Below are 57,671 nucleotides of genomic sequence, written 5' to 3'. Positions count from 1 at the left end.
CGAAAGGACAACTTTCTGTTGATCAAGTCCAACCAATCAATGCTGAAATAACTGCTGCTGAATTAGTGGGATTGGCAGCAAGCGTGGAACAAGAATCAAGTCATATTTTAGCTAGATCAATTGTTGCTTATGCCAGAAAGCAAGATGTCCCATTGAAAAATATCACAAATTTAGCGGAAGTTTCTGGTGCTGGTGTGAAGGCATTTGTGGATGGCGCTGAGATACGGGTAGGCAAAAAGAATTTTGTGACACAAGACTCTGAAACAACTGAAAAAATTGATAAAACGACCATTCATATTTCACGTAATGGCACATATTTAGGTCGAATTACTTTTACGGACACGGTACGGCCAGAAGCAAAAGAGACCATGGAAAAATTACAACAAATGCATCTTCAGCGAATTTTAATGCTGACTGGAGATCAAGAATCTGTCGCAGAAACGATTGCTGCAGAAGTGGGGATTACCGAAGTTCATGGGGAATGTTTACCACAAGATAAATTAACTATTTTAGAAGAATTGCCCAAAGAAAATCATCCGGTCATCATGGTCGGGGATGGTGTAAATGATGCACCTTCGCTCGCTGCTGCAGACGTAGGCATTGCCATGGGCGCTCATGGAGCTACTGCGGCTAGTGAAACTGCCGACGTTGTTATTTTAAAAGATGACTTAAGTAAAGTCAGCCAAGCGGTCGGAATTGCCCAAGATACCATGAAAATTGCGAAACAATCTGTGTTAATCGGAATTTTTATCTGCGTTTTACTAATGCTAATTGCTAGTACAGGGATCATTCCGGCGCTATTTGGGGCTATGCTACAAGAAGTCGTGGACACTGTGTCAATCTTATCCGCTTTACGTGCTCGCCGAATTGGCAAATAAGGCGGAACAATTAATTGCCTGAATATCTAACTTAGTGATAAAATAAAGGTACGTTTTTAATATTAGTAAGTTACAGGGGAGAGATTGTACAATGAAAGGAAACCAAATAGATGGGCAACCGGTCACGGAAGAACAACTATTAGAAGAAGGCTACCGTAAATATACTGGAGAAGGAATTGATATCTTTTATAATAAGGATATTTGTGAACATATTGGTAATTGTGTTCGCGGCAATCCAGAAGTCTTTGAAGTTGGTCGGAAACCATGGATTATTCCAGATAATGGAAGTGTTGAAAATGACATGATTGTGGTTGATTCATGTCCAAGTGGCGCTCTAAAATATATTCGGAAAGCAGGGAACGAATATGCAAATTAAAGAAGAAAACAATCGTTTTGCTCTATATAACGATGAAAACCAAGAAATTGGTGAAATGACCTGGTCGGATGCTGGCGAAAGCATGATGATTATTGATCATACGTTTGTTGATCCAACTTATCGTGGACAAAAATTAGCTGAAAAACTTGTTTTTGCCGGTGTTGAAAAAGCGAGAAAAGAACATAAAAAAATTATCCCGCTATGCCCATTTGCCAAAAAAGAATTTGATACTAAACCTGAATACGGAGACGTATTAAGAAAATAAAAAAGAAGCTAGCAACAGCCGCAAGTAGAAATCTGATTCCTACTTGCGGCTGTTGCTATTAGAGACAAATAGGGAAAGACATTAAATTTCGCTGGTGTTTACAGATAAAATATGCTACATTAAAGTAGATGAATTTCGCATATTTGTATAAAAAGGAGAATTAACGCATGTATAATCTAATCTTAACGTTGGTCATCATTTTATCTGTTTTAATCGTCATTACTGTTATGATGCAACCAAGCAAACAAAACAGTGCAGCAAGTGCCTTCACTGGCGGTGCAGATAAATTATTTGGGAAACAAAAAGCGCGCGGTTTTGAAGCTGTTATGCAACGCTCAACAGCAGTTCTTGGCGCAATTTGGATGATTTTATTATTTGTTTTGGCGTTCTTATCTTCAAAATAAGTACGTAATCTTTTAAAATGACAAGTTTAGAACAGAGAGATGAGTGCGGACACTTATTTTTCTGTTCTTTTTCTTTCTGAAAAAGTCTTTGAAACTTATCATTTCGGAAGGTTTTCTTTTGAGAATATGATAGAATGAAGCTGAGGTGAGCGAAGTGGCAAAAAAAATCAATTTACCGAAGCCGTTATTTTCAGAAAAAGGAAAACGGGCGGTCCTTTTATTACACGCTTATTCTGGCAGCAGTAATGATGTACGGATGTTAAGCAGACGTTTAGAAAAAGAAAACTATACTGTCTATTCGCCTAATTTTTCAGGACATGGCACGCTAGTTCCTGAAGATATTTTAGATCAAACCACGGAACAATGGTGGCAAGATACACAAGAAGCAGTCGCTTTTTTGAGAGAAAGAGGCTACCAAGAAATTGCCATTTTTGGTTTATCAATGGGCGGGATTTTCAGTATGCATGCATTAACGGAACAATTAACAGGATTAATTGGTGGTGGATTTTTCTGTTCACCTATCTACCCTGTCGAAAATAAAGTCCCAGAAAATTTTGTATTATACGCAGAAAATGTGATGAAAATCGCAGAAGTTCCTGCAGAGGAACAACAAAGCCGGCTGCAATCGATTGAGCAACGAGTCAAACAACAATTAGGAACGATTGAAACGATTGCTAGTCAGACGGCTGACAAACTAAACAAAATCCACGCCCCCCTATTCTTAGCGCAAGCTGGCAAAGATGAAATGATTGAGCCGATGGGCGTCTACCAAACGGCCCAAGCGCTAATGCAAGCGCGTGTGACCTTACAATGGTACCCAAACAGCGGACATGTCATTACGGTGAGTGGAGAACATAAACAATTAGAGCAAGATGTGGTGCAATTTTTAGCAACACTACCTTGGAATGAGGAGAAATAATGACAAAACAAACAATTAAAGAGCAAATTTTACATTTCATGGAAAGCCAAAAAAAGAAAAGCTTTTCAATGGAAGAAATTGCCCAAGGCTTGAATTTAGAAAAAAGTTCAGATTTTAAAATTTTAGTGCAAACCATTGCACAAATGGAACGAGAAAAGTCAGTTAGTTTCAACAAAAAAGGCAAAGTCCTGTTACCAATGAAAGACTTATTAATAGAAGGAACGTTTCGTGCAAATGAACGAGGCTTTGGTTTCGTGACCATCGATCCGGAAGAACCAGATGTTTATATTCCGAAAGAGGCAACGAACTTTGCAATGGATGGGGATACGGTTTTAATCGACGTGATCCAACATGCAGATCCTTTTTCAGATCGCGGCGCAGAAGGTAAAGTCAAAGAAATTAAAGAGCGAGCAGTGAGCCAAGTTGTCGGAGAATTTGTGGCATATAGTGAAGAAGAAATGGCGGAAATGGGGCTGTATGGCTACCTGATTCCCAAAGATAAGAAATTGAATCAGTATACTGTATCAATTGCACCTGAAGGGATTAAACCAGTAGATGGCAGTATTGTCATTGCTGAAATTACCTATTATCCAGATCAAGAATATCCAACGAGTATGGAAGGACTAGTCAAACAAGTGATCGGTCATAAAAATGATCCAGGAATGGATATTTTATCAATCGTGGTGGCTCATGGAATTCCCACAGCATTTCCTGATGAAGTTTTGGCTGAAGCGGATCAAGTACCAGAAACTATTGCAGAAAGTGATTTAGTTGGTCGTCGTGATTTACGTGATCAGTTGATTGTGACAATTGATGGAGAAGATGCGAAAGATTTAGATGATGCGGTAACGGTACAAAAGTTGGCGAATGGCAATTTCTTTTTAGGAGTGCATATTGCAGATGTTTCTTATTATGTAACTGAAGGAAGCCAATTGGATATGGAAGCGTATGAACGTGGCACAAGTGTCTATTTGACAGACCGTGTTGTACCAATGATTCCTCAGCGATTATCAAATGGGATTTGTTCGCTAAACCCACATGTTCCACGTTTAACCATGAGTTGTGAGATGGAAATTACACCAGAAGGAGAAGTTATTTCGCATGATATTTTCCAAAGTGTAATCCAAACAACAGAACGAATGACTTATACTGCAGTCAATGAAATTTTAGAAGAGCAAAAACCTGAAACGTTAGAACGCTACAAAGAGCTAGTTCCCATGTTTAAAGAGATGGGCGAGCTGCACCATATATTAGAAGAGATGCGTATGCGCCGTGGTGCGATTTCCTTTGAAGATCGTGAAGCCAAAGTCCTAGTTGATGAAAATGGTCATCCCCAAGATATTCTTTTACGCACGCGTGGCGTGGGTGAGCGATTAATTGAATCCTTTATGTTGGCAGCCAATGAAACTGTGGCGCGTCATTATCATGACTTAAAACTGCCATTTATTTATCGGATTCATGAACAACCAAAAGAAGAAAAAATGCAACGTTTCTTTGACTTTGCCGCAGTACTGGGCATTCTTGTTAAAGGAACAAAAGAAAACATTTCACCGAAAGATTTACAAAAAGTTTTAGAGCAAGTTGAAAATAAACCTGAAGAAGTGGTGATCAATACGATGTTGCTAAGAAGTATGCAACAAGCGAAATACTCAGAAGACAACTACGGACACTATGGGTTGGCCGCTGAATATTATACGCATTTTACTTCACCGATACGTCGTTATCCAGACTTAATTGTCCATCGTTTGATTCGTAGCTATAGCCAAGATCAATCTGAAAAAAATCAAGAAAAATGGAATGAAGCATTACCAGAAATTGCCAATCATAGTTCAAATATGGAACGTCGCGCAGTTGATGCAGAGCGTGAAGTGGACGCCATGAAGAAAGCCGAATTTATGGTAGACAAAGTGGGAGAAACGTATGACGGAATCATCAGCTCAGTCACAAAATTTGGTATCTTTGTGGAACTGCCTAATACAATAGAAGGCTTAATTCACGTGAACAACTTAAAACAAGATTATTTCCACTTTATTGAAAATCATATGGCGTTAGTCGGTGAACGGACGGGAATGACTTTGAAAATTGGTCAGAAAGTTCAAATCCGTGTTGAAAAAGCTGATCCAGAAACAAGAGAAGTTGATTTTGAATTGATTTCAGCTGAAGAAGTCGCGCCAGTAGAAGGACCAAAAGGACGTAAAAAAGGGAAAGTCAATTCTTCAAATCGTTCAAATAATCAACGAAGAAATAAAAAAGATGAATCATTTGATGGTCAGAAAAAGAAAAATAAGAAAAAAGGCAAAGGCAAAAAACAACCTTTTTATAAAGAAGCAATGAAACAAAAGAATAAAAAAGGGAAAAAGAAGAAGTAGAGGAGGTCGCTTATGCCAAAAGGGGAAGGAAAATTAATTGCACAAAACCGCAAAGCTAGACATGATTATTCAATTATCGATACGGTGGAAGCTGGGCTTGTTTTACAAGGAACAGAAATCAAATCTATTCGTAATGGTCGTATCAATTTAAAAGATGGTTTTGCACGAATTCGAAACGGAGAAGCCTTTTTGTATAATGTTCATATTAGTCCATATGAACAGGGCAATATTTTTAATCATGACCCATTACGTACCAGAAAATTATTATTACACAAAAAACAAATTAATAAGTTAATCGGCGAAACCAAAAATACAGGTATCACATTAGTGCCTTTGAAGGTCTATATTAAAGACGGCTATGCCAAAGTTTTGATTGGTTTAGCGAAAGGGAAAAAGCAGTACGACAAGCGTGAAGACTTGAAACGTAAAGAAGTTGACCGACAAATCAGCCGAACATTAAAAAATAACCGACGTTAAAAATGTAAATTTATTCTTTTTCGCATATTTGCTTGCCTTTCTTCGGATTAGGTGTAAAATCTGGTAAGTGTTGAGTAAATGAATGTAAATGATTCATTTTTTAATCGCTTCGGAAAGCAGTACCACCCTGGATTAGATTGGTTTATGGAAAAGGTTTTCCAACCAATTTTCAACACATGAAATTTTAAAAGTAAACTATTTGTAAATTATCAACAAGTGGTGGTACGATAGCTTTGCCAGGGATTATCACTCAGGAGTAGGATGAAACTTCTGAAAGATTGTTGGAAAAGAGGTGAATTGATTTGGAAGAGAAGAAATTACTCTTCAATATCGGACCAATTTGGTTTGATGGAACCATTGTTTTGATGGTGCTGTTGACGTGTATCATTGTTTTCGCCTTTGTCTATGCTTGTACGAGAAATATGAAGCTACGACCTAAGGGCAAACAAACGGTCATCGAATGGTTAGTGGATTTTATTCGTGGAATCATTACAGACAATTTACCTCGTAAAGAAGTGAGCAATTTTCATTTAATGGCGTTTACCCTGTTCATGTTTGTGCTTGTTTCAAACATCTTGGGTCTCGTTACAAAAATCGTTGTGGGCGACGATCTTAGCGTTTGGAAAAGTCCAACCGCCGATCCAATCGTAACCTTAACTTTAGCGATGATGATGATTGTCTTAACACACTTCTTTGGTATGAAACGCTTTGGTTTTAAAGGCTATCTAGTTAATAGTTATTTAAGACCCGTTGGTTTCTTACTACCGGTAAAATTAATGGAAGAATTCACGAATCTATTAACATTAGGCTTGCGTTTGTACGGAAACATTTTTGCCGGCGAAGTTCTATTGGGCTTAATTGCTGGAACCGTAGCAAGCGTCGGATTATGGGTTATCCCACTAGCAATTCCGCTAGAAATGATTTGGGTAGCATTCTCAATCTTTATTGGATGTATCCAAGCGTTTATCTTTGTGACACTTTCAATGGTTTATATGTCACACAAAATTGAAACAGAAGAATAATCAAGAAATACGAAAGACAAAAATTATCTTTTAGGAGGATTTTACACAATGGAAGGATTAAATTTTATCGCAGCAGCAATTGCAATTTTCGGTTCAGCTATCGGAGCCGCTATCGGTAACGGACAAGTTATTTCAAAAACAATCGAGTCAATGACTCGTCAACCAGAAATGTCTGGTCAATTAAGAACAACAATGTTTATCGGGGTCGCTTTAATCGAAGCTGTGCCAATTTTAGGTGTCGTTGTTTCTTTATTACTTTTATTCAGATAAGCAATAAAATGGAGGCAGGACGCTGATTATTATCGGGACCGTCACTGCTTTCTTCTATCTTTAGCCTTTTCAATAGCTAGTGATAAAGCAGTTGAAGAAGCTAAATCGATTTTTGCAGGAAAGGAAGTTGAGACTTCATGCTACTTACTACATTGGTAGTCGGTGAAACGGCTCCTAGTACCACACTAGGCACGATGATTGTTGTCAGTGGTGCATTTTTAATCTTGATGCTCTTATTAAAGAAATATGCATGGGGAGCAATCGTAGATATTTTGACACAACGTGAAGAAAAAATTGCCAACGATTTAGACTCTGCAGAACAATCTCGCGTAGCAGCAGCGAAAATGGAAAAAGAACGTCAACAACAATTACTTTCTTCCAGATCAGAAGCAGCTGAAATTATTAAAAACGCGAAAGAAAGTGGAGAACAGACTCGCCAAAAAACATTAAAAGAAACAACTGCGGAAGTTACTCGCTTACGCGAAAAAGCTCGGACAGATATTTCTCAAGAACGTGAAGAAGCATTGTCTTCAGTAAAAAATGAAGTGGCAGATCTTTCTCTTCAAATTGCAGCCAAAATTTTAAATAAAGAATTAACACCAGATGCACATGAAGCATTGATTGATTCTTATATTGAAAGTTTAGGTAAAGCAAATGAAACTAGATAAATATACAGTTGGTAAACGCTACGGCAAGGCTTTGTTTGAGTTGGCAGTTGAAAAGAACCAAGCTGAAGCAATTTATCAAGAATTATTGACGCTTCGCGAAGTCTATCACCAAGTACCTGGTATTGGCGATATTTTAAGTGATGATCGCTTAGAACCTTATGAAAAAGACAGCATCATGGAAAAACTAGTAACAGGTTTTAGTGAAATGATGCAAAACTTTTTGCGCGTGGTTTACGAATATCGTCGCATGTACGATCTGCTCTTGATGATTGATGAATATGAACGACGTTATGATGAGCACCAAGGACTAATTTTGGGTTCAGTGACAACAGCCATTCCTTTATCAAAAGAACAACATCAAGCAATGGAAGAAAAAGCTGCCCAATTATTAGGGTATGAACAAGCGCATTTAGTCAATTTAATTGACCCGTCAATTGTCGGCGGAGTGGTTATTGAAGCAAACCATCAAGTAATCGATGGTAGCATCCGCAAACAATTAGAACATATGCAGCAGAAGTTATTAAAATAATCTTTAGGACTACAAAGAGGTGAATTGAATGGCTATCAAAGCAGAAGAAATCAGTGCCTTGATTAAAGAACAAATCGAAAACTATCAACAACAGCTTGCTGTTGAAGAAGTTGGAACAGTCACTTACGTCGGCGACGGGATTGCCCGCGCCCACGGTTTAGAAAATGCCATGAGTGGAGAACTTGTTGAGTTTTCAAACGGTTCATACGGAATGGCACAAAACTTAGAAACAAATGATGTAGGGATTATTATCCTTGGCGATTTTGAAACCATTCGTGAAGGAGATAAAGTACAACGTACAGGTAAAATCATGGAAGTACCCGTTGGGGAAGCTTTGATTGGCCGTGTTGTTAATCCATTAGGTCAACCATTAGATGGTTTAGGCGAAATTAAAACAGACAAAACACGTCCTGTGGAAGCAACAGCTCCCGGTGTTATGCAACGTCAATCTGTTGCTGAACCAATGCAAACCGGCTTAAAAGCCATTGATGCCCTCGTCCCAATTGGTCGCGGACAACGGGAATTAGTTATTGGAGACCGTAAAACAGGGAAAACATCGATTGCAATTGATACAATTATTAACCAAAAAGGACAAGATGTAATTTGTATTTATGTAGCGATTGGTCAAAAAGAATCTACTGTTCGTAACCAAGTAGAAACACTTCGGAAATTTGGTGCTTTAGATTATACAATCGTTGTGACTGCAGGGGCTTCACAACCAGCACCATTACTTTACATTGCACCATATGCAGGAACTGCAATGGGTGAAGAATTCATGTATAACGGCAAACATGTCTTAATTATTTTTGATGACTTATCAAAACAAGCCGTGGCTTATCGTGAACTTTCTCTACTATTACGCCGCCCACCAGGTCGTGAAGCTTATCCAGGGGATGTCTTCTATTTACACTCACGTTTATTAGAACGTGCAGCTAAATTAAGTGATGAATTAGGTGGCGGCTCAATGACAGCTTTACCATTCGTTGAAACACAAGCAGGCGATATTTCTGCTTATATTCCAACAAACGTTATTTCAATCACTGATGGACAAATTTTCTTAGAAAGCGACTTGTTCTATGCAGGGACTCGTCCAGCCGTTGATGCTGGGTTATCTGTTTCTCGTGTCGGAGGATCAGCGCAAATCAAAGCAATGAAAAAAGTTGCCGGAACGCTTCGTTTAGACTTAGCTAGTTACCGTGAGTTAGAAGCCTTTACACAATTTGGCTCTGATTTAGATGCGGCAACACAAGCTAAATTAAACCGTGGTCGTCGTACGGTAGAAATTTTAAAACAAAAACTACATGCGCCACTGCCTGTAGAAAAACAAGTCTTAATTTTATATGCGTTAACACACGGGTTTTTAGATAGCGTGAGCGTAGATAAAATTTTACACTTTGAACAAGATTTATTCGATTATTTTGATGGCAAACATGCAGACTTACTGGAAACCATTCGCACAACGAAAGACTTACCAGATACTGATGCATTAGATGCAGCAATTACAGAGTTTTCTGAAATGTTTGCAGCGGCAAACAACAGCGGAGATTCAGCCAAAGAAGCTTTAGAAAAAATCGATAACGCATAAGAGAGGTGAGCAACATTGGGTGCTTCATTAAATGAAATCAAACAACGCATTGCATCAACAAAAAAGACAAGCCAAATTACCAAAGCGATGCAAATGGTTTCTGCAGCCAAATTGACCAAGTCAGAAGGCGCCTCTAAAAGCTTTCAAGAATATTCTTCAAAAATTCGTAGTGTCGTTACGCATTTAGTAGCTGCTCAGTTAAGTGAATTACGTGAAACAGAACAATCTTCTCTTAGTGAAGGGAACTATCATGTGATGTTAGCACAACGACCTGTCAAAAAAACAGGCTATATCGTTATCACTTCTGACAAAGGATTAGTTGGTGGCTACAATAGCTCAATCTTAAAACAAACCATGAGTATGATTCAAGAAGACCACGATTCTAATAAAGAATATGCCTTAATCGCCATTGGTGGTACAGGGGCGGATTTCTTTAAAGCACGCGGAATCGATGTTTCCTATGAGCTAAGAGGCTTAACGGATCAACCAACGTTTGAAGAAGTCCGTAAGATTGTGACAACTGCAACGACTATGTACCAAAACGAAGTGTTTGATGAATTGTATGTTTGTTATAATCACCACGTTAACTCACTAACGAGTCAGTTTCGTGTGGAAAAAATGTTGCCAATTACTGATTTAGATCCATCAGAGGCGACCTCTTACGAACAAGAATATCTTTTAGAGCCTTCACCTGAAGCAATCTTGGATCAATTATTACCACAATATGCAGAAAGCTTAATTTATGGGGCGATCATTGATGCGAAAACAGCAGAACACGCTGCTGGGATGACCGCCATGAAAACAGCCACTGACAATGCGCAAAATATTATTAGCGATTTAACAATTTCTTATAACCGTGCTCGTCAAGGGGCGATTACCCAAGAAATTACAGAAATTGTTGCTGGTGCAGCTGCACTAGAATAATCTAGTCTTACGTTTGAACGTTTGTAAAAACGTTCAAAGCGTGTGACTTTATGAAGACTGGAGGAAAGAAATTATGAGTTCAGGAAAGATTGTTCAAGTAATCGGTCCCGTTGTTGACGTGGAATTTTCATTAGATCAATCCTTACCCGATATTAACAACGCTTTAGTCGTTTATAAAAATGGCGAAGCAAAACAAAAAGTAGTACTTGAAGTCGCTTTAGAACTAGGTGATGGAGTGATTCGTTCTATCGCCATGGAATCGACAGATGGTTTACAACGTGGAATGGAAGTTATCGATACAGGAAAATCAATTTCAGTTCCTGTTGGTAAAGATACATTGGGTCGTGTGTTTAACGTTTTAGGAGACACAATTGACTTAGAAGCGCCATTCCCTGCAGATGCTGAACGTAGTGGGATTCATAAAAAAGCCCCAGCATTTGATGAATTAAGTACCAGTAATGAAATTTTAGAAACAGGGATTAAAGTTATTGACTTATTAGCACCTTATCTAAAAGGTGGTAAAGTCGGACTTTTCGGTGGTGCCGGTGTTGGTAAAACCGTCTTAATCCAAGAATTAATTCATAATATTGCCCAAGAACATGGAGGGATTTCCGTCTTTACTGGTGTTGGTGAACGGACACGTGAAGGGAACGACCTGTACTATGAAATGAAAGATTCAGGCGTTATTGAAAAAACAGCCATGGTTTTCGGTCAAATGAACGAACCACCCGGTGCACGGATGCGTGTGGCTTTAACTGGGTTAACGATTGCTGAATACTTCCGGGATGTGGAAGGACAAGATGTGCTATTATTTATTGATAACATTTTCCGTTTCACGCAAGCCGGTTCAGAGGTTTCTGCCCTTTTAGGTCGGATGCCGTCAGCCGTTGGTTACCAACCAACATTAGCGACTGAAATGGGTCAATTACAAGAACGGATTACTTCAACGAAAAAAGGATCAATTACCTCTATTCAAGCAATCTATGTGCCAGCCGATGACTATACCGATCCGGCACCAGCAACAGCGTTTGCCCATTTGGATGCAACAACTAACTTGGAACGTAAATTAACCGAACAAGGGATTTATCCAGCGGTAGATCCGTTAGCTTCATCTTCTAGTGCCTTGGCTCCTGAAATTGTTGGAGAAGAACACTACGAAGTGGCTACCGAAGTACAACATATTTTACAACGTTACCGTGAATTACAAGATATCATCGCTATTTTAGGGATGGACGAATTATCAGATGACGAAAAAGTACTTGTTGGTCGGGCACGCCGTGTTCAATTCTTCTTATCTCAAAACTTTAACGTTGCTGAACAATTTACTGGTCAACCTGGTTCTTATGTACCAGTTGCGGAAACAGTTCGGGGCTTTAAAGAAATTCTTGAAGGTAAACATGACAATCTGCCAGAAGAAGCCTTCCGTAGTGTCGGTAAAATTGAAGATGCCATCGAAAAAGCGAAACAATTAAACTACTAGAAAGGCGGCAAACACAATGGATAGTCTTACTGTGAATGTAGTAACGCCTAATGGTCTAGTTTATGACCACCATGCAAAAATCGTTGTGGCGAAAACAACAGATGGTGAAATTGGTATTTTACCAAAACATGCGCCAATTATCGTTCCGCTAGCGATTGATGAAGTCCGCATTAAACGGACCGATTCAGATACACATGTTGACTGGGTAGCTGTAAATGGTGGTATCATGGAAGTCCGTGATAATGTCGTTTCTATTATTGCCGATAGTGCCGAACGTGAACGAGATATCGATGTACCTCGTGCTGAACGAGCAAAACAACGAGCAGAACGTTTAATTGAAGAAGCCAAAGCAAAAGACGACCGCGATCAACTACGTCGTGCGACTGTTGCTTTGCATCGTGCAATCAACCGGATCAACGTATCGAAACATGGGTAAAAAAGGCTGAAGGTTTCAGTCACTTTTGTAGAGTTTAAGGCACTCGCTATTGAGCCAGTGCCTTAAACTCTATTTCTTCGTATTTTTTAATAAATAGTGTCAATTTTTGGTATTTCAAGTGGATTAATTATCGGTTTTTATTATTTTGTGATAAAATGTTCCTACGTTAGAAAAAAGGAGGCTCCTTATGCAATACTATGGAGTAGATGCTATTGTTCGAATCGTTAGTCATCTTATGTTCATTTACATAAGTTTTTGGGCGCTGCAATCATTGCGTATTGAGCAATTTTTCAAAACCCAATTTACACCGCAAATTAGAATGTTGATGGTGTTTTTCGCCATCGCTATCGGATACACAGTTAGCTCGTTTGCTTTAGAAGTGGTTGCGCTTTGTCGAAATCTTTTCATTGTGTATTTTCCTTAAAAATTGAAAAATAAAAAAAGGTACAATTTTTAGTTGAATAATGGTATAATAGTAAAGATTTTGAATAGGAATACCTATTCTCATTTTTTTGGGGGGAACAAAATGGAACAAATTATTGTTCATGGTGGTAATACAAAATTAGAAGGAACTGTAAAAATTGAAGGCGCCAAAAACGCTGTTTTACCAATTTTAGCAGCTACTCTTTTAGCTGAAGAAGGCATTACTACTTTAAAAAATGTACCAATTTTATCTGATGTATTTACAATGAATCAAGTAATTAAGCATTTGAATGTAGCCATTGATTTTGATGAAGACGCGAATGAAGTAACAATAGACGCAACACAACCTTTAGGGATCGAAGCAAACTATGAGTACGTCAGTAAAATGCGTGCTTCTATCGTTGTAATGGGACCTTTATTGGCTCGTAATGGTCATGCCAAAGTGGCAATGCCAGGTGGCTGTGCCATTGGTAAACGCCCGATTGATTTACACTTAAAAGGTTTCCAAGCATTAGGTGCAAAAATCATCCAAAAAAATGGTTATATTGAAGCAATTGCGGATGAACTAATCGGTAACACTATTTACTTAGACTTCCCAAGTGTCGGCGCTACGCAAAATATTATGATGGCTGCTGTTCGTGCAAAAGGAACAACCATCATTGAAAACGTCGCTCGTGAACCTGAAATCGTTGACTTAGCCAACATTTTAAACAAAATGGGTGCCAATGTTATCGGCGCCGGGACAGAAACGATGCGTATCGAAGGCGTCGATAAATTACATGCCGTAGAACATTCAATCGTTCAAGATCGAATTGAAGCAGGTACGTTCATGGTAGCTGCAGCAATGACTGAGGGCAATGTTTTAATTGAAGAAGCAATTTCTGAACATAATCGTCCGCTAATTTCTAAATTAACTGAAATGGGTGCAATCATTGAAGAAGAAGAAAATGGCATCCGTGTAATTGGACCAAAACATCTAAAACCAACAGATGTTAAGACAATGCCACATCCTGGTTTCCCAACAGACATGCAAGCGCAAATGACAGCAATCCAAATGTTTGCTGAAGGAACAAGTATCGTGACAGAAACAGTCTTTGAAAATCGTTACCAACACTTAGAAGAAATGCGTCGAATGAACGCTGACTTAAAAATTGACGGTAACATTGCGGTTATTAATGGTGGTAACGAGTTACAAGGAGCAGCAGTGGAAGCCACTGATTTACGAGCAGCTGCCGCATTGATTTTAGTGGGGTTACGTGCAAATGGCATTACACGTGTCTCTAATTTAAAATATTTAGATCGTGGCTATTATGAGTTCCATAAAAAACTTCAAAAATTAGGCGCGAATGTTGAACGTGTCAATGATGAAAAAATTGAAGAAAAACAAGCAACGACAGTAATCTAAAGGAGTCAAACGCATGAGTTCATATCGTTATATTTTAGTAACATTATTGAAAATTCTAGTGGTCATTTCGTTAGTCATTATCTTATTTGTTGTGGGAACAATGATTGGTTATGGTTTGATTGGAAATGGGAATCCAATGGATGTCTTTAATGAAAAAATTTGGACTCATATTATGAACTTTTTTAAATAAAAGTTGCCTTTATCAAAAATATAGTTAAAGATGAAAAACCCAGAGAGAAAAACCTCTGGGTCTTTTTTTGTCATTTTTTTAGAAAGTTTAGATTAAGAAATGTAGTGAAAAAATCAAAAAGTAGGTGATTAGAGTAAATATTCTGAGCGTTTACGGGTATTTCTTAAGAAAAAATCATCCTGAAAAGAGTATGTTTGGTAAGAAATAAGCTATTTTTGAGGTGATTTTATGCTAGAAACCTTGCTAATTAAAGGTTTTTATTTTTTATAGATAGAGCAAAAAAAACGTAGTATTCTTTCATTTGTTTTTAATATATACTATTCATACTAACATAAAAGGAGCATAAAAATGGTATATAATCAATTATCTAAAATACAATTAGCGCGGCTACTCGGTTTTATAGCTATTGTTTTTACTTTTTTATTTAGCCTAACAAACGAAAGCTTTGCTGAAACAACGATTGTGGATGTGACAGACAAAGAGCTATTAGGTGAGATAGCGCTAGTACCAAACAGTGAAGAAGATCAATCTGCAAAGTTAACAGCAATTATTGCGAAATATCGTTATAATGACCCAGAAATATTAACTTTTCCACCAGGTGTTTTTATTCTCGATAAAGATATTACTATGAGAAATAATATTTCTTTAAAAGGTAGTTCGGAAGCACCAACAGTTATTAAAAATACTACTGATAAGCGAGTTCAGTGGTGGGAAACAACGTCTGGCTGGAATCGCAATATTGCCATTACAGATTTCTTTTTTGATGGTGTAAGTATCAATTTTGATTTCACAACAGATATTTTTATTAGAAATAATGTTTTTTACAATACAAGAGTTCAGATGTTTCTTCGTGCCAGAGCTGGGCATAATACTGAAATTAACGGAAATGTTTTTTTACGTGGAAAAGATAGTGGCAAATATTATAATACTAGCGGACGTGGCGATCAATATGGAGGAATATTTGTAACGGGAATTGCGAATGGAACAAAATCCTATGTCCCAATGGAAGACACGCAAATAAATGATAATATTTTTGGAATGAAGCTAGATGAACTGGACCAGTTTATGAGTATCGGCTCTCCAGAAGTAAATAAGATGTTACATAGATTAGAAGAGGCCCAAAAATATTCTTATGTAAATTTTGATGGGGGAACAGAACAGAATTATTTTTCGGTGGGAATGAATACATTAGCTGCACTTTGGCGTACAGAATTAATGAATAATATTTTTTATGGCCCTTACGAAAATGAAGACCGTCATGGCGTAAGTAGTGATCATATGATCTACACAAAGGGCGTTGTGGATATGGAAATTGCGGGGAACTATACTCGTGGTTACCATGTTGGTGCCGCTGGCGGTTTTAAACTTCGTTCGAGTCGTCGTGTCGATATTATGAATAATTATTTTAATGATACAGGGCTTATTTTAAATGCTACACAGGAGCAAGGGTACTATGATTCTTATGGTGCCAAAGGAGAAATTACTAACACTGCTGTGATAAATAATATCTTTAATATGAAGACAAGGATTGGGGCCATTGGGATAGTTTTTGACAATGCTATTGCAGGGGGCCAAACAGAAAGAGAAATAAGAGAGAATGTTTTTGTAGAGAATAAATATATAGGTTATCGAACTTGGGGTTTGGGTGATGGGAATCCAATGGATTTATGGAATACTCAACATCAATCTGGTTTTAGTCCTCAAACTACAGCATATTATAAAAACACGCGAGATGATCGAGATGACTTTATTTTGGGTGTTCGTAGATGGACCGCAGAAGACTTAGCGATAGCCACAAAACTTGGCGAGAATTGGCAACAAGTTTATACACCTGCAAACTATGAAAAACTTAGAAAAATTCGTATTCCCTTTAAAGATGTTTTACTAAAGAAAAAGTCAACCATTATCCTTCCACAATACACAGCTGCTTCACAAGTGACACTGGCTGATTTGTTTACAGAATACACAAGTATTAATGTTGAAAATGCAGAGCTACAAGTTTTAAATCCAGAGATATTGAATAACACAGGCAAACAAACGTTGAAAGTAGGTGTCAAGTTAACGTATCGTATCAATAAAGGTTCAGCTGAATTTCAACAAGATTTTATTGACGATATGGTAGTCGCTGTGCCAATTGAAGTCACTCCAACAACAGGAAAAATGACCTTGTCTGTGAAAGATGAAGAAAGACAACCGTTAGCGGGGGCAGTCTTTACTTTGAAGGATAAAGCCGGGAAAGAAATTAAAAAAGAGTTAACGACAAACGCTGAAGGCCAAGTTGAGCTTTCAGAGTTAGCATACGGTGAGTATCAATTATTTCAAACCCAAACAGCAGCAGGGTACATAGTCACAGCAAAACCAATCGAAGTAGTAATTGATAAAAAAGAAACAGTGATCGAAGTCGTCAATACAAAAGAACGACCGAAAACAGGCCAAGTTACAATTCAAGTAAAAGACGCACAAAACCAAGCAGTGGTCAATGCAGTGTTTAAAGTAGAAGATGCATTGAACAACACTGTAAAAGAGAAAATCACAACTAATGAGCACGGAGCAATTGTTTTAGAAGAGATTCCCTTTGGTCAATACAGACTGGTTCAATTAGAAGCGCCCGTGGGCTATGAAATGAGTGAAGATACTATTTTTGACGTAAATGCAGAAAAACTTTCAATAGCAATTACGAATGAGAAAAAAAGTATCATTGGAACGGGTACAGTTATTTTGACATTAACAGATAAAATGACAAAAGCACCGATTGAAGGAGCCGTTTATACGTTGCAAGATGATGCGGGAACAGTACTTCAAGAAAACTTAAAAACGAATGAGCAAGGTCAATTAACAGTTAATCAATTAATTGCGGGAAATTATCAGCTTGTGGAAACACAGGCAGCGTCTGGTTATCATTTAGAAGCCACATTTTTACTGTTTGAAATTTTACCGAATACTTCAGAAAAAGTTTTAGTCAAACATGAAAATCAAGCAATTAAAAAAGAAGAAACAACGATTGTTGGCACGCTTAATCAATTACCCTCAGTGGAATTAGAAAGCTTAACAGAAACAGTAACAGTCCAAGCACGCGTGACATTTGGCTCAGATGCTGTCACGTGGGAACAAGCGAAAATTGTCTATAATGTGAATCCGTTGTTTACACTGTCGCCAATCACTATTACTAACGAAAAAGGGGAGGATGTTAGTAAAAACGGTGTGCTAGCACATGTAGGGAATCAAGTAAGTATGACATTTAATAAACAAGCAGAAGAAGCATCTTTAAAGATACAAAGTAAAACAGTAGAAAATTTTGCCTATTTAGTTGGTCAAACGTATACAATGACGTTCTCAGTGACACCGAAGACGCCTTTAAACGAGACGGAAGAGACCAGCCTGATAACAGAAGGGGCTATTTTCCAAGCCGAGATGCATTATGGGCTGGACCAATTACTTAAAGCAGAGCCAACGGTTATTAAATTAAAAGACGCTGCTAGTGAATTACCTGATGATTCCGCCAATGAGTCAAGTGATCCAACTAACACAAGTGAAAGTACGACACCAAGCACAACGAGTGATCCAAGTAGCACAAATGAAAGTACGACACCAAGCACAACGGATCCAAGTAGCACAAGTGAAAGTACAACACCAAGCACAACGCGCGACACAAGTAGCACAAGTGAAAATAAGTCACCGAGTGCAACGAGCGATACTAGTAACGCAAGTGAAATTATTACGCCATTAACAAAAAGAGAGCCAAGTCAACGTGAAAATACTCAGCATGCAAAAGAAAATTCAGAGAACTCTCAAAGTTTGGCTTCTAAGAAATTACCCAAAACGGGAACTAAAAAATCCACGCTAGTAGTATGGACAGGCATTCTTTTCATCATCATAGCTCTTGTGACTCTGAAAAAGAATCGGAAATATAGAGTGTAAGTAGTCAAAAAACAAGATGTCATCCCAAAGACATCTTGTTTTTTATTTTTCTACACGGGAGGAGTTGGTTGTATCTTTTTCCTGAATATCTATTTTATTCTATGCTATAATAATAGAAGTAAGATAATGAAGGAGTGGGATGGAAGATGCAAGCAACAGTAACAGAAATAGGCAAACATGCAATGGATGATTCAGAAAAATTGATTATTCTTTTTGGAGAAACTGCTACCGATACCTTGAAACAACATGCGGTTATTCAATCATTCCCAGAAAAAGAACAAGTCACCTTGTCAGAAGGGGATCATCTGAAAATTGGCGAGACAAACTATACAATCACAAAAGTGGGTTCTTTTGCCAATAGTAACTTGCAAAGTATCGCTCACAGCACTTTAATCTTTGCTGATGCACCAACCGACGAGGAAGAAGTTATCCGGAACGGTGTTTATTTAACGCCCCATCAGTTACCAAAAATAACGATTGGAACAACAATTGATTATTTAGTAAATGGAGCGTGAATCAATGGAGAAAAAACAAACGACTGACAAACGCCTGTCTTGGTTTTGGCGTTGGTTTTTAAATAATCAAGTAGTAACAGCCTTACTGATTGTCTTATTGGTGCTGTTAATTATTCTAACTTTTACGAAAGTTTCTTATTTATTTAAGCCCGTCTGGCAGTTTTTCGGCGTTGTTGGCTTACCAGTAATTATGGCGGGGATTTTATATTATTTATTAAATCCGATTGTTGATTATTTAGAGAAAAAACAAATTTCACGTGTGTGGAGTATTATCGGCCTATTTATTTTAATTGTGGCACTACTCATTTGGGGTGGCATTGTAATCGTTCCTAAAATTCGCGAGCAATCTGTCAGCTTTGTGAATCATTTTCCTCAATATATTGATACAATTGATCAAAAATCACAGGAAATATTAAGTGATCCACTTTTCGCGCAATTTAGAGAACAACTTGAAGCGGCAGGCGATAAAGTTGTCAGTTCATTAGGTACTATTATTAAAAACGTCTCAACGTTCACAGTACAAGGAATTGGTAATTTCTTTGGGGCGGTGGCTACGATCTTTGTCGCCATCATTACGATGCCATTTATTCTATTTTATTTACTGAAAGATGGTAAAAACTTAGCGCCCTATTTAATGAAGTTTTTACCAGTGAAGATGCGCAAACCAACCCTAAAAGTCCTTGCAGAAGTCAATGATCAAGTCTCTTCTTATATTAGGGGACAATTAACTGTCGCTTTCGCAGTGGCAATTATGTTTATGATTGGTTTTTCTGTCATTGGCTTAGATTATGCAGTCACTTTAGGTATTGCAGCAGGCTTTTTAAATTTAATCCCTTATTTAGGATCATTTTTAGCCATGATTCCAGCAGTCTTTTTAGGAATTGTCAGTGGGCCAGCTTTGTTAATTAAAGTCTTGATTGTTTTTGCCATTGAGCAAACAGTTGAGGGGCGTTTTATTTCGCCACTTGTCCTAGGCAGTCAGTTATCCATTCATCCAGTCACCATTTTGGTTGTTTTATTAACGTCTGGTAAACTATTTGGGATTGTCGGGGTGATTTTAGGAATTCCTGTTTACGCCGCAGCTAAGGTGATAATTACTCACATTTTTGAGTGGTACCAAATTGTATCAGGTTTGTATGATGAAGATAAGCCAGATCAACAAGAATCTACGTAACAAAAGAGACAAGCAGTGAACGAACTGCTTGTCTCTTTTTGATGTAAATCACTCGGAAAATTTAGAATGTTTTACCGTATTCAGTTGCTTTAGTCATGGCAGTATTTAAAAGTTCTTCCGCACGATCAGGGAAATGATCAATTCCTTCGATGAATAAACTGTCAACTTGATCAACACCAATGAAGTTTAGAATGGCTTTAATATATTGAGAAGCAAAATCTTTTCCTTCGTAGAAGCCACCATTTGATTGGATGTGTAAGGCTTTTTTACCACTTGTTAGCGGTTTTGGTCCTTCTGCTGTATATTGGAAGGTTTTTCCAGCAACGTTGATTGTATCTACCCAAGCTTTTAAGCGTGTCGGTACGTTTAAGTTCCACATTGGATTAGCAATTACTACTTTGTCTGCAGATAAAAATTGATCAGTTAATTCATTAAAACGAGCTACTTTTTGTTGTTGGTTTTCGCTTAATGTTTCAAATGCTGCACCAGCGCGAAGTGCACCCCAAGCAGATAATAATTCTTCATCGATTTCCGGCATGTTTGTTTCTGGTGCATAAACATCTAAAATTTCGATTTCATCTGATGGATTTGTTTCACGGTATGAAGCTAAAAATGTTTCTAACGCACGAACTGAGCGTGATTCTTCTTTTGTTAATGGATGTGCTTTAACAACTAATAATTTTGACATTGTGTAATCTCCTTAAAATAAATAGTTTAAAAATTCAACATCTCTATTTTACTAATAAAAAGTAAGAGAAAGCAAGTCTTTTTTTGAGATTTAGTCAACTTTTTTTCAAAATAGCCTAAAAGACGAAAAATATTTTTTGAAAAGGCTTGCATATTAAAAAAAAGCATGCTATTATTACTTTGTAAATAAGGATTGTTACTGCTTTGCAGGCAAAACCAGAGTCTTCCATTAACACAATCAGTGGAGGGATTCTGGGCTTTTTTTATAAAAAAGTGAGGTTGCATTCATCATGAGGATTGAAAAAGTTTTAAATAATAATGTCGTGCTTTCAAGAAATGAGCAAGGCGAAGAAATTGTTTATATGGGACGCGGCTTAGCCTTTCAAAAGAAGATTGGAGACACGATCAATCCAGATTATGTTGAAAAGGAATTCGTGTTAAAGGACTCCGCTATGGCAGGACAATTCCAACAGTTGTTTGAAGACGTTCCCACCAAAGAAGTAGAAGTCGTCAAACAAATCGTTGATTTAGCAGAAAAAACGCTAGCGATTGAGCTTTCATCAAATATTTATTTAACTTTAACGGATCATATTCACTATGCGTTACTTCGAGCCAAAGAAGGAATTGATATTCCGAATCCTCTTGTATTCGAAACACGCAAATTTTATCCTAAAGAATTTGAAATTGCTAAGCAGGCATTAACTATTATTGCTGAAAAGCTAACGGTTCAATTTTCAGAAAATGAAGCGGGCTTCATTGCTTTTCATATTGTGAATGCTGAACAAGGAAATGGCAATATGGAAGTTACCATGGAAGCAACCAAAATGGTTCGAGATATTTTAACGATTATTAGTCGCTACTTTGGACAAGTGTTTGACGAAGATTCATTGAACTATCAACGAATTGTTACACATCTTCAATATTTTGCGCAACGTTATTTAAAACAAGAAGCGCATGATGAAGAGGATGAATTTCTTTTTGCATTGGTCCAAGGAAAGTATCCTAAGGCGTTTCAAGCGGCCCAACGTATTAATGAGTATTTATTAAAAAGCTATGATCGACCAATTGATCAAGCGGAAATGATTTATTTAACCATTCATATCCAAAGAGTGGTCAATGATAAAAAGACATAACAACCAATAATCGCGGATTGTTACTGATAATGCAGGCAAAACCTAGATTGAAAAAACCGATAACGATTTTCGCAGACTGCGCAGCTGTGAAGAGAAGGATCTGGCTCTTTTTCAATGTAGGTTTTTTTGATATTAAAAATTAATGGAAATGAGGACCTAGAGATGAGTAAAAATCAAGAAATTGCAGCACGTGTGTTAAAAGCTGTTGGGGGCGAAGGCAACGTTAATAGTGTTGTTCACTGTGCTACGCGCTTACGTTTTAAATTAAAAGATGAAAATAAAGCAGATACAGCTGCATTGAATGCTGACCCAGATGTTATTCAGGTAGTTCAAAGTGCAGGACAATATCAAGTGGTTATTGGCAGTCACGTTAGTGATGTCTATAAGGATTTGATGGCCAACAGTGGACTAGGTAATGATTCTGATACTAGAGAAAAAGAAAGTGGCGGAAATGTCTTTAACCGTTTAATTGATATTATTTCTTCTATTTTTACACCGTTTTTAGGTGCAATGGCCGGTGCTGGGGTTCTAAAAGGTTTCTTAACCTTAGCTGTCACTATGGGCTGGTTAGCTGACACTTCAGGCGTATATCTTGTGCTCTTTTCGATTGCAGACGGGTTATTTACTTTCTTACCAATTATGTTAGCGTTTACGGCTGCTAAAAAATTCAATACTAATCCCTTTTTAGCGGTTGCTTTGGCGATGGCCTTGGTTCATCCCAGCATTACTGCTTTAGCAGGCAAAACAATTAGCTTTGCTGGTCTTCCAGTGATTATTGGGCCAAGTGGCTATACTTCTTCGGTTTTACCAATTATTTTGGCTGTTTTTGCACAAAGTTATGTTGAACGTTTCTTCAAAAAAGTAATTCCGAGTTTTCTACAAATTATCTGCGTTCCGTTAGCTGTTTTCCTTATTATGGCACCTGTTACCTTCTTAGCTATTGGTCCTATCGGGACGGTCATCGGCGATTGGTTGGGACAAGGATACAACGCAATTTACGCTTTTAGTCCAATTATCGCAGGGTTATTAATGGGTTCTTTGTGGCAAGTCTTGGTAATGTTTGGTATGCATTGGGGCTTTGTACCAATTATGATGTTAAACTTAACACAAGGTGGCGATACGATGGTACCAATGTTATTACCAGCCGTTATTGCACAAGGCGGGGCTGCTTTAGCTGTCTTTTTCCTAACAAAAAATGTGAAACTAAAAGGTTTGGCTTTGTCTTCAAGCATTACAACTATTTTTGGAATTACTGAACCAACTGTATATGGCGTGACTTTACCATTGAAAAAACCATTTATTGCGGCTTGTATTGGTGGCGGTATCGGTGGTGCATTTGTGGCTATGAATCACGTGAAAAACTTTACGTTTGGCTTGGTTAGTATGTTGAGTTTGCCTGGCTTTATTCCTGCAGAGACAAAAGATACTGCACCGATGATTACTGGTGCGATTGGTGCCGGAATTGCCTTTATCATTGCGTTTGTCTTAACGTTTGTCTTACGTTTTGAAGATCAACCTAATCCAGAAACAGCAACTGAAAAAACAGAAACTGATAAGATGGTGGCACCTGTAAAACCGAATCAAGAAGACAAAATTATTTTAGCAAGTCCACTTCAAGGTGAAATTTTACCGCTAGAAAAAGTACAAGATCCTGTTTTTGCTTCAGGTGCTTTAGGAAAAGGTGTTGCAATTGAGCCGACTGAAGGCAAACTGTATGCACCCGCAGATGGTGAAATCACCACATTATTTCCGACAGGACATGCTGTTGGCTTGACGACAACAGAGGGTGTTGAATTATTAATGCATATTGGCATGGATACGGTCGAATTAGATGGTAAAGGCTTTGAATTATCAGTGAAACAAGGAGATTCTGTTAAAAAAGGAGATTTACTGGTTACTTTTGATATTGCTGCCATTAAAGAAGCTGGTTATCCAGTAGTTACGCCGATTGTGGTAACGAATACGAAGGATTATTTAGATGTTTTGGATATGAACCAAACAGACGTGTTACATGGTGAAGACTTTTTAGCCATTATTAAATAAAAGACAATTGGAGGAGGAATAAGCATGACAACAACGACAAAATTTCCAAAAGGATTTTTATGGGGCGGTGCGACCGCAGCCAATCAATTAGAAGGGGCTTACTTAGCCGACGGTAAAGGTTTATCTGTGGCAGATGCGATGCCGGGAGGAAAACAACGTTTCGCTATTTTAGGAGATGAAACGTTTGATTGGACGATTGACGAAACGAAATATCGCTACCCTAATCATACAGGAATTGATCACTATGATCGCTTTAAAGAGGACATTGCGTTGTTTGCTAAAATGGGCTTCAAATGTTATCGATTTTCAATTGCGTGGTCGCGTATTTTTCCACAAGGAGATGAAACACAACCGAATGAAGCCGGTTTGAAATTTTATGATGCGGTTATCGATGAATGCTTAAGCTATAACATTGAACCAGTAATTACGATTTCTCATTATGAGATGCCACTGCATTTAGCGAAAGAATACGGCGGGTGGAAAAATCGTCAATTAGTTGACTTTTATGAACGTTTTGCGGAAACTGTTTTAACACGTTACCATCAAAAAGTTAACTATTGGATGACATTCAATGAAATTAATTCAGCTTTCCATTTCCCAGCACTTAGTCAAGGACTGGTGAAAAGCAATGGAGCCAATGATTATCAAAACATTTTCCAAGCCTGGCATAATCAATTTGTTGCAAGTAGTAAAGCTGTAAAAATTGGCCATGAATTAAATCCAGAATTACAAATTGGATGTATGATTATTTATGCAACAACGTATGGCATTGATTCGAATCCAGTCAATCAAGTTGCTACAATGATTGAAAACCAAGAGTTTAATTATTATTGTACAGATGTTCAAGTTCGTGGTGAATATCCAGCATACGCAGAGCGCATGTATCAAAAATATGCGGTGAAAGACTTAGTCATTGAAGAAGGAGATTTAGAATTATTAAAAGAATACCCAGTGGATTACATTGGCTTTAGTTATTATATGTCGACTGCTGTCGATGTTACTGGTACTACCAACGATACAGCAAATGGGAATCTTTTAGGCGGTGTTAAAAATCCCTTCTTAGAAGCAAGTGAATGGGGTTGGCAAATTGATCCCAAAGGCTTACGGATTGCCCTAAATGAATTATATAATCGTTATCAAAAACCTTTATTTATTGTGGAAAACGGCTTAGGTGCAATTGATAAAGTCGACGAAAATTTCTATGTGGCAGACGATTATCGGATTGATTATTTGCGTCGTCATATTGAAGCAATGGCAGAAGCAGTTGCAGATGGCGTCGATTTAATGGGCTATACGCCGTGGGGCTGTATTGATTTAGTCAGTGCTTCCACAGGTGAAATGAGTAAACGGTATGGGTTTATTTACGTTGATTTAGATGATGAAGGAAATGGTACTAAAAACCGTTATGAAAAAAAATCGTTTAATTGGTACAAACAAGTTATTGAAACTAATGGACAAAACTTAGACTAGTTATTGAAATTAAACAAAACAAGATAATCGTAGTAGGTTGTTGCTTCTGTTCCCGCCGTTTATCACTTTTTAAGCTTGGGCCAAAAATCCAAAGTGATTTTTGGCCCAAGCTCTTTTTTGTCAATTTTTCAAAATAGTGCACAATACGTTATAATAGAAACAACTGAGAGGAGCGTTTCTAATGAATAAGCAATTACAACATCCGTTTTTTGTTATTATGGGTCCTAGTGGTTCTGGCAAGACCGCAATTACAAGTAAGGTTTTTCCGAAAAACTATAAAGTTATCTCGCATACTACGAGGAAAAAACGATTGGATGAAGTGGATGGTGTGGATTACTATTTTGAAACAAAAGCAAGTTTTCAAACCTTGATTAAAACCAACCAGTTAGTGGAGTATGATTTTTACCACGGAAACTATTACGGTGTCGGTGTAGCTGCCATCATTGAAACAACGAAAGAGCATCCAGCCTATAATGCGTTAACTTTTCCAGGTTTTCAAGCGGTCTTTGAGCGTTTCGGCGAGTCCGTCATTCCAGTTTTTTTTGACGTTTCCAAAGAAAATATTTATCAACGCTTAAAGCAGCGGGAATCCGATCCTAAAATTATTGAAGAACGTTTAAACCTATATGATCAAGAAATTCTTATCAAAAACCAATTGGAACAATATCCTAATTATCAACGGATAGATGCCAATGGCTCAATAAAAGAGGTCGTTGACTTTTTACAAAAGTGTATCAAGCAATATTATTAATCAAGTAACTGATAAGACAAAATCTAACATCAATTTTGTCTTACTAGGCGCTTGATTTTTTTTTGTAAAAAACTTGCATTCTGAATAGAGAGTGCTATAATGACATGGTGTCATATGACGATGTGTCATAAAAGGGAGGAACACAAATATGCCTACGAATACGTTTTTTCATTTGCCAGAAGAAAAGCAACAACGGTTATTAGATGCTGCGCAGATTGAATTTTCGCGCCATTCTTTACAAGAAGCGTCAATTGCAAATATTGTTAAATTAGCGGAAATTCCTCGTGGTAGCTTTTATCAATATTTTGAGAACAAAGAAGATTTGTATTTTTATTACTTTGCGACATTAAGAAAAAATAGTGAACGAGATTTAGAGAAACAAATTATTGCAGAAGATGGCGATTTAATCAAAGCCATGGATGTCTATTTCTCCAAAATGATTGTCGAAGTGCTAACTGGAGAGAATGCTTCTTTTTATCGGAATTTGTTTGTCAACATGGACTATCGTGCTTCACGTCGGGTGACGGATAATTTAGCGACTGGGGAAGAAGAAAAAAATAGGAAACAGCATTGTCACAAGCATAGAGAAAGAAAAGGCCATGCTGCCTATGCAGAACATCTTTATCAAATAATCGATCGTTCGAAATTAACTATTGAAACGCCAAAAGAATTCACGTGGTTCATGCAGACGGCGATGCATGCCGTTTTCTCAACAATTGTTGATGGGTATCGTCAACAAAGAGAAAATCCCGCCTATGATTCAACTGAAGCAGTCAAACAATTAAAAATGAAATTAAATTGGTTGAAAAATGGCGCTTATAAGTAACAAAAAGGAGGAGAAGTTAGTTGATTAAACTAGTCAAACGAATGTCGTTATGGTCAGTCTTTGCAGCAGTTTTATTTATGATTGTACAAATTATCGCAGATTTATATCTGCCCACTTTAACATCTAATATCATTAATGACGGTGTTGCTAAAGGAGATATTAACTATATTTGGAGTACAGGAGTTGTCATGTTAGGCTTTTCTTTGATTAGCATTGTCGCTTCTATTGGAAATACCTTTTTTGCCACCAAAGAATCACAAAGTTTAGGAAAAAAATTACGGACCGATATTTATCGAAAAGTTGAAAATTTTTCTAATAATGAATTTGACAAATTTGGGACAGCTTCGCTAATTACACGAACAACCAATGATGTCAATCAGATTCAAATGGTTATGCAAATGTTTTTACGTTTAATGATTAATGCACCTTTAACGTTAATTGGTGCAAGTTTTATGGCGTATAACAAGGACCCACAATTAACGAAAATTTTTCTATATGTTTTACCAATTATGGCTGTTTTAGTGGGCGGTATCATGTTTTTAGCGGTTCCGTTATTTAAAAGCATGCAAAAGAAAACCGACCGTTTAAATTTAGTTTTTCGTGAAGGACTGACAGGGGTTCGTGTGATTCGGGCCTTTGGCAAAGCAAACTATGAAGAACAACGTTTTGATGAAGCCAATAAGGATTATACACAAACGGCGATTAAAGTGAATACGATTGTCGCTTTGATGATTCCTTTAATGACACTCATTATGAGTGGTACCAATATTGCAATCACTTGGTTTGGCGGTCATTATATTGCGGAAATGCAACTAGAAGTAGGGAACTTAATTGCCTTTATGACTTATGCCATGCAAATTCTGATGAGTTTCATGATGTTATCCATGATTTTTGTCATGGTACCGCGGGCGCAAGCTTCTGCTGATCGGATTAATGAGGTGCTAAATACTGATTCAGAAATCAAAGATGTACCCAATCCAGAACCACTCTCTCTAAAAGGCGACAAAGCAACATTGGCGTTTGAACATGTAAATTATCGTTACCAGCATGCTGAAAACTTAGCACTGGAAGATATAGATTTTTCAGCAAAATCTGGGGAGACGGTCGCAATTATTGGTGGGACTGGTTCTGGGAAAACAACGCTGGTTAATCTTTTACCACGTTTTTATGATGTTGAATCTGGCAAAATTTTGCTAAATGGTAAAAACATTAAAGAAACATCACAGCATAATTTACGAGAAATGATTGGCTTTGTACCGCAAAAGGCTGTTTTATTTACAGGAACGATTCGTGAAAATATGCAATACGGCGCCCCAAATGCGACCGATGAAGAAATTTGGCAAGCCTTAGAAATCGCGCAGGCGAAGGCGTTTGTTTCAGAATTGGCAGAAGGTTTGGATAGTCATGTTGAACAAGGCGGCGGTAATTTTTCTGGCGGACAACGCCAGCGGTTGGCTATTGCTCGTGCTTTAGTAAAACCAGCAGATGTCTATGTTTTTGATGATTCCTTTTCTGCATTGGATTTCAAAACAGATGCTAATTTAAGAAAAGCCTTAAAAGAGCAGATGACGGATGCAATTGTCGTTTTAGTAGCCCAACGTGTAAGTACGGTTATGGAAGCATCGACCATTTTAGTATTAGACGAAGGGAAATTAGTTGGTAAAGGAACGCATGAAGAGTTATTAGCGAATAACCAAACGTATCAAGAAATTGTACATTCTCAATTGAGAGAGGAGGACCTTGCATGAGTAGTCGACCAAAAGGCGGACCAATGGGCGGTGGACCAGGCCGTAACATTGGCGCAAAAGGGCCAAAACCAAAAAATTTCTGGAAAACAGTGAAACGTTTATTTCGATACATGTCTAAACGAATGCTGTCAATTATTGCTGTCTTAGTATTAGCAATCGCAGCCGTCGTTTTCCAAATTCAAACACCAAAAGTATTAGGACAGGCAACAACTGAAATTTTTAAAGGCGTCATGAAAGGCGCTGCGGAAATGAAACAAGGCTTAAAAATAACTTCTTTTCCAATTGATTTTGACAAAATCGGTCAAATTTTATTAATTGTTATTGCCATGTATCTTATTTCGGCTGTCTTTAATTTCTTGCAGCAAGTAATTATGACACGTGTTTCACAGCGAACAGTTTATGAATTACGTCAAGAATTAGAAGCGAAAATGAACAAAGTTCCAATTTCCTATTATGATACTCATAGTAATGGGGACATCATGTCGCGGGCAATTAACGACATGGATAATATTGCGAGTACTTTACAGCAAAACTTAACCCAATTAATTACCAGTATCGTGACATTTGTGGGTGTACTTTGGATGATGCTGACCATTAGCTGGCAGTTAACACTAATTGCCTTAGCGACAGTACCATTAAGTTTAATTGTTGTGATGGTTGTGGCGCCTCGCTCGCAAAAACATTTTGCGGCTCAACAAAAAAGCTTAGGATTATTGAATAACCAAGTCGAAGAAACCTACGGTGGTCACGTAGTAGTAAAAAGTTTCAACCACGAAGAAAGTGATCAAGAAGTATTTGAAAAAGAAAATGAAAAATTATACCATGCTGGTCGCAAAGCACAATTTATTTCAGCGATCATTATGCCTTTAATGAACTTTATCAAAAATCTAGGCTACGTGTTCGTTGCAGTCCTTGGTGGCGTAAAAGTAGCGAATGGTATGATGGATTTAGGGGATGTCCAAGCATTTCTTCAATATACCAATCAATTTTCACAACCGATTACTCAAATCGCTAATTTAATGAATACAATCCAAGCTACGGTGGCTTCGGCAGAACGTGTCTTTGAAGTGTTAGATGAAGAAGAAATGGTGGATGAACCTTCTGGCGTACCAGTGGAAACAGATAGTCCTTATCGTGTTTCTTTTGAGCACGTTGCTTTTGGCTATTCACCAGAGAAATTATTAATGAAAGATTTCAATTTAAATGTTAAACCTGGGGAAATGGTCGCAATCGTGGGCCCAACAGGTGCTGGTAAAACAACCCTAATTAACTTATTGGAACGCTTCTATGATATTAGTAGCGGTAGCATCAAATATGATGGCGTTGACACGCGCGATTTATCTCGTGAAGAGTTGCGAGCACACTTTTCAATGGTTCTTCAAGATACTTGGTTGTTCACTGGAAGTATCTATGACAATATTCATTATGGTAATGACCAAGCAAGCGAAGAAGAAGTGATCCGTGCGGCGAAAGCAGCCCATGTTGATGACTTTGTCAGAAAATTACCAGAAGGCTATCAAACGATTTTAAATGAAGAAGCCAGCAATATTTCTCAAGGTCAACGACAATTAATTACAATTGCTCGAGCATTCTTAGCAAATCCAGACGTTTTAATTTTGGATGAAGCCACCTCAAGTGTGGACACTCGAACAGAAATACTGATTCAAGCAGCAATGAATCGTTTATTGGAAAATCGGACCAGCTTTGTAGTTGCTCATCGCTTGTCGACTATCCGTGATGCCGACACGATTATCGTTATGGCAGAAGGATCAATTGTGGAAACAGGAACCCACGATGAATTAATGGCGAAAAATGGTTTTTATGCTGATTTATATAACAGTCAGTTTTCAGAAGAAGTAGCCTAAAAGGCGAAGAAAAAAATAGTAATTCATGATGAGGCTTCAGGAACCATAGTCGTAAAGACTGGTTCCTAAAGCCCTATTTTTTTGACAAAAAGTTAGCGAAATTGAAAAATTTCTATTTTCTTTTGAGAAAAACAGGATATTACTTGATGAAATAGCAAGAGATGTATAAAATGGGAGAGAAGAAAATGGAGGTAACAGAAAAAATGACTGAATTTCAATTAGAAAAAGCTACGACATTAAAAACAATTGCTATCCGTGCGAAAAAAGTTGGCGAAATGGTCGACTTTTATAAAAAAGTAATGGGTTTTGTTTTAAAGTCAGAAGAAAATAACCTGTCTATCTGGGGTACACGTGAAGCAGGAACGCAATTATTAATTTTAGAAGAAACCAGAAAAGCCGAAGATTTTCATAATGAAGAAAAGCAAATGGCTTATTTTTCAATTAAAGTTCCTACGGAAAAAGAATTTTTACAAATTGCTAAACGAGTGCTTGAACAAGACTATCCAATTGATGAAAGTTTCCAAATTGGCACACGTCAAAGCATGTTCATTACTGATCTTGAAGGCAATCAATTTGAGATTTTTCACGATGAAGCAACAGCAAATTCGACTTCTGAAAAGCAACCGATTGTGCTTAAAGATCTTATCAGTGAGGACTTAGAGCCACATCAAGGGTTAGCCGCTGGGTCATATTTAGCTCATGTGCAATTAAAAACAAACAATCAAAAAGAAATAAAAGCATACTATGCGGAAGTTCTGGGTTTAAAACGCAATGAAAAAGATCAATTTGTTTTAGAAGATGGCAAAGCGACCATTGGATTCCAAAAACCTGAAACAAGTGAAGTTGATCAATTACCTGATCCACACTTAGGTTTAGATTTCTTTACCATTAAGCTCTCTGATCAAGACCATATTTTAGCAATAGAACAACAATTAACGGCGAAAAATCAAGAATTCTTTATTGACCAGAAAAAAGCGATTGTCACTGTGTTTGATCCAATTGGCTTGGAATGGTGGTTTGTCTTAAAATAAACGCTTAGACAGACAAAATAAGCTTGTTTTAGCAAGTCTGGAATAAAGTCGGAATAAAAGTTTAACGATACTTTTGTTCGGGACTTATTCTAGACTTTTCCTTTAATATTAAAAATAGTAGGTGAAAAAATGTACGAAAAAACAAAGTCGAAAATTAAAAAAATGATGAAAAAAGGTGTTTTTTCGGGCGCTAGTTTTTGTTTTATTGAAGGTGAAAAAGAGGAGACCAATTGTTGGGGACTCGCACAAGTAAAACCCACCAAAGAACAATTAACCTCAGCTATGCTCTTTGATGTGGCTTCTTTAACCAAAGTAGTCGGCACCACCACCGTTATTTTGCAACTAGTGGAGGAAGGAAAAATTATTCTAGATCAATCGTTACAAACCTATTATCCCTCTTTTCAAGATTCCAACATTACAATCCGTCATTTGTTGACACATACAGCAGATTTACAAGGCTATATTCCTAATCGTGATCAGCTGAATGCCCAAGAATTAAAACACGCTTACAATCATTCTTTTCACGCAGGCAAAGCAATAGGTAAAAAAGTCGTTTATACAGATGCAGGGACTATTTTATTAGGCTTTATGTTAGAAGAAATGTTCCAACAATCAATGATAGAAATTTTATCTGAGCGAGTATTGCTTCCTTTAGGGATGAACGAAAGTACGTTTCTACCAAAAAATCCTTTAAACTGTGTGCCAACAGAATTACATGAACAAAGAGGGGTGATTCGAGGCGCAACTCATGATCCTAAGGCATTTGTTTTACGGGAACATGCAGGGAATGCCGGCTTGTTTAGCAATGTCTATGATTTAACAAAATTTGTTCGAATGTATTTAAATCGAGGTAGTTATCAAAATTATCAATTTTTGAAAAAAGAGACAATTGATTTGCTACTAGTTAACCAAGTGCCAGCTGCAGATAAACCGCGTTCTTTAGGATGGGATTTTAAATATGATGTAGCTACGCAACGGCCAGTATTATTCCATACGGGTTATACAGGTACTTTTTTGCTAATTGATGTGCAACAACAATCAGCGTTTATCTTTTTATCCAATCGAGTTCATCCAGATGACCACCGAAACGCTTATATCGCAGAAAGAGATCAATTGCTGGCAACCTATTTGGGGGAGAAATCTTCAGTTTCAGATGAAATGACTAGTTTTTAGTGATATAATGAGAGCGAATTCAATTTGGGAGGTCACAGTCAATGCAAGAACCATTATTTTTACAACCTGTTTTTCAAGAAAAAATTTGGGGCGGCAATCGTCTGCACACGCTATTTGGTTTCGATTTACCGAGCGATAAAATAGGTGAAGATTGGGCAATCAGTGCACATCCACATGGTGTTAGTACTGTTTTAAATGGCGAATTTAAAGGAAAAAAATTAGATGAATTGTGGGCAGACCATCAAGAGCTATTCGGACATGCAGGTGGTGCTGTCTTTCCATTATTAACGAAAATTTTAGATGCTGAAGATGATTTATCCGTGCAAGTTCATCCCGATGATGCATATGGCCAAAAACATGAAGGTGAGCTAGGCAAAACAGAATGTTGGTACATTATCGATGCGGAACCTGGCGCTGAAATCATTTATGGCCATCATGCGAAAACAAAAGAAGAACTAGCAGAAATGATTAAAGAAGGTCGTTGGGACGATCTTTTAAGAAAAGTACCAGTGAAAAAAGGCGATTTTTATTATGTACCCAGCGGCACTATTCATGCCATTGGCTCGGGTATTTTAATTTTAGAAACGCAACAAAGTAGTGACACGACGTATCGGGTTTATGATTATGATCGAACCGATGATCAAGGAAAGACCCGGGAATTGCATATTCAACAATCCATTGATGTGACAACCGTTCCGGCAAAGGACCCCGACCTCTCTATTCAACAAGAAAATCAAGGACAATCAAGTATTGTTACTTATGTAAAAACAGATTTCTTTAATGTTTATGAGTGGCGTGTCAGTGGGATTCTAAAAGTTAAAAAACAAGCACCTTATACATTAGCAACAGTTATCGAAGGTGTAGGTCGCTTGATTACAGAAGATGCTACAAAAGCAGATGTGGCTACTTTTGATTTGAAAAAAGGCGATAGCTTTATCTTTCCAACAGATATTCCGAGCTGGCGTTTTGAAGGTGATTTAACGATTATAGCTTCAGAACCTGGCAGTCGCTAAAAAAATGAGGAAATCATCAACAGATGATTTCCTCATTTTTTGGCATTAAAACAGTTTATTTTGTTATAAAGGAACGTTTAGGTAAGGCAGCGATAACAGTTGTGACGATGATGACTGCTAGCAGACGATCCCCATAATCTGTTATTAATTGAACCAACAGGACGCTTGTTAACTGATTTAAACCTAAACCATATAAAAATTGGACAATTATGCTGGAACCAGCAGAAGTAATTCCACCAAATAAACAAACTGTAATCACGGAAGAAATCACTGTTCCTGGTATTGTTAACCACAACGTTTTAAAGGGTAATTTGGTTACTTTTAACTGCTGATGAAGGAGCAAACCTGCTAAAATTCCTGTGCAGAGTTGGACAGGTGAATAATACAGAGAAAAGATATCCGTTGTCAATCCAGTTAGTAGACTTGTTAAAATACCTGTTAGTGCACCAAAGAGTGGGCCTAATAACGCACCTGTAAAAATAGTTCCCACGCTATCAAGATAAATTGGTAAGCGAAGGAGCAACGCAATGGTACTGCCAAGATAGTTTAAAGCAACACTAAAAGCGATAATTGTAATGATTCGTGGTGTTATTTTTTTCATGGTTATCCCATCCTTAAATTTTTGAAATCCTTTTCGATCTCATCTATTTGTACATTTAAAAGAATGGATAGAAACTTCACGAAAAACCGTTGACTATCAACCGTAGTCAAGACATGACAATTGGCTGGTTGCTGTTGGAAATGATATTGATCGATCATTGATTGCCCCATAGCAATGCCATCAGGAACAATTTGTCCATAACTAGAAAAGCCTTGGCAGAGCGTAGGATCAATAAAATAAGCAACCGCTAAGGGATCATTGATAACACACCCTAAAATACGTTCATATTTCCAATGAAAATCAAAATAAAATTGAGTAATCTCAGCGAGGTAATTCCCCATTTTTGGGTTGAGTCGTTGACAATAATTGAGAATTGTTGGTGTAAAAACAATTTCTCGTGTGACATCTAAGCCGACCATCTCAATTTGTGTACCTAATTCCTCAAAAACCCAAGCTGCTGCATCAGGATCACACCAATAATTAAATTCTGCAACAGGAGAGCAATTGCCGTGGCTTTTAAAGGTCCCACCCATTGAGACAAAACGTTGAAGATTTCGCCCCAGAAGAGGTTCTTTTTGTAAAGCCAACGCAATGTTTGTTAAAGGACCAAGGGCAATGATTGAGCAATCGGTGGCTTGTTGAAAAGTTTGTGCTAAATAGTCGGTAGCAGAAAGAGCTTGTGCTTGGATTTTGCTAGTTCTTTGTAAATAAGTTTCACCTAAACCATCCATACCATGTGTATCTTGTGCACTAACAAATGGCCGTTTTAAAGGGCTAGCAGCTCCTTGGTAGACAGGAATATCTAAGCGATTAACTTTTTCCAAACATTTAAAAACATTTTCCACACCGATCTCCACGGGGACATTTCCGCAGACAACGGTAATCGCTTGGACATCTAACTCTGGTGAAGCAAGTGCGTACAAGAGAGCAAGCGTGTCATCAATTCCGGGATCACAATCAATAATTACTTTTTGCATTTTTTCCAATCCTCCTTTTTCGTTAACTGCAAATGATAACTCGTGTTAAAAAAGCTATGACTTGAGTTAGTCTTGAGAGATACTTAGTTTTTTATTCTGGGAAGTTTCCGAACCAGTCCGAGAAATTCTCGATTTTAAATGCACCTCTTTATCTTACTATATTTTGTAAAGATGTAAATAGTTGTCGGAGAAATGAAAAAGAATCTAGCCCTATATGTAGGAACTAGATTCTTCTTTTATTTATAAAGCGTTTCAGGAATAGCAATCGGTTCACCATATTTTTTCTCTAAAGCGGTCCGAATTAACCGAATCCCTAGATTTTTGTTGCGTGCTAAGATTGGACCGTGGAAGTAGGAGCCAAACACATTTTTATAGACAACGCCTTCGCCGTTATCTTGACCGTTATTGCCTTTGCCTTGTTTGACTGTTCCTAAAGGTCGTTCACCTTCACCTAAAAAAGTCATGCCATTATGATTTTCAAAACCATAATACGTTTCATCAAATTCTTCATTGTAAATTTCGATATCGCCAATGAAACGATTGTTGTCTTGGCTCAGAGTGTAATGATCTAATGCACCGATTCCTTTAATTTTTTCGCCTTGTGCGCCGACATAGTAATGTCCTAGAAGTTGATAACCACCGCAGATAGCTAACAAGACGCCATCATTTTCAATATAAGAAGTCAAAGCTTCTTTTTTATTCTGAATGTCTTCTGAGATGATCAATTGTTCAAAGTCTTGCCCGCCACCAACAAAGACTAAATCATATTTTTCGGGATCAAACGGTTCGTAGATACTGATAATTTCTGATTGGAAGGTAACGCCCATTTTTTCGGTTAAATATTTAAGCATCAATAAATTTCCGTTATCTCCGTAAGTATTTAATAAGTTGCCATATAAATGACAAACGACTAATTCTTTAGACACCATTCATTCCCCCTTGAATATACCCTTGGGCTGTTAATGATTTTCTTAATTGCAAAACAGCAGTATAGGTTGCCAAAATATAGACATGATCTGTCGGCAATGTTTTAATTTCTGAAATTACTTGCTCTAAATCAGGAATTTCTAGTAATTTTTCTTCAGGAATACCCGCAACTTTTAAACGCAAGGCCATATCTTCATGGCGATCACCGCCAGCAATTACTTTTGGAATGTCCATATCAGCAAAGGCTTCATGATTACCATCCCAAATCCAACTGACATCAATTCCATCTGCATAATTGGCATTTAATAATGAAACCAGCGAGAAAGAGTAAGGGGCTAAGCCCATCATATCAATGACCTGATTTAAACCAACGGGATTTTTTACTAAAACTAACGTACATTCTTTGTCGCCAACTTTAATGGTTTCTTGACGCCCAAAAACTTTTTCGTCATAAGCTAAGCCTGCTCGGATTTTATCTGGTGCCACCTGATAATATTCTGCTACCGCCGTGGCCGCTAGCGCATTATAAACATTATACATACCACCAACAGCAATCCCGTATTCTTCGCCATCAATCACAAAATCAGCAGATGTGTTATCCATCCGGACCATTTCCGTTAACTGCACATCCAATTCAGGCCGTTTAAAGCCACAATTTGGGCAATAGTAATCACCTAAATTAGCATACGTAATCATTTTATAATGAAGAATATGATTACATTTTGGACATAAAACCCCATCTGTATTGTAATGAGCCAATTGCTCTTTCGGTGGTAAATGATTAAATCCATAGTATTTGCGAGGATTCACAGTTTCTTTTGAATTAAAAATTGGCGAATCACCATTGCACAAAATAGTTGCTTCAGGAGCAGCAGCGGCGCCTTCCATAATTAAGCGGTACGTCGTATAAATTTCACCATAGCGATCCATTTGGTCGCGGAAAATATTCGTAAAAACAAATAATTTTGGTTGAATATATTTAGTGACACGGCTTAAACTTGCTTCATCAATTTCTAAAACCGCAAATTTCTTTTGTCCTTTTTTCGCCTTGGCATTTAAAAAAGTAGAGACAATTCCTTGCTCCATGTTAGCGCCGGTTGGATTTGTTAATACCTCATCAAATTCTTGGCGTAAAATGTTAACAGTTAAAGCAGTTGTCAATGTTTTGCCGTTCGTTCCAGTGACTACGACAATTTCATAGTCTTTTGCCAATGTATCTAAAATTTTAGGATCGATTTTTAGGGCTAATTTCCCTGGGTAGCTACTGCCGCCTTTAAAAAATGTTTGTAAAACCCATTGCGAAGTTTTGCCTGCAGCAATTGCTAAATGACTTCGAATCCCCATTTGTTGTCCCCCAATTTCTATATCTTTAATTTTTCGTTATTTTAAATTAAACTCAATCTATCATACCATAACTAAAATAAAAAATTAATTCCTTTTACTTTTTCTTACTATTATTTAAAAAGTCTTTTAGAAAAAGTAGAATAGTGAAGAAAAAAAGAGAATAGACGACTTGTCTTAACAACAAATCGTCCATCGATTTCCATTTTTATTTCGCATCAATATAACTGTATAGCGTATATTTAGAAATATTGAAGAAGTTAGAAACTTTGTCTCCAGATTTAGTGACTAAGAAGGCGCCTTTATTGTTTAAAAATTGAATACACTTGATTTTATCGTCCTTCGTCATTAATGGGACCGGCTTACCAACTAATTTGACTGATTCGTGAATTAAATCGTCTAACAACTCATTCACATCCTGAGGAATGTAATCAGGGTCTTTATCTTCTTCAGGTTCTGCAGTGGAAATCAAAGATTTTAAGTTCGACTCTGCAGCAATCAATGTAGTGATGTCGTAGTTAATAGCAAAAATACCATCAAGTCGACCATTCTCATCTTTAAAATACATTGTACTAGATTTTAAAATACGACCATCATGGGTGCGGGTCAGATAATTAATATGATCATTCAACTCACTGGGGTCTTTTTTTAAGGCTTCTAAGACTACTTGAGAAGGTCCATCGCCCAGATGACGAGAAGAGACATGACCATTTTCGATGGAAACAATCGAATTGTTAATATTGTCTTCATTGATTTGGTGGATAACTACTTCGCAGTTTTCACCAAATTGACCAGCTAAACCTTTAGCAATTTGTGTTAAAAAAGTAAGTTTTTCGTCGGATAACATAAATAAGCTCCTTTCTAATGTGCCTGGCACAAACAGTTTTTATAAGATTGTGTCAAATTTAACATAATATTTTTAAATGGAATAGGCAGGGCTAAATCCTTTAATGTCGCGTACTACCTGTTCTGAAAAATAATGATAGCATGATAAAAATAATAATACAAGATAACGGCAGTCAAAATTCTAAAAAATATTTTTTAGGTAGCATTGTTTTTTTTAAGGTAAGATGATATACTTTAATCAAGTTAATGAGTTCGTTAGTAAAAAATGCAAGCGCTTCAAATGCTTTTCGCAGGAAATATAGATTAGCCAAGCTAGTCAAGCTATATTCGTGAATGATTGAGCGATATATTTGTAAGCGTTTGCTGAATGTGGGATGTAGGTTGAAAAATAGGAGGAGAATACATGTTATTAATTGGAAATGGGCGTTTAATCACTCGGGATGTGCAGAATCATTTTTTTGAAAATGGGTGTGTGGCGATTGATGGTCAAGTTGTGAAACAAGTCGGAACGACAGAAGAATTAAAACAAGCTTATCCAGAAGCGACATTTATTGATGCTACAGGTGGAGTGATTATGCCAGGCTTTATTAACATGCACAATCATATTTATAGTACCTTTGCACGTGGGTTAAGTTTAACGAATTATCATCCCAAAAATTTCATGGATATTTTGGTAGATCAATGGTGGCGAATTGATCGTGCCTTGACATTAGAAGACACTTATCAAAGTGGTAAGGTTGCTTATTTAGATAGTATTCGAAATGGTGTTACAACTGTCTTTGATCATCATGCTAGTTACGGAGAAATTACAGGGAGTTTAACCCAATTATCTAATGCAGCGGACGAGTTAGGGATTCGGACCTGCCTTTGTTATGAAGTTTCTGATCGCGACGGTGAACAGAAAATGCGGGAAGCAGTTCAAGAAAATGCCGCCTTTATTAAAGCTAGTTCCTTAAGAAATGATGAGATGCAAAAGGCGATGATGGGCATGCATGCAGCATTTACTTTATCAGATGCTTCTTTAGAATTATGTGCAGCCAATACGCCAGATGGGATTGGCTATCATATTCATATTGCAGAGGATTTAGCCGATGTTCATGATTCTTTGAAAAAATATGGGAAGCCGATTGTGAACCGATTATTTGATTTAGGAATTTTAGGAAAACAGACAATGGCAGGTCATTGCATTCATATTGGACCTCATGAGATGGAATTACTAAGAGAAACAGACACAATGGTGGTCACGAATCCAGAGTCGAATATGGGGAATGCGGTCGGGTGCCCACCTGCGATGCGCATGTTTAATGAGTATGGTATTTTGATGGGTCTTGGCACAGATGGTTATACGAATGATGTGACGGAATCCTATAAGGTAGGAAATGTTATCCACAAACATCATTTAGCTGATCCAAATGCTGCTTGGGCAGAAATTCCCACAATGTTATTTGATAATAATCCGCAAATGGCTAATCGCTATTTTAAAACAAAGCTAGGGGTTTTAGAACCTGGTGCCGCAGCGGATGTCATCATTGTTGATTACCATGGCCCGACGCCAATGACAAAAGAGAATTATAACATGCACATTTTATTCGGCATGAATGGTGGGATGGTCACTGACACGGTGATTAATGGAGAAATTCGGATGCGTAATCGTGAAGTTCAAGGAATTGATGAAGAGAAAGTTTGGCATGATGCGCAAACGCAAGCACAATCTTTCTGGAAACGAGTAAATCAATAGCTTTCATTATAATTAAAAGGAGTGACGTTAATGAGTGATATTATGCATCCCATCTCAATTGATGCTTTATTAAATTGGATTTTTAGTGAGTATCAACAAGATGGCACAATTTTTGGCATTCGTAAATTTTATCATGCGGATCCTGCAAAAACGATTCCGTTATTTGGAGAAAAAATGGAAACCCCTTGTGGTCCAGCAGCAGGTCCTCATACACAATTAGCACAAAATATTATTGCGGCCTATTTAACAGGTTCTCGTTTTTTTGAAGTTAAGACAGTCCAGACACTGGATGGAGAAGATTTACCTGTAAGTAAACCATGTATCGCAGCAGCGGATGAATGTTACAACGTTGAATGGTCCACAGAATTGCGCGTACCTCAAGCTTATGATGAATACGTCAAAGCATGGTTTGTTTTGAAGTTACTGAGTAAAGAGTTTGAGCTAGGTGACCCGAATGGTTTCATTTTTAATATGAGTGTTGGTTATGATTTGGCTGGGATTCAATCACCAAAAATTGATCGTTATATTAACGAAATGCAGAACGCAGAAGGAACGCCGATTTGGGCGGAATGCCAAGCAGCTGCCAAAAAATATCTATCTTATTTTAAAAATGTAGATGACTTATATATCGAAGCAATTAGTCCTAAAGTCTGTCATTCTATTACGCTGTCGACTTTACACGGCTGTCCATCAGACGAAATTGAACGAATTACGGCCTATTTATTAAGTGAAAAAGGGCTCCATTCTTTTATTAAATGTAATCCAACCATGTTAGGTTATGAATATGCGCGTCAAACGATGGATGGGTTAGGGTTCGATTACATGGTTTTTGACGATCACCATTTTAAAGAAGATTTACAATTTGAAGAAGCAGTACCGATGTTACAACGTCTGCAATTATTAGCCAATAGTAAAAATCTAAGCTTCGGAGTTAAAATTACGAACACTTTCCCAGTAACGATTGCTGCAAATGAATTACCTGGTGATGAAATGTACATGTCAGGACGTTCGCTATTTCCTCTTAGTATTTCATTGGCACAAAAATTATCAGAAGCATTTGATGGGAAACTACAAATTTCTTATTCTGGCGGTGCAGATATTTTCAATAGTAAAGAAATATTTGATGCTGGGATTTGGCCAATCACTATGGCAACGACTCTGTTGAAACCCGGTGGCTATCAACGAATGAATCAAGTTGCTAATGTTTTAAGCGCAGCAAAATATCCTCACATGGTTCATGTCAACTTGGATAAATTAGTCCAAGTTGTTGAGAAGGCTAAAACACAAGCGCGTTACCAAAAATCAATTAAATTATCAGAAAGTACCAAACTAAGAAAAACAGTTCCATTAACGGATTGTTATATTGCTCCTTGTCGAAGTGACGGCGGTTGTCCAATCAATCAGGATATTCCTGCTTACCTTCGTTATGTAAGTGAAGGCAATTATTTAAAGGCCTTGCAAGTAATTGTAGATAAAAATCCGTTGCCTTTTATTACTGGAACCATTTGTGCACATCCTTGTATGACCAAATGTACACGTCAATTTTATGAAGAATCTATTCATATTCGGGAAGTGAAGTTAGAAGCAGCTGAACATGCCTATGATGAATTATTGACGACACTAGAAAAGCCACAGCCAAAAGAAAATGCACCTAAAACAGCTGTTGTGGGTGGAGGCCCTGCAGGGATCTCTGCTGGGTATTTATTAGCACGTGAAGGCATGCCTGTTACCGTGTTTGAAAAATCCGAGACAATTGGGGGCGTTTGTAGCCAGATTGTACCAGAATTTCGAATTTCGATGGAATCTGTTCAAAAAGACGTTCAGTTAGCGGAATTTATGGGAGCCGAATTCCGTACAGGACAAGAGGCGCCCTCATTGGCAGAATTGAAAAACCAAGGCTATACGAATGTTATTTATGCCATTGGTGCGTGGAAACACGGGGTCCTTCGTTTAGAATCTGGGCGAGCATTGAACTCGCTAGAATTTTTAAAAGCAAACCGAGAAAATCCAACGATTAATCCTTACGGAGAACAGATTGTCGTCGTTGGTGGTGGAAATACAGCTATGGACTGTGCTCGTGCAGCCACAACATTACCTGGTGTTAAAAAAGTCTCAGTGGTTTATCGTCGGAATAAACGTAATATGCCAGCAGATGAAGAAGAACTTTATTTAGCCTTAGAAGATGGTGTCGACTTTTTAGAATTACTTTCGCCAATTAAACATGAAAATCAACAATTAACTTGTGAAAAAATGGTCCTAGGTGAACGAGATGCTTCTGGACGCCGTCGTCCAGTTGGTACAGGAGAAATGATTGATATTCCTGCTGATACAGTGATTGCCGCTGTTGGCGAAAAAGTAGATACAGAATTTTACCAAGCATTAGGCATTCACACAGACAACTATGGGAAAGTCGTTTCAAATCAAGAAACCTTGGAAACAAATATACCAGGCGTCTATGTCATTGGTGACGCTAATTTAGGACCAGCCACAATTGTTGAAGCAATCGCTGATGCAACAAAAGCGGCCAATAATATTTGTCTTGTCCACAATCATCACTATGAAAAAGATAATTTAAATAGTGATGTTGCATTTGTTAGAAACAAACGAGGTATCCTGGTGACAGACGAAATGTCTTGTAGTCAAGCTAGCCGTTGCTTAGAATGCTCTACAATTTGTGAATCTTGTATGGATGTCTGTCCAAACCGAGCAAATATTGTTGTGTATATCGAAGGAAAACCACAAATTGTCCATGTTGATCGGATGTGTAACGAATGTGGTAACTGTGAAACATTTTGTCCTTATGCAAGTGCCCCTTACAAAGACAAATTTACCTTATTTAACAGTGAAGCTGATTTTTATGATAGTACTAATTCAGGTTTCTATGTGCAAAATCCTGTGGATAAAATTTGTTTACTGCGTTTATGGGGAACGGTGTCAACGATTCAATTAACGGATCAAGGATTAGATGTACCAGAAGATTTAATCGCATTAATGGTAACTATGATTGAAGAATATGCATATTGTATGCAAGCATAAAAGGATATTTACGACTGGGGGATAAATGAATGTCTATTCTGCTCAAAGGTGGAACCGTCGTATCTGCATATAATCGTCGTCAATTGGATATTCGAATTGACGGCGAGCAAATTGTAGAGATGGGGGCAAATTTACCAGTAGAGAATTCTCAGATTGAGGATGTTACGGGGTGTTATGTATTACCAGGCTTTATTGATGCGCACACGCATCTGGAATTAAATAATGGCAAAGGTTCGTTAAGTACGGCGGATAACTTTACTACTGGCAGCCAAGCGGCGGTGGCCAAAGGTACGACTACGGTTATTGATATGGCTACACCTAATAAAGGCGGCTCATTGAAAGACTGCTTGGCTGCTTGGAATCAATTGGCTGAAGGCAAGAGTTCATGTGATTATACTTATCATATGTCCATGATTGAATGGAAACCAACGATAGCTGCTGAAATTCGGGAAATGATTGCTGCAGGTATTACTTCCTTCAAAATGTATATGGCTTATGATAACTTGCGGACCACAGATGCGGAAATTTTTGAAGCGATGAAGGAAATAAAAAAAGTTAATGGAATGTTAGGCGTTCATTGTGAAAATGGTGATTTAGTAGATGAATTAGTTCAGTCATATGTCTCTCAAGGAAAGCTAACCCCACACTATCATCCGTTATCAAGACCGGCGGCTGTTGAAGCAGAAGCGGTAGCAAGATATTTGATGATAGCAGAAATGGCTGATTTGCCGATTAATATTGTGCATTTAAGCACAAAACGATCGTTAGAAGCGGTGGAACGGGCTCGTCAAAGAGGACAATCAGTCTATGTAGAAACTTGTCCTCAATATCTTTTATTAGATGATCACTTGTATGATGCGCCTAATTTTGAAGCAGCAAAATATGTCTGCTCACCGCCACTACGCAAACGAGAAGATCAACAGGCTTTGTGGCAAGGGATTAAAGAGGGGGCAATCAATACAATATCGACAGATCACTGCAGTTTTAATTTTCACGGACAAAAAACAGTTGGCAAAGATGATTTTAGTAAAATTCCCAATGGGATGCCAGGTGTTGAAACGAGACCAGAATTAATTTACACGGAAGGTGTGACGAAGGGCCAAATCACCTTGGAAAAAATGGTTGCTTTGCTTTCTGAAAATATTGCTAAACAATTCTCAATGTATCCACAAAAAGGTGTGGTGCAAGAAGGCAGTGATGCCGATTTAGTTGTTTGGGATCCCAGAACAACAGGCGTGATTGCTGCGAGAACGCAGTTACAAAATGTCGATTATACGCCGTATGAAGGATTTGAAACACAAGGACAGGCTCGAATGGTTTATTTAAGAGGTCAAAAAGTTGCTGAAGCTGGGCAAGTCATCTTGGCAAACCAAGGAAAATTTGTTTTTCGTAAAGCAACTTAAAAATAGAAGGAGGAGAAGTATTTTTGGAAAAAATTAAATGGACAGCAAATGAAATGCCGAAGACGGAGGATAAGTACTTACCTCTGATGTCTAAAGAAAAAATCGAGAAAGCTTTAGCTTTTCACAAAAGTTTTCCCCAGCATTCAGAAACGCCATTAGCAGAATTGAATCATATGGCCGCTTATTTGGGGTTAAATGATTTCTTTGTTAAAGATGAATCTTATCGCTTTGGTTTAAATGCTTTTAAAGTCTTAGGTGGTTCGTTTGCCATGGCTAACTATATTGCCGAAAAATTAAAGAAAGATGTTTCGGAACTAACATATGATGAATTAACTTCTGATCAATTACGTTCAGCTTTTGGACAAGCTACGTTTTTTACAGCAACTGATGGCAACCATGGACGAGGAGTCGCTTGGGCTGCGAATAAATTAGGTCAAAAATCAGTTGTACTCATGCCGAAGGGTTCAACACAGACGAGAAAAGAAAATATTGAAAAAGAAGGCGCAATCGTCACAATTGAAGAAGTTAATTACGATGAATGTGTACGAATGGCTAATAAAATGGCTGAAGAAACTGAAAACGGTGTCATGGTTCAAGACACCGCTTGGGATGGATATGAAAAAATTCCAACTTGGATTATGCAAGGATATGGAACGATGGCGTTAGAAGCCTCTCAACAATTAAGAAAATTTGGCTCTGAACGACCTAGTCATGTTTTTGTTCAAGCTGGTGTCGGCAGTTTAGCTGGGGCGGTGATTGGTTATTTTGCTAATGCTTTTCCAGAAAACCCACCGATTATGGTCGTAGTTGAGGCACAGGCCGCTGACTGTTTATATCAATCAGCAATTAAAAAAGACGGAGAAATTCGCTTTGTCGATGGTGATTTACAGACAATTATGGCTGGTTTAGCATGTGGGGAACCTAATACGATTTCTTTTGATATTTTAAAAAATCATACAGCCTTCTTTGTTTCAGCACCAGATTGGGTTTCCGAAAAAGGAATGCGTATGTTGGGCGCGCCATTAAAAGGGGATCCGCAAGTTGTATCAGGCGAATCTGGGGCAGTAGCAATGGGCTTAGTAGCTACAGTAATGCAAGATCCCGACTATCAAGAATTACGTGAGGCATTGCAACTGGATGAGACGTCAAACGTTTTAATGTTTTCTACCGAAGGGGACACTGATCCAGACAATTATAAAAAAATTTTATGGAGGTAAAAGGAATGGATTTTAATGCAGTAAATGCAGCAGCAGAAGGTTACAGAGAAGATATGGTCAAATTTTTAAGAGACCTTGTCAAAATTCCAGGAGAAAGTGCAGAAGAAGGTAACAAAATTGCGCGAGCAAAAGCCGAAATGGAAAAATTAGGCTTCGATAAAATTGACATTGATCCTCAAGGGAATTTACTTGGCTATATGGGGTCTGGTGAAAAATTAATTGCTTTTGACGGGCACATGGATACTGTCGGAATTGGTGAAATGAGTAACTGGGAATTTGATCCTTACGATGGCTATGAAACAGAAACGGAGATCGGTGGTCGCGGTACATCTGACCAAGAAGGTGGGATTGTTTCGGCTATTTATGGCGCTAAAATCATGAAAGATTTAGGTCTATTATCAGAAAAATACACTGCTTTAGTAACAGTCACTGTCCAAGAAGAAGACTGTGACGGCTTATGCTGGCAGTACATTATCAAAGAAGACGGTATCCGTCCAGAATTTGTTGTTTCAACAGAGCCAACAGATGGTGGGATTTATCGTGGTCAACGAGGCCGCATGGAAATTAAAGTTGATGTCAAAGGTGTTTCGTGTCATGGTTCAGCACCAGAACGTGGAGATAATGCCATTTACAAAATGGCGGATATCTTACAAGATGTTCGTGCTTTAAACAACAATGGAGATACAGAAAGCACAGCGATTCGTGGTTTAGTTCGTATGTTAGATCCTAAGTACAATCCAGAGTGGCAAGAAGCCCGTTTCTTAGGTCGTGGTACGGTGACCGTTTCGCAAATTTTCCATTCTTCACCAAGTCGGTGTGCTGTTGCGGATGGCTGTACCGTTTCACTAGACCGGCGAATGACTGCTGGAGAAACTTGGGAAAGCTGTTTAGAAGAAATTCGCAATTTACCAGCTGTTAAAAAATATGGAGATGATGTGACGGTTTCAATGTATAACTATGATCGTCCTTCTTATACTGATTTAACTTATGAAATTGAATGTTATTTCCCAACATGGGTAATTCCAGAAAATCATGATGTAACAAAAGCCTTGATGGAAACGCATAAAAATCTCTATGGGGAAGCACGGAAAGGCTCTGTAGAAACAGTGGAAATGCGTGAAGAACGCCCATTGTTAGATAAGTGGACCTTCTCAACAAATGGCGTTTCAATTATGGGACGTAATGGCATTCCTTGTATTGGTTTCGGACCAGGCGCCGAAGCACAAGCACATGCACCAAATGAAAAAACTTGGAAAGATGATTTGGTTCGTTGTGCAGCCGTTTATGCGGCATTACCAACGGTCTATTGTGGTTAAGTAAAGGATTATTAGACAAGCAAAAAGGAGCAGATGGAATGGAAACGTTTAAAGAATATATTGAGAAATTAGATAAATTAGAATTTGAAAAAATGTACGAAAATGACTTTTTCCTAACTTGGGAAAAAACAAGAGATGAATTAGAAGCTGTTTTCACAGTTGCCGATACATTACGCTATTTAAGAGAAAATAATATTTCAACTAAAATCTTTGATAGTGGCTTGGGGATTTCTTTATTCCGTGACAACTCTACAAGAACACGTTTTAGTTTCGCTTCAGCGTGTAATCTTTTGGGCTTAGAAGTTCAAGATTTAGACGAAGGAAAAAGCCAAATTTCTCACGGAGAAACTGTTCGTGAGACAGCAAACATGATTTCTTTTATGGCTGATATCATTGGTATTCGTGATGACATGTACATTGGTAAAGGCAATGCTTACATGCACGAAGTATCAGAATCTGTCCAAGAAGGATATAAAGATGGGGTATTAGAACAACGCCCAACGTTAGTGAATTTACAATGTGATATTGACCATCCGACGCAAGCAATGGCGGATGCATTGCATTTAATTCATGAATTTGGCGGCATTGAAAACCTGAAAGGGAAAAAAGTTGCCATGACTTGGGCGTATTCACCATCTTATGGAAAACCATTATCTGTTCCTCAAGGAATTGTTGGTCTAATGACCCGTTTAGGAATGGATGTCGTCTTAGCACATCCAGAAGGTTATGAAATTATGCCAGAAGTAGAAGAAGTTGCGAAGAAAAATGCGGCAGAATTTGGTGGAAACTTTACTAAAACAAATAGTATGGCAGAAGCATTCAAAGATGCGGATGTTGTTTATCCGAAAAGCTGGGCACCTTTTGCGGCAATGGAAAAGAGAACTGAATTATATGGCAATGGTGACCAAGCAGGAATTGATCAATTAGAACAAGAATTACTTTCTCAAAATAAAAAGCACAAAGATTGGGAATGTACAGAAGAATTGATGAAAACAACAAAAGACGGCAAAGCTTTGTATATGCATTGTCTACCAGCTGATATTACTGGCGTAAGTTGTGAAGAAGGCGAAGTGGAAGCTTCTGTTTTCGATCGTTATCGGGTCGAACTTTACAAAGAAGCTAGCTACAAACCGTATGTTATTGCGGCTATGATTTTCTTAAGTAAAGTAAAAAATCCGCAAAAAACTTTAACAGACTTAGCGGATAAAGCGACACCAAGAGAAGTAAAATAATGAATTTGGCATGAAGACAGATGCTTTTTCTTTACACAATGAATCATTAGAAGTTGCCTCTTCAACATGAACAAATAAGACCTTCCCAAGTCTATTCATGAATGTGTGATTGTCTCGAGTCAAGAACGCTTAGTCATGTGCGTTGACTTCATGCAACGACAACAGACAGTTAATACGAAAACTCGTTGTGAAAAAGAAAAAGCATCGTCCTTTTTATAAAACAGAAAATGAGGTGAAGCAATGGGCAAACGCGTCGTAGTAGCTTTAGGTGGCAATGCTTTAGGAAATAATTTGACGGAGCAGATGACTGCCGTAAAACAGACCTCCAAAGCGATTGCAGATTTGATTGAAGCAGGATATGAAGTTATTTTATCTCATGGCAATGGTCCTCAAGTAGGGATGATTCAATTAGCTATGGAAGAATTTTCCTTTAATAATCCACAATATCCAGTTGTTCCGTTATCCATGTGCGTAGCCATGAGTCAAAGTTATATTGGCTATGATTTAGAGAATGCGCTACAAGAAGAGTTGCGTCAGCGAAATATAAGTAAAGCCGTCACCACCATAGTCACTCAAGTGGTCGTGGATGAAAATGATCCGGCGTTCAAAAAACCAACGAAACCAATTGGTCGCTTCATGACAAAAGAAGAAGCAGAACAATTAGTCAAAGAAAAAAATATACAAGTGATGGAAGATGCTGGCCGTGGTTATCGCCAAGTCGTCGCTTCTCCTAAACCAAAAAATATTGTCGAACTTCTCACGATTCAAACATTGGTTGATGCTGGCCAAACAGTCATTGCTGGCGGCGGTGGTGGCATCCCAGTCATTCAAGAAGGGAATCGACTAAAAGGTGTAAATGCAGTCATCGACAAAGATTTTTGTAGTGAACGACTAGCTGAACAAGTAGATGCTGATCTGCTCGTGATTTTAACAGCAGTTGAAAAAGTTTGTATTAATTTTGGTAAAGAAAATCAAGAATCCTTAGGGAATATTTCAACAGAAAAAATGAAACAATATGCGCAAGAAGGTCAGTTTGCTCCAGGTTCAATGTTACCAAAAGTTGAAGCAGCGATTAAGTTTGCTGAATCTAAGCCAGGTCGAAAAACATTGATTACGTTATTAGAAAAAGCCAAAGAAGGATTATCTGGAAAAACAGGGACTTTAATTGAAAATAAAAAATCATAGAGTGGAGGAAAACGATGACAAACAAAATGATTAATTCTGCACAGGCACCAGCTGCTGTAGGACCTTATTCACATTCTGTCTTAGCGGGAAATACGTTGTACATTTCTGGGCAACTAGGATTAGATCCGCAATCGGGTGAAATGAAGGCTACAGTGGAAGAACAAGCAAAACAAGCTTTTATCAATTTAGGTTCGATTTTAAAAGAGGTCGAGATGACCTATGATAATGTTGTGAAAACAACGGTATTTTTACAACATATGTCTGATTTTAGCAAAATTAACGAAATCTATGGGAATTACTTTTCAGAAGTTTTGCCTGCACGTTCTTGTGTAGAAGTAGCCAAGTTGCCTAAAGATGGGTTATTTGAAATTGAAGCAGTTGCTGTCAAAGGATAATTTTTAAGATGTTTCTGAGGGAAAAAGGATTGCATTCTTTACTGATTAAGGGGAACAATCCTTTTAGAATAAAAAGAAGAAGGAAACGATCCTATGAATGAAAAAAAAGAGCAAGCATTATTTGAATATGATGCGAAACTATCAATTTCTGAAGCAATTCCGATGGGATTGCAACACGTTGTCGCAGCAGTAGTAGGGATTGTCACACCGGGAATCATGATTGCCAAAGTTTGCCAATTAAGTCCTAGTGATACGACTATTTTGATACAAACATCATTGATTTTTTCAGCAGTTGCCACGTTAATTCAACTTTTCCCTATTTTTGGAAAAGTGGGTTCACGGTTACCAGTTATGATGGGTGCAAGTTTTGCGTATGTACCGATTTTGATGGCCATCGGAGCTGATTTTGGGATTGCAGCAATTTTTGGTTCCCAATTAGTTGGCAGTATTCTTGTTATTATTGTTGGTTTGTTCATTAAAAAAATCCGTGTGTTGTTTCCGCCTTTAGTAACAGGAACAGTTATTTTAAGTATTGGACTTTCCCTGTTTCCAGTTGCAATTAAGTATATGGCAGGAGGAGCTGGTAGTGCTGATTTTGGTTCAGCCCGGAATTGGCTAGTTGCATTATTAACCTTTGCGATTGTCTTTTACTTCAATTATTTTGCAAAAGGATTTTTGAAGTTATCAGCAATTTTAAACGGAATGGTTATTGGCTATTTGATTTCTTTAGCTTTAGGAATGGTTAGTTTTGAGCCCGTTCAAAATGCTAAAATCATTCAGGTAATTACCCCGTTTCATTTTGGACTGGATTTTCAACTGGTGCCTATCTTTACGCTTGTGGTGATGTTTATTGTTGATGCTGTTCAAGCCATCGGTCAATTTACAGCAACAACGGTTGGAGCAATGGATCGGGATGCAACGGATGAAGAATTATCTGGCGGAATTATGGGGAGTGGTTTCACTAACTTTATTGGCAGTTTATTTGGATCAATCCCAGTGGCAACTTTTGGACAAAATGTTGGTCTGGTTACGGTAACAAAAGTGATTAATAAATATGTTCTGGTTTTCGCTTCAGTTATATTATTAATTGCTGGTTTTGTCCCGAAAGTAGCAGCGTTATTAACTACGATTCCTTACGCGGTAATTGGTGGCGCAACGATTTCAGTTTTTGCTTCTATTTCTATGACAGGTATTCGGATGATTGCTTCGCAGGAAATGACTCCTCGAAATGCTGGGGTTGTCGGAACAGCTCTGGCATTTGGAATGGGTGTCACATTGTCTACGGGAAGCTTAGCTGGTTTTCCAACTTGGGTAACAACGATTTTCGGTAATTCGGAAGTTATCTTAACCACTTTGGTAGCTGTCCTTTTAAATGTCATTTTAAAATCAAAAAAGCGCATAGCACTTGAATGAAGATTGCTTTTTTTGATACGAAAGTGAGTAAGCTTTCGTATCCTTTTTCCCTTACGTTATCTATAAAAAAATGAACGAATAAAGGAGGAGAAGATGTTTACGTATTCCTTAAACTTAAAATTAAAAACAGATCGAAACTTTTTTGGTCCTGGCGTTGTCGAAGTTTTACAAAAAATTCAGCAAACTGGTTCACTAAACTTAGCGGCAAAAGAGATGAAAATGTCTTATAATAAGGCATGGCGGATTGTGCGGGTAGCTGAAGAAGAGCTATCTTTTCCATTAATTATCAAAAGTGTTGGTGGTTGTAATGGTGGCGGGTCAATTGTTACGGACCAAGGAAAAGAGTTGATTGATCAATATCTTTTATTTGAGAAAAAAGTGTATCAGCAGGTAGAGGCATGCTTTGAAGAAATCTTTAAAGAACAGGATGTAGTATCGGAGGAACTGAAATGAGAGAAGTATTTCAGCGTTTGAAACAGGCAATATTGGAAAAGCAAGACACGATGTTATTAACGATTGGTACAAGTTCAGGCTCTACACCACGAAGTCAAGGGGCTAGAATGCTGGTTTCCGCCGAAGGTAGAGTAGCCGGAACTGTTGGTGGTGGGGCGGTTGAATTTCAGGCTGAACAAGTGGCAAAAAAGCTACTTATTGAGAAAGAAAATGCACAACGTCAATTTATTTTAGCCCCGAATAATATTGCTGATTTAGGCATGGTCTGTGGCGGAAATGTCACAATTTTTTTCCATTATCTTTCATGGGAAACGCCATTCTTAAAAGAGTTGTGTGAGTCTATAGAAACGCATTTTCAAAATAATCAACAAGGCTGGTTAATGACTGAACTAGAACAAAACAATTCAGGAAAAGTATCCTTTTATAGTGAAACAGGCGAATTGATTGGTTCCACTTCTTGGGAGGGGGAATTAAGTTTACTACCTAAAGGTATCCATTGTGAGCAAAAAGAGGAAATCACTTTTTTTACAGAAGCGATCCTCCAAGTAGGGAAAGTGTACATTTTTGGAAGTGGTCATGTCGCACGCGCGTTGGTACCTATTTTGAACTATTTATCGTTTTATTGCGTTGTAGTGGACGATCGTCCAGAATTCTTGACGGCACAAGCTTTTCCACAAGCTGAGGAACTACGGGTTATTCCTTTAGAAAATTTAGCTACGTTTATTGAAATAACGGCAGATGATTATGGTATAGTAATTACCAGAGGACACAATTTTGATTTCATCGTTGCCAAACAGTTATTGGAAACACCAGCCAAATATATTGGTGTGATGGGGAGCAAACACAAAATTGCTTCACAAGTTCGACGGTTAAAAGAAGTCGGTTATACAATGACTGAAATTGAAAGAATTTTCATGCCAATTGGCTTAGATATTGCAGCTGAGACACCAGAAGAGTTAGCGATTAGCATCGCGGGAGAATTAATTCAACAGCGCTATCAATAATGAGGACCTTTAAATTAAATAAAAAAGTTTTTTTGCTAAAAAATAATTTTTAGAACAAAGATTTGTGGTATAATCTAGGTGATTGAACACTAAACTATATCAGAAATCGAGGTGCAAGAAATGTATTCAATTATTGTAAATGGCCAAAGTGAAACCTGTGAAACAAACAAAAAATTAATGGACTTTTTGCGGGAGAATCTGGGCCTAACTGGAACAAAAGATGGCTGTAATCAAGGCTCTTGCGGCGCGTGTACGGTACTAGTAAATGGAAAGGCTTCCAAAGCGTGTTTATTTACTCTGGAAAAATTAGCTGGCAAAGAAGTCACGACAATCGAAGGTTTAAGCCAACGGCAAAAAGATGTCTATGCTTATGCGTTTGCAAAAACGGGTGCAGTTCAGTGCGGGTATTGCATCCCTGGGATGGTTATTTCAGCACAAGGATTATTGAACAAGAAACCCGAGCCCACAAAAGAAGACATTCAGAAAGCTTTACGCGGGAACATTTGTCGTTGTACAGGATATGTGAAAATAATAGAAGCCATTCAGCTAGCTGCTAAAATGATTTGTGAAGAAACGAGCATTCCGGAAGAACATTCAAATGGTAAATTAGGGGAAGACTTCCAACGGGTCGATGCAGTCGAGAAAACATTAGGTACAGGGATTTACGTAGATGACATTGACATAGAAGGAATGCTTCATGCGTCTGCTTTGCGGAGTACCTATCCTCGTGCAAAAGTTCTATCAATCGATAGTACCCAAGCATTGGCGCATCCTGACTGTGTGGCTGTGTTCACAGCCAAAGATGTTCCAGGAAATAATAAAATTGGTCATTTAGAATTTATTTCCGATTGGGATGTAATGATTCCAGAAGGAGAAATAACACGGTATGTTGGGGATGCAGTGGCACTCGTTGTTTCAAAAAGAAAAGAAACCTTACCAGAGATAAAAAATTTAGTGGAAGTTGATTATGAAGAAATGACACCGCTTACTTCTTGTGAAGCAGCCTTAGCAGAAGGTGCACCAGCTATTCATGAAAAGGGCAATATCTTGTCTCATGAACACTTGGTACGTGGCAACGTAGAGGAAGTGTTAGCAAATTCTGCATTTGTAGTGACAGAACATTATTCCGTACCAATTAACGAACACGCCTTTATGGAACCCGAATGTGCGATTGCACAGCCTGAAGGTGAGGGCGTTTTACTCTTTAGTGCAGGTCAAAGTATCTATGATGAACAACGAGAAGTTGCTCGGATGCTAGGACTAGACAAGGAAAAAATTCATGTTCAATCAAAACTTGTTGGTGGTGGTTTTGGTGGGAAAGAAGACATGAGTGTTCAGCATCATGCATCCTTAGCCGCTTGGTTATTGAAGAAACCAGTAAAAGTACTGCTAAGCCGTGAAGAAAGTTTGATGGTTCATCCCAAACGCCATGGCATGGAAATGGACTTTACGACCGGCTGTGATGAAGAAGGCAATTTAACTGCAATGAAAGCAGTGATTTATGCGGATACTGGGGCCTATGCTTCTTTAGGAGGACCGGTATTGCAACGAGCTTGTACACATGCGGCAGGTCCCTACAAGTATCAAACGATTGATGTGGAAGGGTTTGCTGTATATACTAATAATCCGCCAGCAGGTGCATTTCGTGGATTTGGTGTTTGCCAAACGGCTTTTGCAATTGAAAGTAATTTAAACTTGTTAGCAGAAAAAGTCGGACTATCACCATGGGAAATACGCTTTAAAAACGCTGTCGCCCCAGGAGATACTTTACCGAATGGACAATTGGTCTCGAAAAATGCAGCTTTAAAAGAAGCCTTGTTAGCGGTTAAAGACGTCTATGAACAAGCAGAAGTTGCCGGGATTTCTAGTTTCTTTAAAAATAGTGGCGTGGGTGTGGGGCTACCTGATACAGGGCGTTGTATTATTTCTGTTGAAGAAGGTAAAATACATGTCCGCACAAGTGCTGCTTGTATCGGCCAAGGGATGGCAACCGTTACGACGCAAATTGCCTGTGAAACATTAAATTTACCACCAGAAATGATTGTTGCGGAAGCACCTGATACGAGAAGAACGCCGAATTCAGGAACGACAACGGCTTCGAGGCAGTCACTCTTTACAGGAGAAGCTACTAGAAGAGCGGCAATGCAATTACGGTATGAACTTGATATGGGACGTGCTTTAAGCGATTTGGAAGGCGAAGAATTTTATGGGGAATATTCAGCGAAAACGGATCCATTAATTAATGATAAAAAAAGTCCAGTTAGTCATGCTGGTTATGGTTATGCTGCTGAAGTAGCTATTCTAGATGACAAGGGAAAAGTAGCTAAATTTGTGGCTGCGTATGATATGGGGCAAGTGGTGAATCCACGAGCTGCTGAAGGTCAAATTGAAGGTGGGATTGCGATGGGCATGGGGTATGCTTTAACTGAAAAATTTGCCTTAGAAGAAGGCTATGTTAAAGCAAAATATGCAACGCTAGGATTAGTGAACGCCACTCAAGTACCACCAATCGAAACAATTTTGGTTCATGCTGACAATCTTCACGAAGGTTTAGCCTATGGAATTAAAGGCGTAGGTGAGTTAGCAACGATCCCTACCGCACCAGCTTTAGCAGGCGCATATTTCGCCTTGGATGGTCAGCTCCGACCAAGTCTGCCTTTAGAAAATACCCCTTATCAAAAGAAAAAAAGATAAAAGGAGACAACTCATGTCACTCGTTAGTGTCATTATTCTAGCATCGGGCAACTCACAACGGATGGGCCAAAATAAATTGTTCTTAAAATATCAAGGAAAAACATTTTTAGAGCACACGTTAACCTTAGTGAATCAATTAGACGTATTAGAACGGATTTTAGTTGTTTCGCCTGAGAATCAGCCAGCGTTTCCTTTACCTAAGAACATTCAGTTGATTCCCAATCATCAATGGCAAGAAGGACAAAGTAGCAGTATTCGTTTAGGAACCGAACAAGCTCGGGGAGCGGGTTATTTATACTTACCTAGTGATCAACCATTGTTAACACCTAAAATGCTACAACCCGTGTTAGATAAATGTCAGAGAAATAAAATTGTAGTGCCGTTACAAAAAGATGGCTGTCCTAGTAGTCCAGTATTATTCGGTAATCAATTTCGACAAGAACTATTAACATTGACTGGTGAAGCAGGAGGACGCATGATTTATGAAAATTTTCCAGAAGCAGTTCAGATGTTGAGAATAGCGACTCCTGACCGTTTAAAAGATATCGACACGCCAGAAGAGTACAGAAAACTAATTCAAGAAACCAATAGTTAGAGAGGAAAAACGTATGAAGGACTTGGTTTATTTAAATTATGCAGCGACTTCCTATAAAAAATTTCCAGCAACCATTGAGGCTTTGACTGCCTATTTAGCAGAAAATCAGTTCATGAATTACGGAAGAAATGCCCCTTTGCTGAGAGAGGGGCTTCCTCTTTTAGAGACACGTCAATTGTTAGCAGACTTTTTTCAGGCACCCAGCGCGGCTCAGATTACGTTTACGAATAACGCAACAACTGCCTTAAATCTTGCATTAGCAGGTCTTTTACAACCTGGCGACCATGTGATTACGACTATGTTAGAACATCATGCAGTAGCCAGACCTCTTCACTTGCTTGAGAAAGAACGAGGCATTTCAGTGACGTATGTTGCTTGTCAAAAAACTGGCCTGTTAGATGTAGAAGATATTCAGCGAGCCTGGCGAACGAATACAAAAGCCTTGGTGATGACACACGCATCCAATGTCTTAGGCACCATTTTACCCATTGAAGAATGTTTTCAATGGGCTCAACAGAAAGGATTATTAACCGTTTTGGATGCAGCTCAAACGGCGGGCTTTCTACCAATAAAAATGACCCAGATGGCCATTGATGTGTTAGCCTTTACTGGACATAAAAGCTTATATGGATTAGCAGGTATTGGTGGGTTAGCTTATAGTGAGCGAGGGGCTGAAGCGGTCAAACCACTGATGACGGGCGGCACTGGTAGCCATTCTAATTCCTTTGATCAACCCTCTTTTTTACCAGATAAATTTGAAGCTGGTACGTTAAACAGTTTAGGTATTTTAAGCTTAAATAGTTCTGTTAAAGAGTTGAATAAAATTGGTTTAGCAGCGATTCAAAAGCACGAACGAACCTTAATGCAGAATTTTTTTAATGGTTTATCAGGGTTACCTGTCACAATTTTAGGAACCCAGGACGTGGCACAAACTGTCCCTGTTGTTTCTATCACACTGTGGAATCAGGAAGAAACAGGGGTGGCACAGCAACTAGCAGAACAATATGGTATTATGACGCGCGCAGGTTTGCATTGTGCACCATTAGCGCATCAAACAGCCGGAACTTTAGCAACTGGCACCTTACGTTTTAGCTTTGGTTGGCAGACAACGCCTGAAGAAATTACTTGGACAATTCACGCTTTACAAGAACTACTAATTTGAGAAGGAGCGGACAGCATGGATTTTTTATCACAATGTACATCAGGTGGCTGCGGGGCAAAAATTGAATCCCGTGTACTGAACCAATTGTTGCAACACTTACCCGAAACACCGACAAATGAACGGCTACTCGTCGGGTTTGAACATGCCGACGATGCCGCTGTTTACCAAA

General features: G+C 38.1%; 52 protein-coding genes and 1 riboswitch (2 of these 53 cut by a window edge). Of the genes, 46 read left to right on the top strand and 6 right to left on the bottom strand.

Translation table 11 applies throughout. The annotated features are described in order from the left end of the window. From IGI87_RS10365 to IGI87_RS10265, 21 genes are all read left to right on the top strand, one after another. A protein-coding gene (locus IGI87_RS10365) for a heavy metal translocating P-type ATPase (RefSeq protein ID WP_438736947.1) crosses the window boundary here: on the top strand, positions 1-878 show its final stretch. It extends 952 nt beyond the left edge of the window; only the last 878 of its 1,830 coding nucleotides appear in the window; its start codon lies beyond the left edge, outside the window; its stop codon occupies positions 876-878. A gap of 91 nt (positions 879-969) precedes the next feature. After that, positions 970-1,254 (top strand): (4Fe-4S)-binding protein, encoded by a 285-nt coding sequence (locus tag IGI87_RS10360; protein WP_104854920.1) that lies wholly within the window; start codon positions 970-972, stop codon positions 1,252-1,254. After that, on the top strand, positions 1,244-1,519 hold the full coding sequence (locus IGI87_RS10355) for a GNAT family N-acetyltransferase (protein ID WP_104854921.1): 276 nt from the start codon (positions 1,244-1,246) through the stop codon (positions 1,517-1,519). Before IGI87_RS10360 ends, IGI87_RS10355 begins: the two co-directional genes overlap by 11 nt. Positions 1,520-1,686: 167 nt before the next feature. After that, complete coding sequence (gene secG / locus IGI87_RS10350; protein ID WP_002356546.1) at positions 1,687-1,923, top strand: preprotein translocase subunit SecG; 237 nt, start codon at positions 1,687-1,689, stop codon at positions 1,921-1,923. 145 nt (positions 1,924-2,068) lie between these two features. Continuing rightward, the gene (locus IGI87_RS10345) at positions 2,069-2,842 is read left to right on the top strand and encodes an alpha/beta hydrolase (RefSeq protein WP_438736945.1); all 774 of its coding nucleotides are present in this window, start codon (positions 2,069-2,071) and stop codon (positions 2,840-2,842) included. Continuing rightward, complete coding sequence (rnr, locus tag IGI87_RS10340) at positions 2,842-5,211, top strand: ribonuclease R (RefSeq protein WP_438736943.1); 2,370 nt, start codon at positions 2,842-2,844, stop codon at positions 5,209-5,211. Before IGI87_RS10345 ends, rnr begins: the two co-directional genes overlap by 1 nt. 12 nt (positions 5,212-5,223) lie before the next feature. After that, positions 5,224-5,688, top strand: coding sequence for an SsrA-binding protein SmpB (smpB, locus tag IGI87_RS10335; RefSeq protein WP_002356550.1), 465 nt, complete (start codon positions 5,224-5,226; stop codon positions 5,686-5,688). Between the two features lie 302 nt (positions 5,689-5,990). Then, positions 5,991-6,710, top strand: a complete 720-nt coding sequence (gene atpB / locus IGI87_RS10330) for a F0F1 ATP synthase subunit A (protein ID WP_002356551.1) — start codon at positions 5,991-5,993, stop codon at positions 6,708-6,710. A 48-nt stretch (positions 6,711-6,758) separates the two neighbouring features. Beyond that, on the top strand, positions 6,759-6,980 hold the full coding sequence (atpE, locus tag IGI87_RS10325; protein WP_002356552.1) for an ATP synthase F0 subunit C: 222 nt from the start codon (positions 6,759-6,761) through the stop codon (positions 6,978-6,980). A gap of 137 nt (positions 6,981-7,117) precedes the next feature. Further along, the gene (atpF, locus tag IGI87_RS10320; RefSeq protein WP_002365031.1) at positions 7,118-7,648 is read left to right on the top strand and encodes a F0F1 ATP synthase subunit B; all 531 of its coding nucleotides are present in this window, start codon (positions 7,118-7,120) and stop codon (positions 7,646-7,648) included. Continuing rightward, positions 7,635-8,177, top strand: a complete 543-nt coding sequence (gene atpH, locus IGI87_RS10315; RefSeq protein ID WP_002356554.1) for an ATP synthase F1 subunit delta — start codon at positions 7,635-7,637, stop codon at positions 8,175-8,177. The genes atpF and atpH overlap by 14 nt, the downstream gene beginning before the upstream one ends. 28 nt (positions 8,178-8,205) lie before the next feature. After that, positions 8,206-9,762: a F0F1 ATP synthase subunit alpha gene (gene atpA / locus IGI87_RS10310; RefSeq protein ID WP_002356555.1), complete on the top strand. Its 1,557-nt coding sequence runs from the start codon at positions 8,206-8,208 to the stop codon at positions 9,760-9,762. Between the two features lie 15 nt (positions 9,763-9,777). Then, entirely contained in the window at positions 9,778-10,686 is a 909-nt protein-coding gene (locus IGI87_RS10305) for a F0F1 ATP synthase subunit gamma (RefSeq protein WP_002359606.1), read from the top strand. A 73-nt stretch (positions 10,687-10,759) separates the two neighbouring features. Beyond that, entirely contained in the window at positions 10,760-12,166 is a 1,407-nt protein-coding gene (gene atpD, locus IGI87_RS10300; RefSeq protein WP_002356558.1) for a F0F1 ATP synthase subunit beta, read from the top strand. A gap of 16 nt (positions 12,167-12,182) precedes the next feature. Further along, entirely contained in the window at positions 12,183-12,602 is a 420-nt protein-coding gene (locus IGI87_RS10295; RefSeq protein WP_002356559.1) for a F0F1 ATP synthase subunit epsilon, read from the top strand. Positions 12,603-12,789: 187 nt separating this feature from the next. Further along, positions 12,790-13,026, top strand: coding sequence for a DUF1146 family protein (locus tag IGI87_RS10290; protein ID WP_104854925.1), 237 nt, complete (start codon positions 12,790-12,792; stop codon positions 13,024-13,026). Positions 13,027-13,128: 102 nt separating this feature from the next. Next, entirely contained in the window at positions 13,129-14,430 is a 1,302-nt protein-coding gene (gene murA / locus IGI87_RS10285; RefSeq protein WP_104854926.1) for a UDP-N-acetylglucosamine 1-carboxyvinyltransferase, read from the top strand. Positions 14,431-14,443: 13 nt separating this feature from the next. Next, a complete protein-coding gene (locus IGI87_RS10280) occupies positions 14,444-14,620 on the top strand; it encodes a DNA-directed RNA polymerase subunit beta (protein WP_104854927.1) in 177 nt (58 codons plus the stop codon). A 348-nt stretch (positions 14,621-14,968) separates the two neighbouring features. Further along, positions 14,969-18,538, top strand: coding sequence for a SpaA isopeptide-forming pilin-related protein (locus IGI87_RS10275; protein WP_438736941.1), 3,570 nt, complete (start codon positions 14,969-14,971; stop codon positions 18,536-18,538). A 146-nt stretch (positions 18,539-18,684) separates the two neighbouring features. Further along, the gene (locus IGI87_RS10270; protein WP_438736939.1) at positions 18,685-19,053 is read left to right on the top strand and encodes a PTS glucitol/sorbitol transporter subunit IIA; all 369 of its coding nucleotides are present in this window, start codon (positions 18,685-18,687) and stop codon (positions 19,051-19,053) included. 4 nt (positions 19,054-19,057) lie between these two features. Then, positions 19,058-20,227, top strand: coding sequence for an AI-2E family transporter (locus IGI87_RS10265; RefSeq protein WP_113794486.1), 1,170 nt, complete (start codon positions 19,058-19,060; stop codon positions 20,225-20,227). A gap of 61 nt (positions 20,228-20,288) precedes the next feature. Here IGI87_RS10265 and IGI87_RS10260 read toward each other — a convergent pair whose 3' ends face one another. Next, positions 20,289-20,915, bottom strand: coding sequence for an FMN-dependent NADH-azoreductase (locus tag IGI87_RS10260; protein ID WP_104854930.1), 627 nt, complete (start codon positions 20,913-20,915; stop codon positions 20,289-20,291). Between the two features lie 289 nt (positions 20,916-21,204). Between IGI87_RS10260 and licT the strand changes: the two genes are divergently transcribed. The 10 genes from licT to manA all read left to right on the top strand — a co-directional run bounded on the left by licT (position 21,205) and on the right by manA (position 33,967). After that, entirely contained in the window at positions 21,205-22,047 is an 843-nt protein-coding gene (licT, locus tag IGI87_RS10255; protein ID WP_104854932.1) for a BglG family transcription antiterminator LicT, read from the top strand. A 162-nt stretch (positions 22,048-22,209) separates the two neighbouring features. Then, positions 22,210-24,090 carry a beta-glucoside-specific PTS transporter subunit IIABC gene (locus tag IGI87_RS10250; protein ID WP_438736937.1) on the top strand — a complete coding sequence of 627 codons (1,881 nt, stop codon included), beginning with the start codon at positions 22,210-22,212 and terminating at the stop codon, positions 24,088-24,090. Between the two features lie 24 nt (positions 24,091-24,114). Further along, positions 24,115-25,560 (top strand): glycoside hydrolase family 1 protein, encoded by a 1,446-nt coding sequence (locus IGI87_RS10245; protein ID WP_438736935.1) that lies wholly within the window; start codon positions 24,115-24,117, stop codon positions 25,558-25,560. 181 nt (positions 25,561-25,741) lie between these two features. Further along, positions 25,742-26,311: a guanylate kinase gene (locus IGI87_RS10240; protein ID WP_104854935.1), complete on the top strand. Its 570-nt coding sequence runs from the start codon at positions 25,742-25,744 to the stop codon at positions 26,309-26,311. A gap of 148 nt (positions 26,312-26,459) precedes the next feature. After that, on the top strand, positions 26,460-27,137 hold the full coding sequence (locus IGI87_RS10235; RefSeq protein ID WP_104854936.1) for a TetR/AcrR family transcriptional regulator: 678 nt from the start codon (positions 26,460-26,462) through the stop codon (positions 27,135-27,137). A gap of 20 nt (positions 27,138-27,157) precedes the next feature. Continuing rightward, the gene (locus tag IGI87_RS10230; RefSeq protein ID WP_438736934.1) at positions 27,158-28,885 is read left to right on the top strand and encodes an ABC transporter ATP-binding protein; all 1,728 of its coding nucleotides are present in this window, start codon (positions 27,158-27,160) and stop codon (positions 28,883-28,885) included. Then, positions 28,882-30,750 carry an ABC transporter ATP-binding protein gene (locus IGI87_RS10225; protein ID WP_002356577.1) on the top strand — a complete coding sequence of 623 codons (1,869 nt, stop codon included), beginning with the start codon at positions 28,882-28,884 and terminating at the stop codon, positions 30,748-30,750. The genes IGI87_RS10230 and IGI87_RS10225 overlap by 4 nt, the downstream gene beginning before the upstream one ends. 161 nt (positions 30,751-30,911) lie before the next feature. Then, positions 30,912-31,781, top strand: a complete 870-nt coding sequence (locus tag IGI87_RS10220) for a VOC family protein (protein ID WP_438736932.1) — start codon at positions 30,912-30,914, stop codon at positions 31,779-31,781. A 129-nt stretch (positions 31,782-31,910) separates the two neighbouring features. Then, positions 31,911-32,954 (top strand): serine hydrolase domain-containing protein, encoded by a 1,044-nt coding sequence (locus IGI87_RS10215; RefSeq protein WP_438736930.1) that lies wholly within the window; start codon positions 31,911-31,913, stop codon positions 32,952-32,954. A 41-nt stretch (positions 32,955-32,995) separates the two neighbouring features. Next, a complete protein-coding gene (gene manA / locus IGI87_RS10210; protein WP_113794481.1) occupies positions 32,996-33,967 on the top strand; it encodes a mannose-6-phosphate isomerase, class I in 972 nt (323 codons plus the stop codon). Positions 33,968-34,022: 55 nt separating this feature from the next. Here manA and IGI87_RS10205 read toward each other — a convergent pair whose 3' ends face one another. The 5 genes from IGI87_RS10205 to IGI87_RS10185 form a co-directional block, all read right to left on the bottom strand. Continuing rightward, a complete protein-coding gene (locus IGI87_RS10205) occupies positions 34,023-34,568 on the bottom strand; it encodes an ECF transporter S component (RefSeq protein ID WP_104855336.1) in 546 nt (181 codons plus the stop codon). 2 nt (positions 34,569-34,570) lie between these two features. After that, the gene (locus IGI87_RS10200) at positions 34,571-35,545 is read right to left on the bottom strand and encodes a nucleoside hydrolase (protein ID WP_104855337.1); all 975 of its coding nucleotides are present in this window, start codon (positions 35,543-35,545) and stop codon (positions 34,571-34,573) included. A 77-nt stretch (positions 35,546-35,622) separates the two neighbouring features. Further along, positions 35,623-35,667: riboswitch (PreQ1 riboswitch) on the bottom strand. Positions 35,668-35,781: 114 nt separating this feature from the next. Beyond that, positions 35,782-36,474, bottom strand: a complete 693-nt coding sequence (locus IGI87_RS10195) for a type 1 glutamine amidotransferase (RefSeq protein WP_174107051.1) — start codon at positions 36,472-36,474, stop codon at positions 35,782-35,784. Then, the gene (locus IGI87_RS10190) at positions 36,464-37,816 is read right to left on the bottom strand and encodes a Mur ligase family protein (protein ID WP_002362254.1); all 1,353 of its coding nucleotides are present in this window, start codon (positions 37,814-37,816) and stop codon (positions 36,464-36,466) included. The genes IGI87_RS10195 and IGI87_RS10190 overlap by 11 nt, the downstream gene beginning before the upstream one ends. Positions 37,817-38,021: 205 nt before the next feature. Further along, a complete protein-coding gene (locus tag IGI87_RS10185) occupies positions 38,022-38,660 on the bottom strand; it encodes a helix-turn-helix transcriptional regulator (protein WP_104855339.1) in 639 nt (212 codons plus the stop codon). A gap of 402 nt (positions 38,661-39,062) precedes the next feature. On the opposite strand from IGI87_RS10185, the gene ssnA reads away from it, so the two are divergent. The 15 genes from ssnA to selD all read left to right on the top strand — a co-directional run. Further along, entirely contained in the window at positions 39,063-40,397 is a 1,335-nt protein-coding gene (gene ssnA / locus IGI87_RS10180; RefSeq protein WP_113794480.1) for a putative aminohydrolase SsnA, read from the top strand. A gap of 30 nt (positions 40,398-40,427) precedes the next feature. Beyond that, positions 40,428-43,433, top strand: a complete 3,006-nt coding sequence (gene ygfK / locus IGI87_RS10175) for a putative selenate reductase subunit YgfK (RefSeq protein WP_438736927.1) — start codon at positions 40,428-40,430, stop codon at positions 43,431-43,433. A gap of 29 nt (positions 43,434-43,462) precedes the next feature. Beyond that, on the top strand, positions 43,463-44,836 hold the full coding sequence (gene hydA / locus IGI87_RS10170) for a dihydropyrimidinase (RefSeq protein WP_104855342.1): 1,374 nt from the start codon (positions 43,463-43,465) through the stop codon (positions 44,834-44,836). Between the two features lie 23 nt (positions 44,837-44,859). Then, positions 44,860-46,053, top strand: a complete 1,194-nt coding sequence (dpaL, locus tag IGI87_RS10165; RefSeq protein WP_438736924.1) for a diaminopropionate ammonia-lyase — start codon at positions 44,860-44,862, stop codon at positions 46,051-46,053. Then, positions 46,044-47,369, top strand: coding sequence for a YgeY family selenium metabolism-linked hydrolase (locus tag IGI87_RS10160; protein ID WP_113794477.1), 1,326 nt, complete (start codon positions 46,044-46,046; stop codon positions 47,367-47,369). Before dpaL ends, IGI87_RS10160 begins: the two co-directional genes overlap by 10 nt. Positions 47,370-47,407: 38 nt before the next feature. Next, positions 47,408-48,601: a knotted carbamoyltransferase YgeW gene (gene ygeW / locus IGI87_RS10155; RefSeq protein ID WP_002359643.1), complete on the top strand. Its 1,194-nt coding sequence runs from the start codon at positions 47,408-47,410 to the stop codon at positions 48,599-48,601. 240 nt (positions 48,602-48,841) lie between these two features. Further along, a complete protein-coding gene (arcC, locus tag IGI87_RS10150; protein ID WP_317095030.1) occupies positions 48,842-49,786 on the top strand; it encodes a carbamate kinase in 945 nt (314 codons plus the stop codon). A gap of 14 nt (positions 49,787-49,800) precedes the next feature. Then, positions 49,801-50,181, top strand: coding sequence for a RidA family protein (locus tag IGI87_RS10145; RefSeq protein WP_002356593.1), 381 nt, complete (start codon positions 49,801-49,803; stop codon positions 50,179-50,181). Between the two features lie 93 nt (positions 50,182-50,274). Continuing rightward, positions 50,275-51,594 carry a nucleobase:cation symporter-2 family protein gene (locus IGI87_RS10140; protein WP_438736921.1) on the top strand — a complete coding sequence of 440 codons (1,320 nt, stop codon included), beginning with the start codon at positions 50,275-50,277 and terminating at the stop codon, positions 51,592-51,594. Positions 51,595-51,687: 93 nt separating this feature from the next. Further along, positions 51,688-52,047 carry a winged helix-turn-helix domain-containing protein gene (locus IGI87_RS10135; RefSeq protein ID WP_002356595.1) on the top strand — a complete coding sequence of 120 codons (360 nt, stop codon included), beginning with the start codon at positions 51,688-51,690 and terminating at the stop codon, positions 52,045-52,047. After that, positions 52,044-53,051, top strand: coding sequence for an XdhC family protein (locus tag IGI87_RS10130; RefSeq protein WP_438736919.1), 1,008 nt, complete (start codon positions 52,044-52,046; stop codon positions 53,049-53,051). Before IGI87_RS10135 ends, IGI87_RS10130 begins: the two co-directional genes overlap by 4 nt. 120 nt (positions 53,052-53,171) lie before the next feature. Further along, positions 53,172-55,745: a selenium-dependent xanthine dehydrogenase gene (gene xdh / locus IGI87_RS10125; protein ID WP_438736917.1), complete on the top strand. Its 2,574-nt coding sequence runs from the start codon at positions 53,172-53,174 to the stop codon at positions 55,743-55,745. Positions 55,746-55,758: 13 nt separating this feature from the next. Then, positions 55,759-56,340 carry a molybdenum cofactor cytidylyltransferase gene (gene mocA, locus IGI87_RS10120; RefSeq protein ID WP_438736915.1) on the top strand — a complete coding sequence of 194 codons (582 nt, stop codon included), beginning with the start codon at positions 55,759-55,761 and terminating at the stop codon, positions 56,338-56,340. 13 nt (positions 56,341-56,353) lie between these two features. Further along, on the top strand, positions 56,354-57,502 hold the full coding sequence (gene sclA, locus IGI87_RS10115) for a selenocysteine lyase SclA (protein ID WP_438736913.1): 1,149 nt from the start codon (positions 56,354-56,356) through the stop codon (positions 57,500-57,502). Positions 57,503-57,517: 15 nt separating this feature from the next. Beyond that, a protein-coding gene (gene selD, locus IGI87_RS10110; protein ID WP_438736911.1) for a selenide, water dikinase SelD crosses the window boundary here: on the top strand, positions 57,518-57,671 show its 5' end (the start). It continues 869 nt past the right edge of the window; only the first 154 of its 1,023 coding nucleotides appear in the window; it begins with the start codon at positions 57,518-57,520; the stop codon falls past the right edge of the window.

Origin of the sequence: Enterococcus sp. DIV1444a (assembly GCF_051712125.1) — a bacterium.
GTDB lineage: Bacteria > Bacillota > Bacilli > Lactobacillales > Enterococcaceae > Enterococcus > Enterococcus faecalis.
The sequence above is the reverse complement of the archived record's forward strand: the minus strand, read 5'-3'. Positions and strand labels throughout refer to the sequence as shown.

Bases quoted from the DNA above. Each gene is read 5' to 3' on its own strand.
- IGI87_RS10360 (WP_104854920.1), top strand. From the start codon at position 970: ATGAAAGGAAACCAAATAGATGGGCAACCGGTCACGGAAGAACAACTA.
- IGI87_RS10355 (WP_104854921.1), top strand. From the start codon at position 1,244: ATGCAAATTAAAGAAGAAAACAATCGTTTTGCTCTATATAACGATGAA.
- secG (WP_002356546.1), top strand. From the start codon at position 1,687: ATGTATAATCTAATCTTAACGTTGGTCATCATTTTATCTGTTTTAATC.
- rnr (WP_438736943.1), top strand. From the start codon at position 2,842: ATGACAAAACAAACAATTAAAGAGCAAATTTTACATTTCATGGAAAGC.
- smpB (WP_002356550.1), top strand. From the start codon at position 5,224: ATGCCAAAAGGGGAAGGAAAATTAATTGCACAAAACCGCAAAGCTAGA.
- atpE (WP_002356552.1), top strand. From the start codon at position 6,759: ATGGAAGGATTAAATTTTATCGCAGCAGCAATTGCAATTTTCGGTTCA.
- atpF (WP_002365031.1), top strand. From the start codon at position 7,118: ATGCTACTTACTACATTGGTAGTCGGTGAAACGGCTCCTAGTACCACA.
- atpH (WP_002356554.1), top strand. From the start codon at position 7,635: ATGAAACTAGATAAATATACAGTTGGTAAACGCTACGGCAAGGCTTTG.
- atpA (WP_002356555.1), top strand. From the start codon at position 8,206: ATGGCTATCAAAGCAGAAGAAATCAGTGCCTTGATTAAAGAACAAATC.
- atpD (WP_002356558.1), top strand. From the start codon at position 10,760: ATGAGTTCAGGAAAGATTGTTCAAGTAATCGGTCCCGTTGTTGACGTG.
- IGI87_RS10295 (WP_002356559.1), top strand. From the start codon at position 12,183: ATGGATAGTCTTACTGTGAATGTAGTAACGCCTAATGGTCTAGTTTAT.
- IGI87_RS10290 (WP_104854925.1), top strand. From the start codon at position 12,790: ATGCAATACTATGGAGTAGATGCTATTGTTCGAATCGTTAGTCATCTT.
- murA (WP_104854926.1), top strand. From the start codon at position 13,129: ATGGAACAAATTATTGTTCATGGTGGTAATACAAAATTAGAAGGAACT.
- IGI87_RS10280 (WP_104854927.1), top strand. From the start codon at position 14,444: ATGAGTTCATATCGTTATATTTTAGTAACATTATTGAAAATTCTAGTG.
- IGI87_RS10275 (WP_438736941.1), top strand. From the start codon at position 14,969: ATGGTATATAATCAATTATCTAAAATACAATTAGCGCGGCTACTCGGT.
- IGI87_RS10270 (WP_438736939.1), top strand. From the start codon at position 18,685: ATGCAAGCAACAGTAACAGAAATAGGCAAACATGCAATGGATGATTCA.
- IGI87_RS10265 (WP_113794486.1), top strand. From the start codon at position 19,058: ATGGAGAAAAAACAAACGACTGACAAACGCCTGTCTTGGTTTTGGCGT.
- IGI87_RS10260 (WP_104854930.1), bottom strand. From the start codon at position 20,915: ATGTCAAAATTATTAGTTGTTAAAGCACATCCATTAACAAAAGAAGAA.
- licT (WP_104854932.1), top strand. From the start codon at position 21,205: ATGAGGATTGAAAAAGTTTTAAATAATAATGTCGTGCTTTCAAGAAAT.
- IGI87_RS10250 (WP_438736937.1), top strand. From the start codon at position 22,210: ATGAGTAAAAATCAAGAAATTGCAGCACGTGTGTTAAAAGCTGTTGGG.
- IGI87_RS10245 (WP_438736935.1), top strand. From the start codon at position 24,115: ATGACAACAACGACAAAATTTCCAAAAGGATTTTTATGGGGCGGTGCG.
- IGI87_RS10240 (WP_104854935.1), top strand. From the start codon at position 25,742: ATGAATAAGCAATTACAACATCCGTTTTTTGTTATTATGGGTCCTAGT.
- IGI87_RS10235 (WP_104854936.1), top strand. From the start codon at position 26,460: ATGCCTACGAATACGTTTTTTCATTTGCCAGAAGAAAAGCAACAACGG.
- IGI87_RS10225 (WP_002356577.1), top strand. From the start codon at position 28,882: ATGAGTAGTCGACCAAAAGGCGGACCAATGGGCGGTGGACCAGGCCGT.
- IGI87_RS10220 (WP_438736932.1), top strand. From the start codon at position 30,912: ATGTATAAAATGGGAGAGAAGAAAATGGAGGTAACAGAAAAAATGACT.
- IGI87_RS10215 (WP_438736930.1), top strand. From the start codon at position 31,911: ATGTACGAAAAAACAAAGTCGAAAATTAAAAAAATGATGAAAAAAGGT.
- manA (WP_113794481.1), top strand. From the start codon at position 32,996: ATGCAAGAACCATTATTTTTACAACCTGTTTTTCAAGAAAAAATTTGG.
- IGI87_RS10205 (WP_104855336.1), bottom strand. From the start codon at position 34,568: ATGAAAAAAATAACACCACGAATCATTACAATTATCGCTTTTAGTGTT.
- IGI87_RS10200 (WP_104855337.1), bottom strand. From the start codon at position 35,545: ATGCAAAAAGTAATTATTGATTGTGATCCCGGAATTGATGACACGCTT.
- IGI87_RS10195 (WP_174107051.1), bottom strand. From the start codon at position 36,474: ATGGTGTCTAAAGAATTAGTCGTTTGTCATTTATATGGCAACTTATTA.
- IGI87_RS10190 (WP_002362254.1), bottom strand. From the start codon at position 37,816: ATGGGGATTCGAAGTCATTTAGCAATTGCTGCAGGCAAAACTTCGCAA.
- IGI87_RS10185 (WP_104855339.1), bottom strand. From the start codon at position 38,660: ATGTTATCCGACGAAAAACTTACTTTTTTAACACAAATTGCTAAAGGT.
- ssnA (WP_113794480.1), top strand. From the start codon at position 39,063: ATGTTATTAATTGGAAATGGGCGTTTAATCACTCGGGATGTGCAGAAT.
- ygfK (WP_438736927.1), top strand. From the start codon at position 40,428: ATGAGTGATATTATGCATCCCATCTCAATTGATGCTTTATTAAATTGG.
- hydA (WP_104855342.1), top strand. From the start codon at position 43,463: ATGTCTATTCTGCTCAAAGGTGGAACCGTCGTATCTGCATATAATCGT.
- IGI87_RS10160 (WP_113794477.1), top strand. From the start codon at position 46,044: ATGGAGGTAAAAGGAATGGATTTTAATGCAGTAAATGCAGCAGCAGAA.
- ygeW (WP_002359643.1), top strand. From the start codon at position 47,408: ATGGAAACGTTTAAAGAATATATTGAGAAATTAGATAAATTAGAATTT.
- arcC (WP_317095030.1), top strand. From the start codon at position 48,842: ATGGGCAAACGCGTCGTAGTAGCTTTAGGTGGCAATGCTTTAGGAAAT.
- IGI87_RS10145 (WP_002356593.1), top strand. From the start codon at position 49,801: ATGACAAACAAAATGATTAATTCTGCACAGGCACCAGCTGCTGTAGGA.
- IGI87_RS10140 (WP_438736921.1), top strand. From the start codon at position 50,275: ATGAATGAAAAAAAAGAGCAAGCATTATTTGAATATGATGCGAAACTA.
- IGI87_RS10135 (WP_002356595.1), top strand. From the start codon at position 51,688: ATGTTTACGTATTCCTTAAACTTAAAATTAAAAACAGATCGAAACTTT.
- IGI87_RS10130 (WP_438736919.1), top strand. From the start codon at position 52,044: ATGAGAGAAGTATTTCAGCGTTTGAAACAGGCAATATTGGAAAAGCAA.
- xdh (WP_438736917.1), top strand. From the start codon at position 53,172: ATGTATTCAATTATTGTAAATGGCCAAAGTGAAACCTGTGAAACAAAC.
- mocA (WP_438736915.1), top strand. From the start codon at position 55,759: ATGTCACTCGTTAGTGTCATTATTCTAGCATCGGGCAACTCACAACGG.
- sclA (WP_438736913.1), top strand. From the start codon at position 56,354: ATGAAGGACTTGGTTTATTTAAATTATGCAGCGACTTCCTATAAAAAA.